Raw genomic sequence first — 57671 nt, forward strand, 5'->3', positions numbered from 1 at the left:
TTAGCAGCAGATATAGGAATCAATTTACACACGGTAAACAAAGCGTATAAAGAGCTAGAACAAAAAGGATTTATTTTAAATCATCGTCAAAAAGGGGTGCTAGTTAATCCAGAGGGAATTCCAAAGGCAGATGCATCTTTTCAGGAAGAAATGACAGAAATATTACATCCGCTTATTGCAGAGGCAATTTGTCGAGACGTCAATAAAGAAGATTTTATGAAGCTTTGTGAAGAGATTTTTACTTCATATGTTAACGAGGAGGGCAACTAACCGATGAATCATATCATTTGGATTTCAATTATTTTATTCATACCTATTTTTTTCATTTTGATTGGTATGCCGTATTGGACACGACGTACAGAGAGTTTTGGCGTTTCTATTCCGTCTGATGTCTTTATGGATGAAAAACTAAAAAAAATGCGAAAACAATATGCTTCAGCTATGACAGCTTTTAGTATTGTTATCTTATTTATTTTTTATTTTATCGTAGGAAAGTATTTATCAAACGATGAGGAGACAATGGGGATTGTTTTATTGATCACTATACTTGGTTTTATGATTATTTCATTTTTAATCTATATAGTGTTTCATAAGCAAATGAAACAACTTAAAGAAATGGAGAAATGGAATGAACAAAGACAACAGAAGATTATACTACAAACCAATTTTTATCAGCAAAAATTAACTCATTCTAATTACTGGTTTTTAATTGCTTTTGCTATAGTAGCTGTCACGCTATTTATTACCTTTACTGAGTATGGGAGAATTCCTGAACGGATTCAAATACAATATGATTTCTTTGGTGGTGTTAACAATTGGGTAGAAAAATCATATCGATCTGTCTTAATCATGCCCATAACACAAATCTATATGATTGCTTTATGCATGTTTATTAATTGGATGATTGGAAGATCAAAACAACAGCTGAATGCTCAAAATCCAGATGGATCAATAAAACAAGACATTATTTTTCGTAGAAGGTGGTCGGTTTTCCTAATTGCTAGTGGAATCTTGCTAACAGCTCTTTTAAGTGTAATCCAGCTAAAATTTATTTATTCGATTTTAACAACTTATGTGACTGTGATTTCATTAATGATTACAACAATCATGATTATTGGTGTGATTGTACTTACCATTACAACTGGGCAGGGTGGAAGTCGTGTGAAACATGTAAGAGCGACAGATGATACAGTGATAAATCGTGATGACGATCAATATTGGAAGCTTGGTCAATTTTATTTTAATCGAAAAGATCCCTCATTGTTCTTAGAAAAACGGTTTGGAGTTGGCTGGACAATCAATTTAGCAAATCCGCTTGCTTGGTTAACTTTACTCGGAATTATTGTAATAGTTGCTGGCACACCAATAATACTAAGTAGATAGGAGAGAAAAAAATGGATGTTTTTGCAGACAAAAGAAACAAAGATACAAAATTTAATGAATTTCAAACTAATATACGAGGAGGTTACTTATGACAAAGCAAAAAAGTATTAAAGGCCTATTAATTTATTTATTGATTGGAATCATTGCACTATTTCCCTTATATCTATTTGGACTATCGTCACTAACGACAAATCCGACCCAATTAGAGCAATTGAGTGAGAAGGGGATTTCAGGACCACCTGAAATGTTAGCCTTATTCTCCATAATTCCAAATTTTATTTTATTAATAATTGCTCTTGTCATTGGATTTTTCACTGCTCATAAAGTAGGTTTAAAATCTGTAATTATTCACCCGAATGCTAGAGGAAAATCAAAGTCAGAGTGGATAAAAGGGATTAAACTAGCTATAATACTAGGTTCGATTGCAGGAGTCGTTTTGAGGGGATTCGATTATCTTTTACTGCCGTTATTACCAGATGTTATTGTAGAACTATTGCAACCTTATAATGCATTAGAATTTTTATCAGCTTTACTCTACGGAGGGATTGTTGAGGAACTACTAATCCGTTTCGGGTTTATGAGCTTGTTAGTTTTTGTTTTATGGAAACTATTTGATCGAAAATCGGCAAAACCTTCTAACTGGGTCTTTATCCTTACCATATTCATTAGCACATTATTATTTGCATTAGGTCACTATGGCCCAACCGCAAATGCGACAGAAATGACAGCATTCATTTGGTTTCGAATGATTTTCTTGAATGGTTTTGCCGGCTTGTTCTTTGGTTGGATTTATTGGAAGCTCAATCTAGAACTTGCCATGCTTGCGCATATGTTTACGCATATTATCATGAATTTACTAATGATGATTCTCTCATTTTCTATGTAAATACATACAGTGAAAATAAACTTTGAAAATTTGCTTGTAGAAAATGTATCTGTATAAGGATATAGACAGGAAAGGATGAGGTTACATGATTGAAAACAGCAATTGGATATACTGCCCAATTTGTAATTCAAAGACACGTACGAAGGTATGTACCGATACAATATTAATTAGCTTTCCTCTTTACTGTCCTAAATGTAAACAAGAAAGTTTAGTTAACATAAAAAAATTTAAAATTACCATAATTAAAGAGCCAGACGCTAAGACGCAGAGCTGATAATTTTGAGGTTAATATATCTCATTTTATCAGCTCTTTTTATAGAAATTTAGGTTTATTCATCAATTTACATAATGAGGGGAGAATACATATGAATGAAACCTACGTATAAAAAAAGCCTATCTAGAGAAACTAAGGCAAGAAGAGGCTTCGCAGTTATATAAAAGAGAGGTGCTTTTTGTGAATCCAATAAATTGTGATTTTTCACCAATGAAAGAAACATTAAAGGATGAGCTTCTCCAAGTAATTATGTCCTTGCAGCAAAGCGTAGAAAAAATGGATACAAATACGAGTTGTCTCCTTGGCAACTTTGAAAAAATTAAAGAGAGATTTACGACGATTGAAATGAAGGCTTCTACGTTTTATTTAAATTGTTATCTTTCTCCTTTTACAGAAAAGTATCCGGAATTGTCGCATAGTGTGCAAAATATGTCGTTGAGAAGACATGGTGGATTAATTGTTATTCAGCGACAAGATGCATTAGAGGAATTTATTCAGCCTGGTATTCATATCGGTGCAGACTTAACTCATTCATTATTAGAATCTATTTTCTTCCCCGGCAATCCGTTACACGATGGAGCAGTGCTAGTAAATCATAATCAAATTGAGTCCGCTGCAAACATTTTACCATTATCAGAGCGTTATACAGGTGAAAAAAAGTTAGGCACAAGACATCGTGCAGCGTTGGGGTTAAGCGAGTTAAGCGATGCCCTTGTGATGGTTGTTTCTGAAGAAACAGGTAGAATTTCTTTCGCCTTTCAAGGCAACTTATATCCTATTACAACACACGACATTGTATAGGGACTTTCCCTATTGGAAGACAAAAACGATTTCATTGACGACAGGGAAGCAAATGATTCAAACTGCCAGGTCAGCATCAATTACAGCCCTCATATAAAGTCATGACAAAGCTTGAAAAGCATAGTATAGAAAAATTACCACTAAAGTATTTTTTACATATATACTTGCTTAGTTAAGTGAATATGAGAAGGGGAAACACAATAAGGAGGACTTTTTAGTATATAAAACTGAAGAATATTAAAAGTTGGAGATTCCATCCTTTTTACACATAAAAGACAAGAAAGTCTTGTTCATGTACAATAAGCGAATAATTTAATATTAAAATAAAAAGTATCTATATACTGATATAGAGAAGAGAACTTCAGGTAAATTAGAATACCTAGATCCGAAGTTCTCTTAGAAAAGAAATTAAAACATGGTAAAATTCAGGTTGGTATATATGGTAAATGACGTGATGAACTATATTCAAAAATCTAATGTAAGGAGCGAAAATACATATGGCAAGGAAGAGAAAAACGTTACCGAAAAATTTTAATGAACTAATTGAAGCAGGTGATATTACGGCATTACAAGAGGTATTTACAAAGTGCGAGCTAGATGCATATGATGGTTATAGTAAATCAACAGCCTTAAGCTTTTTCAATGTACCGGATGAATTGGTTCGCTGGCTCGTGGAACAGGGGGCAAATATAAATGCGAGAGACTATTACAAAAGATCAGCTTTACATAATCAGGCAATAAGTTGGCGGGGGAATATTGAATTGCTTCTTGAGTTAGGTGCAGATATAGAAGCCTTGGATTATCAAAACGAAACACCTTTATTTGCTGCGGCTGCTTTTTTTAAACCAAATTCAGTGCGCACATTGGTTTCTAAAGGAGCAAATATTAACGCGGTAAATATGATGAATGAGACGCCCTTGGACAAAGCTTTAGCGGTATGTAGAAATATAAATATTGTTGATCTAGTGGAAGTTTCTGAGATTTTTCTGAGCGCAAATATAGCTGTAACGCCGGAAATGAAAAATTCTATTAAGCGAATTGGAAAAGATTTTGAATTTCATAGAGAAGGTTTTAATAAAGAATATTTGAACGAAACGGATAAGGCACTTTCACGCCTTTATGAGCTATTTGATGTTCCACCAGTAGAGAAGCGAAAAACGCATGATGGTACGTCTCCAATAACAGTATGTACAAAGGGCTGGCAGGCTCAACATAAGGAACTTTGGGATTTATTAATTCCTTCGCAAGGTCATGCGCAAACTGTACAAGGTGAGGTTATTCGTATTACTGGTAAAGTCTCATACGAAATTTTAGATAACGGCGGCATCAACTGGGATAATGACTTTCGTAAAATGCTCAAAAGTTTTAATCATTACATTAGGTTAGGTACGCCATTACATCCCGCTGCACTTCAGGAGTCTATCACTTTAACGAAAGAATTGCACAATGGTGATGGAGATGAGGAACCTGCGAGACTATGCGAGTTGGCAGTACAATGGGTACTTAGCAATCCGAATCCGATTATTTTAGAACAGCCCGAATATAAGCGCTAACATATTTAATGAATCCAATAAGCATTTTTATAAACAATACTATTCTCTTTACTAAGCACTCAACGCTAAGAAAAGGGGATAGTAAGCCGTAAGTGATGCAACGTAAGTGGGTAGGTGGGAGACCTGCCTTTTTTGATACTATATCTTAACAAAAGATAAAAAGTTGATATGGAGTATTTCTCCTTATCGATTTTTTTATTATCATGAAATGATTTTGTGGATGGTTTGGTCAAATTAGTTGGTAGCAACATCAAATTTAAATTAAGATAATAAGTTGAGTATGATCTTGCAAAAACTAATAGAAGACAAAGTGAAACCGAAATACGGATAGTATTATATATTGCATAAGAGTTCTTTAATACATATAAATATTGTAGGAATAAGGAAAAGCTAAAGTCTATAGTTGTAGAAAATCAATGAGGTATTTATCCTAGATTATGTAAAATAAGAAAACGCGAAATACTTTTATTGTGCGTTGTGAGAGCGATCGAGAAGGGCAACGGTACGTGTTACTGAATCTCGATACGTTTCAGAAACAGTTTTGCGGTTCAGTTCAACTTTGTTAAAATGAAATAAATTTTTAGCAGTAAAATCTAAAGTATGGTTTTTTTGATCAATTTTTTTATTAAACTAACAAAATACTTGCAACACCTATTATAGTACTGTATAGTACTAATTATGACAAGGGGAAAATTAATGAATCAAAAACGTGTGATTGAAGTAGCTGCAACATTATTTTTAGAAAAAGGGTTTGCTTATACAAGCATGGATGAATTAGTTCGTGTAAGCAAAGTTTCAAAGTCTAATGTGTATTATCACTTCTCTAATAAGGAAGAATTGTTGGAAGGGGTCGTTGATTATTGGATTGAAATGTATCAATCTGCAATTGATAGCTTATTATCTCAAAACCAATTATTAGTTGAAGATCGTGTCCAATTGTTTTTAAAGCAATTATCACAAGGAGTTCAGACGAGAGAATATAAGGGGAGCTGTCCATTTATCACGCTTTATATTCAAAGCCCTACAAATGCCACAAAAGTAAAAGAAAAAATAGGTCTTTTTTTTGTAGGATTACAAACGAAAGTTTCTCTATTACTTAAACAAGGGATAGAGAATGGTGAATTTAGAAAGACAATTAATATTGACGAGGTTGCATCTCTTTTTATTACAAATCTTGAAGGAGCGCTATTTATTTCAGAAACACTGAAGGATGCAACTGTAATCATGAAAACAGCAGATCATTTTTTAAACTTGCTTCGATAAAAGAAGCATTTTTTTTACATCAAATTAGTACTGTATAGTACTAAATGGAGGATTTATATGAGAACAGTATTTTTAACTGGTGGAACAGGATTTATTGGAAAGCAATTAGTGAAGGAATTAGCCAAAGAGAATGTTACAATTCTTCTATTAGTGAGATCGAAAAGTAAAGCAACACGCATTTATCAAGAAAGAGGCATCTTAAAAGAGGAAGTTATGCACTTTATTGAAGGTGATTTGACGAAAATAGACTTGGGTCTAAGTGCTGAAGATAAGGAGTTAGTATTGAAAACGGATGTGATTATTCACGCAGGAGGCCCAATGGATATTCAAGCGACAAGCAAAGTGGCAGCTTCTGTATTTTTGAATGGTGCCCAACATATTAGTGAATTAGCTAAAAATATTCATCAATTAAAGGGGTTGCAACAATTTATTCATGTTGTAGGCTATATGAGTCCCTTTGATGATAAAAATAGCAAGATTGCGATAGATGTGTTTAAAGAAGGAAACAATTTTTTGAAAATAAAAAATCCATATGAGAGAACAAAGTTTTTAGCAGATCTTTATATCCGTCAGCAGGCATCAACAGTAGGTTATCCGCTTTCAGTAATTAATCCACCAACTGTAGTTGGGAGTAGTAAAACAGGGAGTACGGAGCAAATAGAAGGCTTAGGCTTGCTTGTGATGAGTATGCGAAAAGGGCTCATGCCAGTGATTCCTGGAGGTAAGGAATATAGATTACCACTTATTGCAAACGATGAACTAGCAAAGTTTATTGTGCAGGTTTTCAGATTGGAGCAACCAACTATACAAACATATACACTCGTTGAAGATAAACAACATGATCAGAATATTTCAGAATTATTAGATGCTATGTCAGAAAGTATGAATATAACTGCACCTAAAATCTCTGCCCCATTGCCATTTATGAAAGCACTTATGAATAGTGGCATAAGCAAAATAACTCAAATTCCTGCTGATGGGCTGAACTTTATTACAAATCGAACATTTTCAAATGATTCAGCGAAAAAGATTATGGGAGAAGATTGGTTTAAGGAGACAAATGTAATGAAATTTTTCCCAGCCGTAATAGCTGATCTGGATTATCGCATGATGTATCAAAATGGCCAGCACAGTCATTTATTTAAACGAACATTATGTAATAATACTACCATTTACCAATCACAAGGAGAGGGTAAACCGTTTATTTTATTACATGGTTTATTAAGTGATGGAGAGGATTTATTTCCTTTAGGAAAAGAGCTTCATGAAAAAACGGGTCGACCTGTATGGATCATGGACCTTCCAGGTTTGGGACGTTCTCCTTTTAAACGAGAGAAAAATCTTTTAGATATCTATTTGAATGTAGTGAAAAAGTTATTGGAGAAAGCTACTAATGGTGCCCATCTAATTGGTCATTCATTTGGTGCGTATATTCTTTTGGAAGCATTAGTACAAAAGTACATAGATAAGAAGTATACAATTACTTTACTTCAGCCACCTGTTGCTAAAAAAAATGCTAAATCGATAAAGGTTCCTCAATTTATGAACAAATGGATATTGAAATTGGCAACTACTAATTTGATAGAGCGTTATTTATTAAGTAATGGTTTATTTGAAAATAAGGAGAACATCCCTGAACATTATATTGAAAAAATAAGTAACAGTTTTACTTCTCCTAGAATTTTAAATACTACGGTTCAGCTTAACAGTTTACTATTGAAAAACGTTCAAGGTGATTTCAATGAAGTAATAAAGTATAATCTTCGCATTATTTGGGGGGATTATGACAAAGGCTATTCTGCTCCTTCCCATCTTGGTAAGGTTGATTTTGTTCCATATGGTCATCATTTTCCTCTTAACCATCCGAGTGAAACGGCTAATTTGGTAATAAAAAATAGTAGTACTAGCAGATGAGAGTGTGGGATAAACAAAAGTGGTTAGGAAGATTGTTGTGTAGTCGTACTGTTTGAAAAAAAGATTGTCTACATGAACGCTGGATATATTTACTTAAGAGTCTAACAGCTAATCAATTACAGCGTACATAAAGGTTGCATTCCCACAATACGTTAAGTGAAAAATAAACAAGTTTGTGAAAGAATACACGTAAACTATCGAGGTGCTTTACTTCAAGATGGGATTCCACAGAGATCCTATCTTTTTCTTTTTCAAATAACCTAAGAAAGTCAGCTTATTTGGGAATATTGAAACGGTGGTATATTATTAACAGATAGTGGACTTAAATGAGTGGTCCTTAGTATGAAACCGATGTGTAAAATTTGTAAATTAGAAGTCTCTAAGAAAGTACTTGAATTGGATAATTTAAGCTTTCTTAATGAAGGTGAAGAATACACATTCCTGTTCAAAATACCATTAGATGACAGAGATTAAATTGATGTTTTGGTTACCGTATTAAACAATAATTATTATCTGTACAAAATCTTAAAAAGGAGAGTTATCGCATTACAAATCGAAAAGTACAGATATTGTGGGTAGTTGACGTATCTAAGCCCTCCTCCACGACAAATAATTTTAGTTTACATAATATAAATTATAGGAAGTTATGTTTCATTAATAAGTATACTTTAAATAGTGAGATGAAATGAGAAAATTTGTTCTATATGACGTATTCATGTTTAATTAATTACGCCTCAGCTAACTTTAGTCCAGATTTTTCTTTTGTTTGTGACATCCATCTGACTGCGCATTGCGTTTGATTGTGTCAAAGCTAATAAATAACATGCGACCAATCTTGCGTGCGAATTTGCCGTGTTTATGAGCGAATCATTACTTTCGGACAGCATTATTCCATTTTTGTTTCAGCATTTAACATCATTATTATATTGTTATAGATTAATCATAGTTGTTAATCATTTTAAATATCACCTAAAAAGTAATATACAGGAATTTATGTATCCGATGTATCACTTTAATTTGTCAAGTCACCTTTTTTCATTAAAAGATGACCACCTGCTTTTTTATATGCAAATATATTAAAAAAACTTATTAGACTATATTAATTTTATGCAAAACACTTTCTAAAAGTATACTTTCAAAAGGTGCGGAAATCGGTCGAAAAAACTAAAATTTTCTCTTTAGAGAATATTTATTGTTTGTCAATAGCTTTTGTAACGTTGATATATCAACGTTTCTAAAATAATGTCATACTCGGAAAAACATATTTCTCTCCCCCAATTCTATAAATTTTCTCGCTCAAGTTACTTTTTTAAAAATTTTTTTCACATAATTTTTTTAAAAACTATTGCAATTTTGTGAACAGTAAAATAGAATGAAAATTGTAAATTCTTGATAGAGGGATTTACATACAAGATGCAGTAATTTTAGACAAAAATGGGGGGATAAGATTTATGGGGAATCAACAAAAGAACATTGATTATGACAAAATTGCACAACTTGACTCTTTTAAACAGCTAGTAAAGAAAAAGAACTCCTTCGTATGGACACTAGCAATCATTTTCCTAATTGCGTACATGACATTACCATTGTTAACTTCTTACACAAAAATCTTACACGCAAAAGCAATCGGAGACATTACATGGGTATGGATTTATGCTGCAGGACTTTTCATTATGACATGGAGTCTTGCTCATTTGTATGTCGCGAAAGCGTCAACATTTGATAAGGAAGCAAAAGCAATTATTCAGGAATATGAAAGGGGGAATAACTGATGAACGGTATGAGTTATACAGCGGTCGCGTTCTTCGTTGCGATCGTGGGATTAACATTAGTTATTACTTGGTGGGCTTCAAAGCGCACTTCTTCAGCAAGCGATTTCTACACAGCTGGCGGAGGTTTAACAGGCTGGCAAAATGGTCTTGCTATTGCTGGTGACTACTTATCAGCAGCATCGTTCTTAGGAATTGCTGGGTCAGTTGCCCTTTTCGGTTTTGATGGATTCTTCTTCTCACTAGGCTACTTAGTAGCTTACTTAGTAGTTCTTTACATCGTAGCAGAACCATTACGTAATCTAGGTCGCTTCACATTAGCTGATATGATTACAGCTCGTTTCGATCAAGCTAAGGTACGTGGGACAGCAGCATTAAGCACAATCACAATTGTTTTATTTTATATGATTGCACAACTAGTTGGTGCAGGCGCACTTATTCAATTATTGCTTGGAATCGATTACTGGGTAGCGGTTCTTTTAGTAGGTTTCATGATGACAATCTACGTATTATTCGGTGGTATGACAGCAACAAGCTGGGTACAAATTATTAAAGCATGTTTATTAATGCTTGGTACAGTTATTATTTCTTTCTTAGTATTACAGAAATTCGATTTCAGCATTGCAAAAATGTTCACAGATATGGCTTCAGCTACAGAACATGGTGAGGCTTACTTAAATCCTGGTTTACGTTACTCACAAGGTCTTGATACAATTTCTATGATGATTGCATTAGTATTGGGTACAGCAGGTCTTCCTCATATTTTAATGCGTTTCTTCACTGTAAAAGATGCTCAAACAGCTCGTTCTTCAGTAATTTGGGCAACATGGATTGTTGGTATTTTCTATATTTTAACGATTTTCTTAGGTTTCGGTGCAGCAGCATTCGTAGGTAAAGACAAAATCGTAGCAGCGAACGCAGCTGGTAATATGGCTGCCCCACTTCTTGCAGAAGCATTAGGTGGAGATATTTTATTCTCATTCGTCTGCGCAGTAGCATTCGCTACAATTTTAGCAGTAGTTGCTGGTTTAGTACTTTCAGGCGCATCTGCCCTTTCTCATGATATTTATGGTCAAATTATTAAAAAAGGTAAAGTTACAGAAAAGGAGCAAGTTCTTGCTGCTCGCATTGGTTCGATTACAATTTCTATCATATCAATCGTTTTAGCATTAGGAGCGCAAACATTAAATGTAGCCTTCTTAGTATCTCTAGCATTCTGTATTGCAGCTTCTGCTAACTTACCAGTAATTATTTACACAATTTATTGGAAACGCTTTAATACGACTGGTGCCGTTACTGCTATGTTAACAGGTTTAATTTCTGCGTTAGTTCTAGTAGCAGTATCACCAAACGTTTGGGGTCCAGAAGGAAAAGCTATTTTTGTAGGTGAGCCATTAATTATGTTAACAAACCCTGCATTAATTTCTGTTCCATTAGGCTTCATCGGTGGTTGGATTGGTACATTATTATCGAAAGAAACAGACGAAGCGAAATACCGTGAAGTAGATGTAAAAGCAAACACTGGTATTTCTGTACAAGATGTTTCTCACTAAAATTATTAAGACCGTATAGAAATTTTTCTGTACGGTCTTTCTTTCATCAAGGAGGTGCAATCTATTGAAAAGACGCTATCTACATAGAAATGATTGGCAAAGAATTATTCGCAAAGATTATCAAGAAATGAAGATAAATGACGAGAATTTTAAGGGCTATATTTCATTAATTCAAATGCATGAAGTTGCAAAGCCACTCATAACAAAGCATTTAGATAAAGAAATATGCATTGTTGATAATCGTTATTCATGGCTTCAACAGCTTCCTTTTAATGAAAATTTCGCTATTACGACGATGTTTAATCAAGACGGAGAAATTGTTCAATGGTATATTGATATTATATATGAGAGTGGCGTTGAAAATGGCATTCCTTATATGGATGACTTATTTTTAGATATTATTGTATTCCCTACTGGCGAGGTCATTCAAAAGGATAAGGATGAATTAGCATGGGCTCTTGCTAGTAATTTGATTACACAGCAGCAATACGAGCGTGCCTATCAAGTGTTTAACCAGGTGTTAGCACAGATTGAAGAAGGAAGCTTCCCGTATTTTTTTATGAGCTCACAGCATCGTAATAAGCTATTAAATGAGGTGATAACATGACGCAATCAAAAGCAAAAAAGAAACGCCTTGCAAAGCAACGTGCAGGTGGCACAGATGTAACAAAACAACGCGGTACGGCCCCTTTCTCCACGCATGAGCGCAAAACAAAAACAAGGCAAGAAACGATTGACCAAACTTATAAGAAATATAAAAACCATTTCCACGAGTAATCTCTAGGAAATGGTTTTCTTCTTCTGTACTGCAAGGATGGCGATGGTGCCTAAAATAAAAAATGTTCCTAGCCAGTCGAGCCAACCAAATGCAACACTTAAAAATAAGACAGACGTTACTGCTGCTGATAGTGGCTCTGCACAAGCGAGTAAGCTTGTTTCTGTAGGTGTTAAGTATTTTAAGCTTTCTAAATAGCTATAAAAGGCAATTACTGTTCCACATACAATAACAAACAATAGAGCGAAAGGTGCTGAGAAATGCCACTCCCCTTCAAATTGCCATGGTGGGTGGACAAAGCTAAATGTAATACCACCTATCATCATGCCCCAGCCTACTACTAGTATAGAGCCCCAGCGGCGTAATAATTGAATCGGCTGAATCGTATAGAACGCTAGACCGAATGCAGATAATATCCCCCAAATAAAAGCCTCTGTAGATATAGATAAGGAATTAATATTGCCGTGCGTTACAAGTAAAAATGTCCCGAACAATGCGAAGCCTACAGCTAAAAGCTCTTTCATTGTTGGAAGGCGCTTTGCTAAAATGATAAAATAGGCAGTGACAATTGCAGGGCCTAAATATTGTAATACTGTAGCAGTTGCTGCATTTCCGTAATTAATAGCAGCTAAATATGTATATTGCACACCTATCATGCCTATTACACCGAAAATAAGTAATGCTAAAATATCAGCTTTTTGTCGCCAAATATGAAATATACCAGTACCAAGCTTGCGAAATGCAATTGTTAATAAAATGAGTCCACCACATAATAAGCGTACCGTAGTAAGCCATTCTGTGCTCATATGCAATGTTTGGAATAGATACTGTGATACCGTCCCAGATATCCCCCAAAATAACGCGGCAAGGAGAACGAGTGCAATCCCCTTCCCACGGTTTTCTATAGCCACAGCTTCTCCTCCCTTCTATTTACTACTAGTATACGACTTTCTTAGATTTTTTACATCGCCATTTCAATCTTTTTACTTCTCATAACAATAAAGAAATAAGTGCTTAGAAGGAGACTAAATACACCGAATGTTACGCCCATCCATTGCAAACCAATTAAATCAAGCAATGCGCCTGTTGAAAGTAGTACAATTTGGAATAATACTTGATCAATCATATTACGGAAGGAGAAAAAGCGGCCATGATAGTCTTTCGGTACTTGTCGTTGGAAAATGGTCATCGTTGTTGGGAAGAAGCATCCTACAGTAAAACCGAATAAAGCAAATGTTAATAAAGCAAATAGCTTAATATCTGCTAAAAATAGCATTAGCTCCATCGCTCCCATAATAAAAACGGAAATAAATAAAATCGTGCCTGTGTTCGCTATTTTTGTCAAATGTTTAATAAAAACAGCACCTAGCATAAAGGCAGTTCCTTCCACTGCATAAATCATGCCTGACAAGCTTTGAGATTGATGTAATTCCGTAATTTTCATAATAACTAAATTAAATGAGCCTAAAAATAAAATAGGGATAACCATTAGTACGAGCGTCATTAAAACAACGGGCTGCTCTTTTAACATTGGATATACTTCCTTAAAGCTCCCCTTGCTCTTCCCTTTTGTCTGAATCGGTTGCTCCTGCTCTTGTAAATCGAGCATAAACATAATACCTAGCATCAGCACATAGACAATCATTGAGGTAATATAAAGCCATTTTACATCGAAATAGCTTAATAGTAAGCCAGCAGCAGCCGTACCTACAATGCGAGAAATTGTACGTGCATTCATGTGCCAACCGTTTAATGTAATCAAGTCTTTATCCTTTACAATCATGGGTATAACAGCTTGTAATGCAGGCATATAAAAGGCTGCTGCTAGCTGTAGACTTATTAAAAAGCACAGCATCCATGCGACCGAGTTTGTCGCAAGCGCAACAAACATAAATAGGACAGATACAACTCGCCCTGCACTTGCCAGTATTAATACCTTTCTTTTACTAGTTGCATCGATAATACGCCCTGCTAATGGACCAATTGCAACACTAGCAATCATACCTATTGCTAGTATAAGTGATTTGTGAAAATCAGAGGGCACAGTGTCTTGCATAAATGCCAGGTTGCCGATAATTCCTGCCCAAAGGCCTAAACCGACAACAAACTCCCCGATTAACACAATCCATACATTTTTATTTTTCCACATTTACTATCGTCCTTTCTACAATATAACGAAACCCGAAATAAATTGAATGATATAGTAATCTAAGGAAAATGTCAATATCGTTCGAAGGCGAATCCACTGTTTATGTCTAGATTTTTTTAAAATCCACTGCAAATATAGAGAAAACCATCACCGTATAATTCTACGATGATGGCTTTGAATTATTGAATCTCTTTTTTGATTATTACAGCTCTTATTAATGCTCCATCAGCTACAGTATCTATTCTTAGTGAACCATTAGAATAGCGATCTGCTCGCGATAAGCTTGCTACTTGAATCATTTCTTGAGTGCCTCGCTCTGTTTCGAGCAACACGTTATCCTGCGCATTCACAAGTAATACTGCATAAATGCGATGCGGATTTGCTTTTAGTTCTTTTAAAATAACAACGCCGCGTTTGGCACGGTTGCCAAGCTCGATTTCATGAATACTCATACGTTTAATTGCACCGCGCTGCGTCACAACGACAAGCTCTTGATCGCTTTGACGGTCAATTAAATTTGCCGCTGCCAGGTATTCACCATCTTTCAGCGCAATCCCCTTTACACCGCCTGTTTTAACGCCCGTAACAGGGAGTTCTTCTACAGCAAAGCGGATTGTATAGCTTGTATTGCTTGTTAATAAAATTTCCTGCTCAGGCGATAACAGGGATACATAAATCATTTCGTCGCCATCTTTTAAATTCATCGTTTTCACCGGTTTTGAATAGCGTGTTACGACATAATCTGCAAGTGGCGAACGTTTTATTTGCCCGTCCTTCGTCGCTGTGAATATATAAACTTCATCTTGCTGGAATGACTCAATGCCTAGCACTTCAATAATAAATTCCTCTGCATCTAGAGGGACAATGCTTGAAATATGCTGACCAAGATCCTTCCAGCGAATATCTGGTAACTCATGTACAGGCTGATAAATATAATTCCCTTTATTCGTGAATAACAATAAATAATGCTGCGTATTTAATGTTTCTTCGTATAATAAATAATCCGATTCCTTCATAGCGAAATCTTGCCCGTTTGATGCGCTATGCGAGCGGAGGCTTGTGCGTTTGACATAGCCATCCTTTGTTACCGTGACAACGACTTCCTCACTCGGTACGAGCACATCAAGCGTTAGCTTAATTTCCTCAATTTCAGCTTGTATAATAGAGCGACGTGGCTCAGCAAAGCGTTTACGTACATCTAATAGCTCTTGCTTAATAACACGTGCAAGCTTTTTATCATCATTTAAAATATTCGTTAGTTTTTCGATAAGCTTCTTTAGCTCTTCTTCCTCTGCACGTAGCTCTGTAATATCAGTGTTTGTTAAACGATATAATTGTAAGCTAACAATTGCCTCTGATTGTACTTCAGTGAAATTGAATTTTTGCTGTAAATTATTTTTTGCATCACGTTTATCAGTAGACGAACGAATTGTTTGAATCACTTCATCTAAAATGGATAACGCCTTCATTAAGCCTTCCACGATATGTAGACGGTCCTTTGCTTTCGCCAAATCAAAGGCCGAGCGTTTGCTCACTACTTCCTTTTGGTGCGCGATATAAGCGTCAAGCATAAGTGGTAACGTCATTAATGTTGGACGGCGATTATAAATAGCAATCATATTAAAGCTATAAGTAATTTGTAAATCCGTCGATTTTAATAAATAGTTTAGAATACCCTGCGCTTGTACATCCTTTTTCATTTCGATAACGATACGTAAACCATTGCGATCCGATTCATCTCGAACATCAGCAATGCCCTCTAAACGTCTATCAGAACGTTGCTCGTCAATTTTTTTGATTAAATTCGCTTTATTCACATCGTATGGTAGCTCAGTAACAACAATTTGCTCTTTATTGCCTTTAATAGCTTCGATTTCAGCAGCTGCACGAATAATAATTTTGCCTTTTCCTGTTTCGTAAGCCTTTTTTATTCCATCTGCACCTTGAATGATGCCGCCCGTAGGAAAATCCGGTCCTTTAATAACGGTCATTAATTGATCTACTGTACATTCAGGATTGTCTAAGCGCATTAAAACTGCATCTAGCGACTCCTGCAAGTTATGCGGTGGGATATCTGTCGCATAGCCCGCTGAAATCCCTGTAGAGCCATTTACCAGCAGGTTTGGGAAGCGTGCTGGTAAAACAGTTGGCTCAACATCTTGATCATCGAAATTTGGTACAAAGTCTACTGTGCGCTTTCCAATATCACGCAGCATTTCAGCAGCTACCTGTGATAAACGCGCTTCTGTATATCGCATTGCCGCTGCTGGGTCACCATCAACAGAACCGTTATTTCCGTGCATTTCAATCAGCATATGGCGAGCCTTCCAATCCTGGCTCATGCGCACCATTGCCTCATAGACGGAGGAATCACCATGTGGATGGTAGTTACCGATTACATTTCCGACAGTTTTCGCTGACTTTCGGAATGGTTTATCATGTGTATTCCCCTCGTTAAACATCGCATATAAAATACGGCGCTGTACAGGCTTTAAACCATCGCGTACATCAGGTAATGCGCGGTCTTGAATAATATATTTTGAATAGCGACCAAAACGGTCTCCCATTACCTCTTCTAAAGGTAAATCTTGAAATTTCTCTGTTGTCATTGATTAGTCCCCCTCATGATGGATGAATTCGCTATCTAAAATATTTACCTCATCCTCCATCCCGAAGTCGACATGTGTTTCAATCCATTTACGGCGAGGCTCTACTTTATCACCCATTAATGTTGTAACACGACGCTCAGCGCGTGCTCCGTCATCAATTGTTACGCGAATTAATGTGCGCGTTTCTGGATTCATCGTCGTATCCCAAAGCTGGTCCGCGTTCATTTCACCTAATCCTTTATAGCGCTGAAGAACATAGCCTTTTCCTACTTTTTTAATAGCGGCATCTAATTCATTTTCAGTCCAAGCATATTCGATTACTTCTTTTTTGCCTGTTCCTTTTGATACTTTGTAAAGTGGTGGCAGAGCGATATATACTTTCCCTGCTTCAACAAGCGGTTTCATATAGCGATAGAAAAACGTTAAGAGTAGCACTTGAATATGTGCACCGTCAGTATCAGCATCGGTCATAATCACAACTTTATCGTATGCCGCATCCTCTACAGCGAAATCAGAGCCAACACCAGCACCAATCGCATGAATAATTGTGGCGATTTCTTCATTTTTCATAATATCCTGTAGCTTGGCCTTCTCCGTATTAATAACTTTCCCACGCAATGGCAAAATCGCCTGGAAAGAACGGTCACGCCCTTGCTTTGCCGAGCCACCTGCCGAATCCCCTTCGACTAAATAAAGCTCATTTTTAGCAGCATTACGCGACTGTGCAGGCGTTAATTTCCCTGATAATAGCGTGCTACCCTTTTTGCTCTTCTTACCATTTCTAGCATCTTCACGGGCCTTTCTTGCCGCCTCACGTACTTGCTGTGCACGAATCGCTTTACGCACAAGCGATGCTGATAATTCAGCATTTTCTTCTAGCACGTAAAATAATTGTTCCGATACAACAGCGTCTACAGCCGAGCGCGCTTCACTTGTACCAAGCTTGCCTTTCGTTTGCCCTTCAAATTGCAGTAAATGCTCAGGAATGCGAACTGAGACGATTGCAGTCAAGCCTTCACGAACATCTGCACCTTCTAAGTTTTTATCCTTTTCCTTTAATAAGCCAATTTTTCGCGCATAATCATTAAAGACACGCGTCATCGCTGCCTTTGCACCTGTTTCATGCGTTCCGCCGTCACGTGTACGAACATTATTAACGAAAGATAGCACCGTTTCGGAGTAGCCGTCATTAAATTGAAAGGCAAACTCTACTTCAATTTCTTGCTGCATTCCTTCTACATATTTAACAGGGTGTAAAACATCCTTTTCCTCATTTAAATAAGTGACGAATGCTTCGATACCATTTTCGTAATGGAATACTTCATGCTGACCTTCTGGGCGTTCATCGATTAGCTCAATTTTTAAACCTTTTAATAAAAAGGCAGATTCTCGTAAACGCTCAGCTAATGTATCATAATTAAATTTCGTAACAGAAAAAATCGTTGCATCTGGTAAGAAATGAACGAGTGTTCCTGATTCCTTTGATTTCCCGATAATGTCAAGTGATGTAGCTGGTTTTCCGCCATTTTCAAAGCGTTGGCGATAAACTTGTCCATCGCGATGAATGGTTACCTCTAAAAAGCTACTTAAAGCATTTACAACGGATGAACCTACACCGTGCAATCCACCACTCGTTTTATAGCCGCCTTGTCCGAATTTTCCGCCAGCATGTAAAACAGTGAAAATAATTTCAGGAGTCGGTTTCCCCATTTTATGCATACCTGTAGGCATTCCTCGCCCAAAGTCGCGCACGCTAATACTGTTGTCCTCGTGTATTTTTACAATAATATGTGCACCAAATCCTGCTAGTGCCTCGTCTACCGCATTGTCGACTATTTCATAGACTAAATGATGAAGCCCGCGCCCATCTGTTGACCCAATATACATACCAGGTCGTTTACGAACTGCATCTAGGCCTTCTAACACTTGAATCGCATCATCATTGTATGCGATTGGTTGTTCTTTCACCAAACAAATACCCCCTAAACCAAACAAACGTTCTGTTCTTTTATCGTACAAAGAATAAGCTTAGCTGTCAATAAGCTAAACCTCTACACAGATAGTCATTGTACCATTTAAGCATTCAGTTTTTCAATGAATGCTTTACTACTATTCACGTTATAACATATATTTTCCTGCAAAAACAAAAAAAATAATCAATCTACTATTCAATCGATAGGAAATCAGTGTATAATCATTATTACAACATATTAGTACCAACTATTAATTTTTTTGAAAGGAGCACATATATGTCAATTGCTATTATACTCATTTGTGCTTATTTAATCGGCTCCATTCCTTCAGCATTATGGATTGGTAAGCTTTTTTATAATACAGATATTAGAACACAAGGAAGCGGAAACTTAGGTGGGACGAACACTTTTCGTGTTCTTGGCAAAAAAGCAGGTCTTATTGTCACAATTCTTGACGTTTTAAAAGGAACTGCCGCTGTCCTGTTGCCTTTACTACCATTTTTCGAGGATATACAAATTCATGCATTAATTTTAGGCGTTGTCGCTGTATTAGGACATATCTTCCCTATTTTCGCAAGCTTCCGAGGCGGTAAAGCTGTAGCAACCTCTGCGGGTGTCGTACTAGGCTATACTTGGCCGTTATTTTTACTGCTTTTCGTAGCGTTTTTCATTACGCTTAAGCTAACAAAAATGGTTAGTTTAACGTCTATGATTGTCGCACTCATCGCCCTTATTTATAGCATAGTTTACCTCGTTTTAACAGGTGATTTTGCCTTATTTATTTTAATTGCGATTTTATTTACGTTTATCGTTTATCGCCATCGTGAAAATATTAAGCGTATTAAAGCGGGCACAGAGCCAAAAGTGAAATGGATTTAGCAAAAAATATGAGAATCGCTGGGCATTATCGGCGATTCTTATTTTTTGTAAGCAATTCACTGTTCCAAGCTCGGGAAATCCGTTAAAATACAATTAGAAAAGGCAGAAGAACGCACATGTTTGTGTGACTAGATTAATTACACCTCGGCGTAATTGCGTCCAGATTTTTTTCGAGCTCGCTCGAAAAGCTCCTCTTCAAAAATCTGTGACATCCGCCGGGGCGTTTATCTTGATTTAGTGCGTGTTTGTACACCCATTGAATCTTAGAAAACAAAATATAGCATTCATCTCTCCACCTGTAGAGGTGGGAGTTTTCTGCTGAATCAAGATAAATGTATGTCGGAGGGTATCGTCATGAAAATTGTTTTAACAGATGCAGCTTTAGATTGGTTTCATAAAGAAATGGAAGTCCAACAAGGTGATTATGTCCGCTTTTATGCAAGATACGGGGGGGCTTCCCGCTTCCACGAAGGCTTTTCACTAGGCATGAACCGTGAACAACCTCATGAGATTGGTGTAGAAACAGTTGTCGATGGCGTTCACTTTTATATCGAACGCAATGATGAATGGTTTTTCAATGCGCATGATCTACATGTTGATGTGAACGAGCAGCTTGATGAATTGGCTTATGACTATAAGCTAGCATAAATAAAAGCGATGCAACGCTCTTATAAAGAGTTAGCTGCATCGCTTTGTTTATTGTTCATTGATTAATTTTCAGAGGTAACTAATTATTATGTCGTTTGTTCACTTCAATCGTAATGAACTCTGGCAAATAACTGGGAGTACATCCTTTTGCTACTATATCATCTTTGTAAAGACCCGTTTTCTCACCAAGTTTAATACAACGTGCACGATTCTTTTCATCATAAACACCTATCCAGCCTGCGGTGAAATTCATAGCCCATTGAACTTCTGGTTCTTCCTGCGTAATATTAGCTTCTAATATAGATAGCAAGTTTGCGGTGTTATCAGGCGGTGTTTGTCCAGTCCATCTCAATCGTGCTTGATAATACCAGAAAGCTCGCCTTTGAAGAGCAGAAGGACTATTTTCCCATGACTCCATCAATGCAATATTCTTCTTGTCTTTGGTGAGCTGATTAGCCATTAACCAATCCATTAAGTTATTTCTCTCATCAAAAGTGTGAGTCTGCATATCCTTATCGAGCTTATTTAGCACATCTTGTGAAAGAAGTTTTTTGTCCATGATTAAGATTGCTAATAGTCTGGGCAAAAACTCTTCAGTTGACCAAAGTTCCATAGCTAGTTCGTGATCTTTTTTAATGTCCTTCGCGATTTTTCGTAAATCGCCTAACTTAGTTTTACTATTAATCTGAAGTAGAATGTTTTCTGCTTTTGAAGAGCGCTTTTTATCTGTATCTTTTTTTGCATCCATTTTATACAACTCCTTTATTAAAGCACTGCTTCATAATATGTCCTTGACGGGAAATATTATGAAGTGTCTTATTGCGGTGGTGTGCCTCCAAAATTTATCTTTTTTAATATTGTATCATATATCATATTAAAGCTTTCACCACATATAATTGATTCAGATAATCAGTCCGACTCTCAATTCTACACCCCTCTTTAATCCACTTATCGACTTTAGATGTTCTTTTTCTTTTCGCCATAAAAACCCCCTTTAGATAATATCCAAAGGGGGGCAGTACGACTTTATTTTAAACTTACAGCTTCAATCAGCTGTTCATATGTGCCAACAATAATGTTGACATTGTCCAAATGATAAAAGGTGCTCGTATAATCCATATGATATACATTTTCATCTGGTGAATGTAAGTAAATGTTTTTATTTTCGGCTAGCGCTATACCAAATTCAATATGACTTCCCTTTCCAGCCGGTAGCAATACTACTAAAAAATCTGCTTGTTGGACAGCTTCCTTTTCTGCATTGCCAATAAGTCGCAATTCTTCTAAACTCGCCGCGCGACTATTCTGTGTCCAGTCATAAGTATGATGAAAACCTTTTGTAATGAATGCTTCGCTTACATGGCGAACATTATTGATGTTTTGAAAGCTAGAGGCAATGTAAAACTTTTTTGTCATCTCCATAGCTCCTAAATATGATATTCAAGCTCTTCATCAACATAATCCCATTTATAAGGTGTTTCTTGGTATACATAATAGTTCAACCAGTTATAGAACAATAAGTGTGAATGGGCGCGCCATGTATTTTTCGGTGCTTTCGATGGATCATCATTTGGGAAATAGTTAACTGGAACCTCAACATTATCTCCCTTTGCTACATCTCGTTCATATTCATCTGCAAGCGTTGTTGCATCGTACTCTAAGTGGCCAGTAATCATAATTTGCTTATTATCTTTAGACTGTACAATAAAGACACCTGCATCATCTGAGTAGCTAAGTAAACGTAAATCAGGATGTGCACGAACTTCCTCTATCGATACGGATGTATGTCTTGAGTGTGGTGCAACATACTCATCGCTAAAGCCGCGCACTAAATCTACTGTTAAATCAGTAATCACATGCGAGTAAACGCCTGAGCATTTTTTCAGCAGCTCATATTTACCGATACCATAATGATGATATAGAGCAGCTTGGGCCCCCCAACAAATATTCATAATCGAAGTGACATTTAATTTTGCCCACTCCATAATTTCCGTGATTTCTTGCCAATAAATCACGTCTTCAAACTCCATACGCTCAATTGGCGCTCCTGTGATAATCATGCCATCATAACGACGGTGTTTAATCTCATTAAATGTTGTATAAAAAGTTTGTAAATGCGATTTCGAAACGTTTTTCGATTCATATGTCGCTGTATTTAAAAATGTTACATTTACTTGTAATGGCGTGTTCCCTAATAAGCGTAATAATTGCAGCTCGGTTTTCTCTTTTTCTGGCATTAGGTTACAAACTAAAATATTTAAAGGACGGATTTGTTGTGTTCTTGCACGATCCTCCTCCATTACGAAAATTTTCTCCTGTCTTAGCAGCTCGCCTGCTGGCAATTGCTTCGGAATATTAATTGGCATTGCTCTTCCCCCATTTCTAGAATTACAAATGAAAAAACCCTCTCATTCCAGCATACGAGAATGAGAGGGTTGATTAGTAGCAATCCGTTCACTCTTATCTCTCGGGGGATAACCCCGCTGGAATTAGCACCTTTCTAATAAGTATTAGAGGTTGCTGAAGCGTCAACGGGCCATATCCCTCGGCTTCTCTTGATAAGATTTTTTAATTTTGTTTATTGTAGCATGTACGTTGATTTTTGGCAATAGGGGTTGGAATAACCTATTTCAACACTTACTATGCTTCTCAATCAATTTTCATATTTTTTATTCTACATCATGCTAATGACAATGAGAAGTATTGTTTATCGAAAAAGTTAAATCGATAGAAAATTATCATTGGTATAGTCCTTTTGTTATATAAACCAAACAACTTTACAGCTCATACCATTCCCCTGTTTCATAGCCCTCCTAACTGTGGATGCTATATTGAATCTATGATTTAAAGTAAGAAGCAGCCACACTAATGGTTGAAGATGCTCACTATTTTTGTTACATTGAGTGTGTGGTATTTTCATTAGTCACTGTTGGCGCAGTGGCTTTTTTGTGGTCCATTTACAAACAAATACTACCGGTTGGCACATTTACCGAACTCCCTCCTGGAACCTCTGTTAAATATTCAAATAAACCTTCATTTAAATGATTTAGGTCTATATATAGTTCTCGTATGTCTTTCACAAGAACGCTCATTAATTCGCTAATAACCGTAATATCTGTATGCCATTCGTAGAAACAAATATGTGTATCTATTTTTTGGTGTTCGGCATTATTAAAGCTTTCATAAAGCCAATTAATTTTTGTTTCTAATTTCTCTATCACATTTAACCTTGAATGTAAGGCTAATAGTTTTTCACCAGTTTCTTTTGCATGTCCAATTACGTGTTCATTGTTTGTTAATTCCATTTCCATTCCCTCATTTCTTATTTATTTGCTACAGCACGTAATAGCAATTGTTTATTGTGGTCTGACATGATACACCATTCTTTAACAGTTACTTTCAAAGCAATTCCTCCTTCAACTTTTCCAATCTCTCCTTTTTGTAACATGATTTTGTAAGGTAGAAAAGACATTCTAACCTTGCAGGTGAAGAAATTTGTAATAGCATTTCAATAATATTAAGATGTTCTTGCGTGAAATGTGCTTCTTTCAACATCGCTTCTAAATTTAGTAATAAACCTTTATGTTTCACCTTTTTCACTCTCCTTTAATTTTGCGTAGCGCGTTTTATGCACTGTTTAATTTCTGCTACCTCCAAGTCTGTTAAGAGCGAATGGTAACGCATAAGCCATTTAAGCCTATGTTGATACTTGTGAGCATCTGTAATGGCGTTGTGCTGTTTATTTTTAATACTGATATACATTTGTCGTTGCTGGACTGATTTCACCGTACCAGCTCCTTTCACCTCGTGTTTTAATGCTGTTTCCAAAAGTGCTACTGTACTATTTACTGGCAACTTTTTCGCCTGCTCCAATTCTTCAATGTGTTTGATAACTTTGTACCGAGTTACAGCATCGTATTTCAAAGCCAAATGCATAGCTCCATCTTTGCCAAATTTGTAACAAGGTCTTTCTTGTTTGTTTTTGTCTAAATAAGAGCCGAGTGCAAAAATGCGTTGGGCTATTTCCTCTCCTAATTCCTCAACTTCTTTACGAATATCACGCATTACATCAGCGTGCCTTTTACCTGTTAACTCTGCAATATTCAAACTCGTCATTTGAACATCAGCTTTCATTAATTGATTCAATTTGTTTCCTCCTTCCGATTACCTTTCTGTTAAAATATTGGTAGAAAGGTAGGTGATACATAATGTTAACTTTCAAAGAATGGATAATTAAATTTGTTGGTGTGAATTTACCTATCGGGGACATCGCCCAGGAGATACTAGAAGATGACAAATTCCCGAACACAAAAGATTACCAGACTATTGTTGAATACTTAGAACAAAGTCATACTGCTGATAGTTACATGAGAGTGTTTGAATACTCTTATAAAATGTTCTATGACAGTACTCAAAAATAACATTAATATTCTTCATATTTTCTTCTACCAGTAAACAAATCAGCAATACCATCCTGTCGTGGTTTGTTTATAACTTTAAGTCTAAGATTTGCTTCAATCAGAATTGCCTCAAACAGTTTTGATTGTTGTAAATCTTCTTTTGTAATACCGCCTTTTTGCATTCCATTTTTCAAAGTGAAGTCCACAGCTTCCTCAAAAGCGTTTTTAAGATTTGTGAATATTTCTTTGCCGTCCAAACTCTCACCTCTCTTTCATGAATTAACGTTGCTACCGTCATAGAAGCTATAAGTTGTAATAGGCTAGTTCATTGGCTGCCAGCTCAGCGCTTTGAGTAATATACGGCTTATTTCTTGTCCATTCATCAACACCGTTATTTTTATTCGTTATAGTGTAATGTTAAACCATAACAAATAAAATATCAACCATTTTTATTCTATATAGTTTAATTTTATTTGTTATAGTTTAATTATGTGGTATACTATAAACAGGAGGTAGAATTATGGATATTAAAAATGAAGTGAAAAGCAAGCTTGCAGAAACAGGATTTACTCTTACACAGGTTGTAGAGAAAATGAATGATGGGTTGCCTGTTGATAAGCAGACTACTGTTCAAAACATTTCAAACAAACTTTCTCGCGGAACTATTAAGTATAGTGAAGTAAAACAAATTGCTGAGATTATTGGAATGGAAATCGAATGGAGAAATAGGTAACCACACAAAAAAGCATCTACTCTCATGGAGCTGGTGCTTTTTGTGTTACATTTAAATTGCTGATAATAACGTTTTATTTCATGAAACTTTCCCGATTATATTACGTAGAAACATGTACTAATATAAGAAGGTGATTCTAATGTTTCGTACAATAGTGGGACTCGTATTAATTGCCATAGGAATTAAGTTCCTCTTCATTCATGTAGAATTTAAAAATAATATAGTTGAAACGACAGATTCAATACATACATATCAAAATACTGCCCTTGAACTAGTAACAAATGAAAACACATTATACCTTGAGAATCAGCTTGATAAAGCATATCAGAATGCAACTGAACGGGTAGATAATTTTATAAAGAAAGATTCCCCAAAGTTTTTAAACTACTATTATTCTGGATGTGGATTAATTGGTGTTGGTTTATTTATATTATTTTTTGGAATTAAAAGCTTATACCGCTGGTTTATTGGAGAAGGCTTTGAATATTTTTAATCCCTTTACTCTCCACCGTAGATTATTAGAGGAGCAATACAAAAAGCACCTATTCACTAAGAACGGGTGCTTCTACTAGATATAGATTTAAATTAAATAATTTCAAAATTACATATTTCAACGCTTTCTTCAACTCTTACTCCTTGAAGTGCCATACCCATACCCGCCGTGCATACTGGATAACTAAAATCCTCTCCTGATTCATTTATATATCTATAAAGCTCTGGACAAACAAAGACCTTTGTTACTAACTGCCCTACGTTTACTTTATCATCAATGCTCCTTTTCATTGCGTCAACATATTCTTTCATACCTTCACCCCCTCACACCTTTAATATATGTTAGTCCTCGCTATCCATCAATCATTTTGCTATTGTAATTCTATGAATATGATTTTATATTTTGGCTACTTTGGGTTACTAAATAATACGTTTCATATAAATAAAGCAACGCTCGTAGTTCATGTATTACACATGTGTCAGGGTTGTTGTTCTTTTCAGAGATAGAGTAACTAACTTTTTAACCCTAATGATATATTGACTACTCCACACAAAGGACTTAGAATTATAGAAAAATATGGAGGTGTACTATGGAAAAATATTTTCCTCCAAAACACAAAAAAGATAGTTATCATTGTCCTCATTGTAATGTTTATGCTAGACAAGATTGGAATGAACTAGGTCACGCTGCGTACATTTTTATCCCTTATCGTGGTTTAGAATCTAGTAAATGTGAATATTGTACTAAATTTTCGTTATGGTTAGATAAGGTTATGATTTTCCCAGAAAAGACCTTAGCTCCTAATCCACATGAAGATTTACCTATCGAATTAATTGATGATTATTTAGAAGCTGCAAGTATAGTTACTAAATCTCCTAGAGGTGCCGCTGCAATATTGCGATTAATTCTGCAAAAATTAATGGTTCATCTAGGTGAATCAGGAAAAGACATAAATAAAGATATTGGTTCTCTTGTTCAAAAAGGGCTACATCCACATGTTCAATAAGCATTAGATATAGTGCGAGTAATAGGAAACGAATCCGTACATCCTGGACAACTTGATTTAAAAGATGATTTTGAAACTGCCAATCAGTTATTTGAGCTTATTAACTTTATAGTTGAAGATAGAATTACTCGCCCAAAGACCATTGAAGCTTTATTCAATAAATTACCTGAAGGTAAAAGAAAAGGTATTGAAGAACGTGATAAAATTAAGACTCCTGAATAAGGGGTCTTTTTTATTGAACAATAAAAAGCCACAACTCGTAATGAGTGTGACTTTTATGTATTAATTGTTTTGGAAAGTAAAAACGATTTCATCAATAATATTCTTGATTACCGTTTCTGCATTCTTTTGTGCTGCAATTTGTTTTTTAGCTTCTTCATCAGTACCAAGTACAACCATTTTTTTCACAGTGCCAATCCACACAACCAAAGCATTATTTAATTGATCACTCAATTCTTTTATTACTTTTGGTGGAACGATGCTCTGTAATTCTTTGCTTGCATACTCATACCTACTAACACTTTTTTCTAATGTTTCAGCATCATTCGAGTCAATTAAATTAGAAATTTCAATTATCAAATCACCTATTGGTTGTAGTTTTAAAGCATAATCAATATATTCTTTTTTCATATTTCTCACCTCCCCTCTACCTACAATTGTAAGATAATTGGAAGATATAAGCATTAATAAAATTTTGATATAAAAAGCCACACCTGATTAGATGTGACTTTATGTGATGATTCTATAAATAATAATTATAAATAATCACATATCTACCTGGACCCTCTGCAACAATTTGATGTACTTCTATAAGCTTCGGATCATATTCATTTTGAATTTGCTCCCATAAACTATTTATTCCATCTACTAAATTTGGTACACTCGCGCCTAGAGTGATTTCTCCTAAATATTGTTTTTTAATCATAATTACACCTCCTCACTTTATATTTCTATCATAACGAAATACGAACGCATGTGTCTAGTATTTGCTTCCAAAAAAGAAGCCTATCCAAAGGACAGACTTCTCACGAAAGGAGGCGCAACAGTTAACCAAAACTATCACATTATCATAATTCTCTTCATGTATAAAACTCTTCTCTACTATTATAGGTATTTGTAAGACAAACTCTTATGACTTTAATGAAATAAATTCATTATGACGACTTTTTTCACGTACAAGCCAGCGCGCTTATATTTGTAAGTCCATTAACCTACAGTGAATTCTCATACGTTTTTTTGTTTGAATGTATTTATAAATCCTTTATGTCTTCCTCAACTTTTATTACTTCTTTTAATAGATTCCCAATATCAACAATTAGTTGAAAAGTAGGTTCTTGCCCTTTCATTGATAAAATCTTTTTTTCGGCATTACGCAAACTTTCCTCCGCTTTATTAAATGCGTCATAATCGTTTACCGATTCCATTTTATAAACTAACTTCCTGCGATTCACTTCAATATTAATTTCGACAGCATGTACCATAAAATCACGAACACCATATTTTTGTTTCTCCATAAAGTCACCGCCACTCTAGGTATTAATTACATCGTTGTATGCAATTATAAATTTCGCTTTTTCATCTTTTAAACAGTGAAGAATTTCCTTCAATCCATCTATTGATTCAAATGTAGCGTTTTTAAACCTCCAGCGAAATATCTCTTTTTCTATAGTTTTCAATCCTTTATTTAGAAAGTTAATCCCATCTTTAACCCCAGCTATACTTTCTTTCGGCCCTGTTTCTTTCACTTTTTTTATTGCACGTTTTGATAATAAACGAATTTCCTTTATCTCACTTTTAATAGAGCTTAATAAATAATTCTGTTCTATTAATAATTTATTCACTTTTTTCTTCCTCCTTTAGTTTTACTGTTCCTTCAATAAAAATATTCTCTGGAAAATCTGCTTTAATTATGGCAGCGTAACACATCAAATCAGATATTTTATCTGGCTTATGTTCATGTGCCACTAAGTGCATATAACCTAACCCTTGAAGGATAAATTCAATTTTTTCCTCTGTTGACATATGAGATTGAATACCTTTTTTTATTTCAATAACTATTTCATTTATTACATTGTCAATTTCGAATTCCTCAGGGCGCGCATAATTCACCAAACACACACCCTCTTCAAGAATAGAAAATATGATTCTTTTTTCTAACCTCTCCTCATTCGGAAGATAGTACAGGACATTGGAAATACCATTTCGTGAAATGCCCACAAATATTATTTGTGTTCTCTCATCTTTCGAAATTAATCTTCTATATCTCTTTTGCACTTCTGCATCTAATCTATTTAGATACAACCTTATTCCTAATATATCTTGAATCCCTTCTCTTTTTATTTCTTTTATTACAAAATCGCCAATCTGCTCAAAGCCACCTACTGCAGCGATTGTATAATCAGAAATCTTTTTTATTTTATTTTTTTTATTGTCTTTAATTTCAATTTCCTTACCAAAAAAATTCATAATTCGTCTAGTATCCGTAGTTATCACACTGGCGCCACCGCCTATATTAAAGGTCACAATTAACGTCATTATTACACACCTCTTAAAATCAACTTTTCTTTAAACATATTCCCAAAAGGAAATTCTTTCTTAATGTGCTCTTTTATTTTTCTATCGCTAGTTTCCTTTGTGATTACTAACTCATCATCGTTTAGACCAAAAGTAAGTGTAACTACATGATAGGAAGGTGAATGAATACCGAGCACTTTTTTAGCCCATTCAGGAAGTTGGTTTGCTAAACTTTCGACTTTCTTTTTTACAGCACCCACCATAGAACCTATACCTTCGATTAGTCCATTGATAATATCTTTACCGATTTGTTCTAAACTTACGTTTTTAAAGAAACTCTCGATATTATTCCAAATATTTTCGGCTGTCTTTTTAATTGTTTCCCAAGCGCCCTTCCAATCACCCTCAATTAATTTCAATACAGTTTGGATGATACCTAAAACTAAATCCAGTGCTGTTCCTATTGTTAATTTGATAGATTCCCAAGCATATTTAATAACTCCTGCAATTATCGGCCAAACAATTTCGAAGACACCTTTGATAATGCCCATAACCATTTCTATATTGCCTTTAATATTTTCAAAGTGCTTTTTAACTAAACTGAAAATCGCCTCTCCATTTTCATTCCAAAACTCTTTTAGTTTGTCTAGCTGCTCTTTTACAAACTCAACAACTCCGCTGAGTTTTTCATCTATTGTATCTTTTATAAATTCATATGCTGTGGAAGTTATTTCTTTTAAAGAGTCTGTTACTTTTTTATAAGTTTCTTCTACTTTATTAAAAATATCAGAATGCTTATTTTTAAATACTTCCCATTTAGATAGAATTTCTCCAGTCTCCCAGTTGACTTTATCCACATGTTCTTCTGCTTGTTTTTGAGCTTCTTCAACAACTTTTGAATGCATTTCTTCCGCTTGCATAATAACTTCATCGCGTTGTTTTCGAGCTTCTTCCATTAATTTCGCCGCTTGTTCTTCTGAAATGACGCCCATTTCATCTTTCTGCCTAGTGATTTCCCCAACTGTCTTGTTATATTGGTCTGCTGCTTCTTTTACAACTTCATTTTTTTGGTTGACTGAATTTTTGACAACTTCCGTCGCTTGTTCAGCTGTAATTCTAGACGCTTCACTTTTTAAATTTTCAAGAATTATTTTTTGTTCTAGCTCGCTTTCAGTCATATATCTGATAGCATTATTTTTCATATTTTCTTGTATTGCATTGATTTCTAATTGCTCTTGTTCCGTGATAGCTCTATTTTGTTCTTTAGCTGTATTCCATATTTCAGCAATTCGTGCTTGCCCCTCAGCTATTTGCACCTCTTTTGCAGCCTGCTTAGTTTTCATATTTGCAATAATTTCTGCTTCCTCTTGCTCTGTTAAAGCTGCTGAAGAATCGAAAAATGTTTGCATGTTTGACAGTTGTTCAGCATGATCACTTTGCATCTCTGTTAAAACTTGTTGTCCCATTTGGTCATAAATGCCTATCATTTTATTAGCCATTTCTTGAGTGACTACTTCTCCACTCCATGACAATTGCTTTAATGATGTTGTAGCTTCATCAGATAACTTTAAAAAGCCACCCACAGCTTTTGCTGTACCTTCTGAAACCTTATCCGACCAATCCTTTACCTCAAGTGAGGACTTTTTCATATCCTTAACTACTAATGCTGTTCCAATTCCGATAGCTGCGATAGCTGCCACAGCAACACCAATTGGACCTGTTAAAGCCGTAAATACACTTGCTAAAGCTCCTATGGCTGGAGTTGCCGCCGCTGCTCCTGTTGTTACTACTCCTATAGCTCCTGCTACTGTACTAAATGCTCCGAATAACGCTCCGACAGAAGAAACTAATGCACCTACCACAATTAAAACTGGTCCAGCAGCCGCTGCAATCCCCCCTATTGCTAAAATTACTTTTTGGGTGGTAGATGAAAGTTCTGTAAACTTCTCAATCATCCCTTGAAATCGAACAACAACATCACGCACAATTGGAATTAAAATATTCCCTAATCGGATGGACATTGTTTCAATTGCCCCTCCTAGCTCTTCCATTGCGCCTTTTAAATTATCCTTCATTTGGTCTGCTGCTTTTTTAGATGCACCTGCTGAATTTTCTAACCCATTTGTAAGTTCATCTAATTTTTCTGGTCCGGCTTCAATCACCGACAACATCCCTGATACTGCTTCTGTACCAAAAATTGTTGATAATGCTGCTGCCTTTTGAGCGTTTGTCATACCGTCAGTAGCATCACCAAGTTGACCAATAATGTTTGAAAAAGGAAGCATTTTACCCTTCGCATCTGTTATTGAAACACCTAAATCTTCTAAAGTATTAGCCGCTGCCTTTGGTGGATCCGTTAAACGCAATAATGCCGCACGTAATGTTGTACCCGCTTGCTCACCACGCATGCCACTATCAGCCATTATCCCCACAGATGCAGCTAATTGTTCCATTGAAATATCAAGCATTTTAGCTACGGGAGCTGCATACTTAAATGCATATTGTAAATCTGTAATGTCTGCAGCTGATTGGTTAGCTGTTTGTGCTAATACATCAGCTACTCTCGATGCATCGCTTGCTTGTAATTGAAAAGAATTTAATGCAGCTGCGACAACATCAGCAGTCTGTGCCATATCAGCACCACTTGCTTCGGCTGCTGAGATAATACCAGGCATAGCTGCCATGATTTCATTTACTTCAAAGCCCATTGCCGCCATGTTTTCCATACCAATTGCAACTTCTTTAGCTGATTTGGATGTAGTAGCACCCAAATGCATGGCTGTTTCAGAGAGTTTGTTAATATCATTACCTGTTGCTCCAGCAATAGCTCCTACCCTATCCATTTGAGCTTCAAAATCCGCTGCCGTTTTTACAATCCCTGCTCCCATTGCTACAATTGGGGCTGAAAGTCTCATGCTAATATCTTTTCCAACACTTGAAATTTTACTGCCAACTGACTTTAGCCCATCACTAAACCGTTTTGTTGATTCACTTAGCCTATTCCACATGTTTTGTGATTGAGCTAATTGGCGTTCTTGTCGTTCCAATTCTGATGTTATTTCGGATAACTCACGTTCAGTACGCGTCATTTCAGCAGTAGCACGATTTAATTGCTCCGCTAGCCTTTGTGTTTCGTCGGCGTGTTCGCCCTGTTCAGCCTTAGCTTTTTCGTATGCCTCTGTAAGTTTACGGACTTTTGTTTGTTGACCTTCCAGTAGTCGTCCGTAAGCATCTTGTTTAGCTTGCAATCCTTCGATTGATGCGCCCCAGTCCTTACCTCTGTTTTGTAATGTACGAATTTCCTGCCCTATTGCTTTTAACGTAGTGCTCATACTTTTTACGGAGCGTTCGAACTGGGCATTGTCTAAACTTAACCTAACAGAAAGGTTTCCTATTTCAGACACAAACTCCACCTCTTTTCATCTAAGTCAAAAGAAAAACTTTGTTTTCCCATTGCACTTAAAGTTCATTATTTTCATTAACTCAACATCTTTTTGTTTAAAATATTTCTGATTGGTAGCCAACTTTTAGGCCACCCAATCAGAGTTGTTTTTTGGTTTATTTAAATATAGGGAATTGATTTCTAAGAAACATCCTGTATTCTTCTCCCTTATTGAAATTCTCTTAAATCCTTAATATCTTCAAAATCTAATTGTTTGATTTCTGGAAACGGAATAAACTCTGTAATCTTTAGACTCACTTGCTGTGGAGTAAGTCCATATTTTTTACAGAAATTATTTAATACTCGCGCTTTAAAAGTCACATAACCAGATTCTTCATACTCCCATTCACTAATTTTATTCCATTCATTAAATCCAGCATCTACAAAATTTTCTTCTGTTAATTTTGATTGAATTTTATTTAATTCCAACCCGCTTAATAAACGTCGAAAAATACCACTATCTTCTTTCTTATCGTTAACCGCAATATGCTTCGCAAACACACTTTGAGCGTATTCTGTTAAAGGCCGAAACTTACATTCAAACTCGCCAACATATTTGCGTTTACGTGACATCTCTACCGTTCGTTCATACTTTGCGAATGCACTCATTATTTAACACCTCCACAAATAAGTAGTAATTCGTTTAATTTATTATTAAATTTGATTGAATAATTCTTTTTAATACCTGTTTCGAGAGGAAGAGTAAAACTTGAATGAATAAAATGCCCATTGATAGAGTAGTTATATTCTCTATTTAACAATGGCCCCAATCTCGTAACCGATTTTTCACAAGCATGCAACTCATTTAATTCTTCTAAAATAGGAAGGACATTATTTTTGAATATATCAATATGCTTTTCCAATTCATCATATTTCGCATAAATAACATCTTTTAGCTTCTTCATTTCAATATCATGATTTGAAACAATACGCTCTTTCACATCTTTAGGTATTGGACTTTCTGAAATATTTTTTAATTCTTGGAATGCTAGGGAATCATGTTCTTTCTTTAAATCTTCATAATCGGTATAATTCTCAGCTTCTTTGAGTAACTTTTCTAGTAATTCCATACGTTCTTTACGAGTTGGGCCATTTTCAAATTCCTTAACCGTTCGTTCAACAATTTCCAGTGCTTTTTTTGTTTCAACTAAATATTTTTCAGACAATATTAAAACCTCTTTTCATTTGTTATTTGTATACCCCCCCTATATATCCAAAAGGGAAAGTGAAAATTTTTGGACAGTTGGGCCCCACCCCGGTCCCTAGGGTAAAAAAATATCGCTAATCCTACGAATGGGGGGCATTATATTTCCATACACATCACCACCTTAAATGAAAAAGTCCATCACACATGTATTGCTACAAGGTAATGGACTTCATGAGTCTCGGTTATTATTTAGTTTTATAATTATTGGTTTTCTTACATTTGTTATTGCCACATTTGATTTCAAGATGTGCCTCCTCTGAACATGCTTCATATGGTGCAGCCGCTTTTAACAATAACTTTCCACAATGATTACATCTAATCTCAAACATAGTTATCTCTCCTATTCTTCTGGGTAAAATGATTTTATTAGTTTTAAATGTTTTTTTATTATTTTCTTTACGTCACGCTCGTCCACTTCTATTGATGTACATAAGGCTGTAGTAAGCGTTTCAGCGTCACTGGTAGGCAATTGTTCAATAATATCCTTGAAGCGTTTGTGACGTATTTTGCAACGTTTTATACGCTTTGCATAACGTTCTTTCAAGGCGATGATTTCGCAGGCGATATGATGTGTACTGGAAATAAGCCTTCCTTCTGAATCGTCCAATGTAGCAACGCCATAACTAAATTGATAAGCTGCTGTTATTTCACGGTCACGCTCGATGAGTAAACGCTCTAACTCTTCGTTACGTTTAGCGTCAAGCTGTAAAGAATAAAGTAATTCATTGATTGTTTCACGTAGACGTGAGCTTGCTACCTCTGGCTTAGTAACTACGATCGCCATTGAATCACCACCTACATATTATTTTTAAAAGTAAATCCATCCTAACTGTATAGCCAGTTCACGCAACGCCACATTAGCAAGCTCTTTTGTTCTTGCGATAGTTGAATAGATTTCGTCCGCAATCTCTGCCCAGCTATCACGGTCACGATAGCGCATATTAATAACTGTCCGAATTTCTTCACTCATCTTTGGGTAGACCACATTCATAGCAGCAAGAAGCTTTTCATGATATTCAACAAACTCTTTAGGCTTGTTACCTGCTTGTAATTCCTCCCGTATCTTCTTGCGATTAATCCAATAACTTTCTAGTAGCTCTATTTCGCAACCCTCTAATTGACTAAATGTTTTTATGCTCATTTATTTCACCCCATATTTTTCACTTAATCGCTGGTTATCTTCATCGCTCATATCTAGCACAATTTCATATTGTGAAGGGAATACTTCATCTTCACCGATAATGCTTCTATCGTTGTTGCAATGCTTTGAATATGTTCCGCTGCCACCATTGCCGTGTATGTGCGTTCCTCCACATACCACACACTCTGGAATAAATAAGCCCCAGTTTATCGCACGTTCGTTTTCATATTCATGCAAATACCCTTTGTTTATGGGAACATGCTGCCTGATTTCACTTTCAGTCATGCCCTCAAACATAATTGCACGTCTTTGTTTTGCTTTTTCAATAACTGCTTTTGTTAATCGTTTGTTTTTGAATTTCATTTGTTTTTTCTCCTTTTTGTTTTGTCGCAACAAGTTGCGCTTTTGTTGCGGAAATGTTGCGAAAGAAAACCAGTAATATCAACTGTTTATCTATTATTTATTATTTGTTGCTTAGAAAATCATAAAAATATAAAGGGTGTATGTTTAATAACGCATATACTGTTACTATTACACACCTGTTGGATAAACAAATTTCTTTCCGCAACACGCAACATTTTCACCTTATTTGTTAAGAAAGCCTTATATATCAATGGTTGTCCAACTTAAAAAAGTTGCCATTTTGTTGCGGTTCTTGTTGCGCTTTTAATTTGAAACCTTTTTTCACCTTCGATATGCCATTTACTATCACTCGTTTATCCTTCCACTCCATCGACAAACGAGTACACACTAAATCTTTATATCTACTATTCGTTAGCGGCGTAACCATATTATCCTTACACCAATTCTGGTAATCTTTAATTACAGTTTCTCCAGCATGTTCAATAAAGTAATCCTTATTAAATTCTGAGAAATAATCTAGCCACGGATCGTTTTGTTCCACAAACATCGCTAATATTTCATGACACCTTTCATTAGCAGTTAATTTTTCAGAACTTGGATTACTTAACATTTCAAAAGCCTTGTCAATCGCTAATTTCAGTACATACTCTTTTGCAGATTGAGACGATATTTTTTCTTGTGTCTCCACATCGGATAAACAATCGGCATCTTTACTAAAATTATGGTTAAAGGGAAGAATCCACAATCTACGGTTAATCGCATTCCCTTGTTCTGCGAATCTAGGTAAATGATTGGAAGCTACAACCATTGTCGCCGTTATACGAACGGTAATAGAATCTTTTCCTTTCCTTTCGATTTGTGTTGGGCCGCCTGTTATCAGCGTCTTTAAATCTCCACTATCTTCAATCTGAAAATCCGGATTATCGTCAGTAACATTCGCTAGTTTTCCGTAAATAGCAGCACTAGAGAAATTGTTACTTGATAATTTATGAGGGCTTACGGCTGAAACGTTCCCCCCCTCCGAATTAAATGATTGATAAATCATGTTAATTAAAGATGATTTTCCGTTACTTGCTGTTTTACCGTACAAATACCAAAGTCGTGGAACTAGAATACCTGGGTAGGCGATACAAGCTAACATTTCTTTGATATTTTCAATACTTGGTGTATGATTTTCAGTAATTTTAATCAAAGTGTTTTCAATGAAATCGTCATATGCGTCAAGTACATAATTTGTGGGAATCTTCTGTAGCACAAAATATTTTGGTGTAAAAGGTATGAGTTCTTTTTCTTTAAAATCAATCAAGCCATTCCCCACCGCTATATAATTCGTATTTACTTCTTTCACAATGGAACATGTTTCCTCAATATAACGCAGCACTTCATTAATTTGATTGTTTTTCAATGTTTCATCATAATGACGAATAATGCCTTTTATTGCTTTTCCGCTGGCATCTTGCTCATAGATACCACGTTTTTTATGGTAAAAATATAACTCGCCATGCATATTGGGATAACGAACTATCGAATATTCTTCTTTGATGATTTTTCCTAATACATGATGTAAAAAGCTTGTGGTGCCATTCGCATTTTTTGCAAACCATTCAGATTGTTTCTGTGGTTTTTCTTCTAATGTGAAAGTGTCACGACATTCTGCTATAGCTTTATTTAATAATTCAATGCCGTATGTCACATTATTTTGGGGACGATCGAATTTTTCTCTTTGACCTAATACACTTTTTCTAAAAATCGATTCCATTACTTTTAAATCTTTGTTACACCAAAAGGCTAATATATTTGCTAGAGCCATATCTGCAGCCGAATGGTCGTTATTGTAATCACTTTCCCACCCTCCATATAGCAATTTAATAAACTTCTCACTTTGTTGGCTGGCTAAGATACGTTTAATAATTTCACCTTCTGGAAGTGCTGCCTTACCTGATTGTCCATTATAAATTTGTGGACTAATAGGCCTTTCGCGTTTAAGTACCTTATCAAGAAAGGCTTCTAATTGTGGGCCACCATCATTAATAGGTAAATTATTAATTGCTTGACCCGTTATCGAGATGTACCTTTTTTGGTCATAAATCTCATAACCTGTTTTAGCATCTTTATTTTTGTGCCTTGTCTTATCATGCTTATACCGCGTCCATACATGGATTCCTTTACCTGATGGTGAAACTTCCGCATAGGACATTGATGTTATTTCACTTGCTAATGCATCTAAATTATCAATATCTTCTATATCGTCTATATCAATAACCGCATATTTGTCTGCATCTGAAAGAACGAATCCAATACCATCATATTGATTGCCTATACAATCACCTTCGTTATACACTCGCATGATTGTTTCGAAATCTCCCCATGTAGCTAAGTCTGTGGAGTCCGCTGGGAAACCATTTGACTGAAAAGGAAGCTTATCGAATTTTTTAGTTTCCTCATTGAAAACCGCCTTCCACAGAACAAATTGCCTACGCTGTTTTAATTCCTGTGGTATATGTTCCTCTTCAACTAATAAAATATCTTCTTTGCTGTGTACTGCCACTATTTCACCTCCATTTTTCACACGGGAACTCTATAAATCTTTGTATTTCTTAGTTAATAATTAAAAAAAATTTCATCTACAGTTATTCCCGGAAAAATCCTTCTAAGTAAATCCCTAAAAATTATCTTTTCTTTGTCTGAAAAAGATATTCTACCGTTTTCTTTCTGCCAGTATGCTTGTGTTGATATATGAAATTCATTTGCCATATCTTTTTGAGTAAATCCCAACATTTTTCTATAGCCCGAAATTTTATCCTTCACACTAACACCACCTTTTCAATCTTTGTATTTCTTAGTATAAATATTTCTTTCAAAAAAATCAAGCAATACTTTGTATTTCTTAGTAAAATGATTTATGATGATACATATCAACTATATTAGAGGGTGATTGAATGAATAAGCCACATGATTTAAAACAAGTGGGGAAACGTATTAAGGAAATACGTATTTCTCTAGGTTTAAGTATGGATGATTTTGCAAAAAGAATTGATGATAAAGCTAGAAGTGGAACTGTAGCGAATTGGGAAACAGGAAAAAATCTCCCCAACAATGAGAGATTGAAAAAAATTGCTGAACTAGTGAACATTAGACCTGCTTATTTATTAAGTGGGAACCCTTATGACAATTTGTCACCTGAAGAACTTGAAGAACAGTTACAATATGAATTCGAACAACAAGTGAAAGAACATGCTATTGGTTCTTTTAGAGAAAAAAAGTATGTTCAGCTTGAAGATTTTATTAATGCTGAAAATAGTTTTCCACCACGTTACTTTTATATTAATGGTCATAGATTAGATGATGAAGCAATAAAAATGCTTGTAAAGTTATTTGAAGGTAAAGAAAAAAATTATCCTACTGAAAAGGAAATTGAAAAAGAGTATGAGAAATTAAGAAATGAACACCTGGAATATTTAGAAAAGAAAAAGAATAACCCTAAAATGATTTCATTTGGCGAACACCATTTTTATAAATATCACTAAAATACTCTATAAACGAAAAAAAGACCAAGCAATTAAGCCTGGTCTTTTTTCGTATTTAAAAATCAAAATTATTCAATGGATTGTGTTTGTCATTTTCATCTTTCAATTCACTACCCCATAAATTAACATAACGCATGGTAGTTTGTATATGCGCATGACGCATTAATTTTTGGATAGCAAATACCGGTGTTCCACTCATAACTAATCTGTGACAAAATGTATGACGAAATGTGTGAGGACTTACTCTAACATTGCTAAAATTCATCTTATTTTTTAATTCTGTAAATACATATTCAAGTGTGTTATTTGTTAACGGATCATTGGTATTTGTAACAAATACATTTTCATTTTCCCGTTCAAAAAATCTACTAGAGAATGAACGAAATGCTAACAATTCACGCGCAAGCTTTTCTGTCATAAACACTGTTTCATATTGTCTATTTTTCCCGTACACACTCATCGTATGATTTTTAAAATCAATATCATTCCATTTCAATAAAGCAAGCTCTTTCCGTCTTATACCTGTACCCAGAAACACCAGTATAATCACATAATTACGATAGCTACTATAAGATTGATGTTTCTTTTTTTGTGTACGATAAAATGACAACATTTGATTAACCTGTAAATCAGTAAATGTATCAATCTTTACATCTACTTTTTGTGTTTTAATTTTTACTGTAATGTTATCTGTTGCAATTTTTTCCTCTATAAAATAATTCCACACTGCCCGAACACGTAAAATAATTGTATTAATACTATTAGCTTTACGCCCTTTCCCTTTTTGTTGGTACTCCATGAGGTAAGTTTTTAAATGATTACGAGTGACATCCTCCACATTAATAGCGCCATTTTCTATGCAAAAATCAATAAAAGGTTTAACCATATACCTGTACGTATTGATATTTCCTTCTGTCGTGTTATTAAATTTCCTATCAGCAATAAAATCTTCAAATGCAAATTTTAACAACATAATAAAAAACACTTCCCATCAAATATTATTTCAAATTGACGAGAAGTGTAGTATCCACAATAAACAAATTGTAAACTACCCAGCTTCTTAACAAGTGCCGTAAACGTTGATATAATAGGCTTTTCAAACCATATCCCTCGGCTTCTCTTGATAAGATTTTTTAATTTTGTTTATTGTAGCATGTACGTTGATTTTTGGCAATAGGGGTTGGAATAACCTATTTTAATGTTGTATACTTTTTATTATCATTCATTATGATATCATTTAAATGAAGTTTGACAGCTAAATGTCAAACAGGAGGGTTATTTCTCCATTGATTATCAGCAAGAAGTTAATGATTATAAAAAATTAATTTTGCTGATGTATATAAATCGACATCGCTAACTTCAAGTAAAACAGAATAGCGATCTTTTTCCCACACTCTTGATAGATGACTATAATCATCACTTACAAATGTACCATATCCAAACTCTTTTATAGCTTCTTCGTCTAAGATATCAAATAGTGCTACCATCTCATTCCACGAATTGTAACTGTTTTTTTTAGGTAAAAAATCATAAACAATGTATTTTAATTTTTCATCAGCAAAATAATATTCTAATAATACACTGTATCCATATTTTTCAACTATATATTGTAGGCCAGTTAAGTTCCCCCCTTTTCTTACATTAATTAATTTTGCTGGTTCCATTTTCTTTACTTGATTTATATTCATCGAGAAGTCAATTACTCTTCTTTTACTTGTACTATTATTTGTCGCATTTGGGTTTTTACTTGTTAAATAAGAATCCTTTACATAACCTTTTATTTCTCCTTGCTTTATGTATGACCACCCATTGCTGTCCGTTGAATATACAAAAACTTTTGAGCCATTTTTCAGCATCGTTACTTTAGCGCCTTTTGAATGGGCTTCCTTTCTAACAATTAATCCACCTTCAGCTTTTACATATTTATTTTGATTGACACTTTGTGCAACTGCTTTTGTCTCAACATTATTAGCTGCTTTTACATCTCCGTAGCTTACTGTTATTAATGAAATAAAAAATAAACATACTACTACTATCAACTTTGCATTTCTCATGGTTTAACGCTCCATTCAATTTTAATATAGTTAAACTGTATCATGTGAGGAAACTATTTCCTATAGTTATTTTCACTATTACATTCTATTAAATTCATTCCATAAACCCCTTTAAAATATATGTTATACAAATTATTTTTTCTAGGTGATATTACTACAATAATCGCGCACTACGCTTATTTAATTTATTATATAATAAAAGACTACAGCAATTTTTACTGTAGCCTTTACTTCAAGAAGTCTTGTTATTAAAAATAAGTATATCCAAAATCTCGACTAAAATCTTTAGTTCTATCTTTTTCTATTTTTATTGTACTATAAGTGTGTTTCTGGAATAACAATTGGGATCTTTCGAACTTTGCAGAATTATCTGCTCCAATTAATCTTGATAGTTCTGTCTTCAAATAAGAATCAATTGGCTCATCAGGATTTCGTCTTGTATTTTTAGAAGCTATAATAACAAAATATTCACCTACAGGAATATCCGAAATTTCATATTGCCCATAGCCATTAGCTTTAGCGCTTAATATACCACTTTCTTCAATCGCGATTCCAAGTACAAATAAGCTCATCGCATCTTCATGGTTTTTATAATTATAATTAGTTGGAATCATGAATATTCTAGCATCTACATCCGCTCTTGTACCGATATATTGATTATACTGCCAAGTGACTGTTCCTTTAAGAGCCCCATACTCTTCAGCTATTGAATCGTAATTGTTGCTATTAACAGAATTTCCATTTCTCCCAAACAGTCTATCTCGTTCTTCAAATACAATATAACGATATGTTTTATCTATAAATGTATCTAAATGTGTTCTTGTTAATTTGTTATCTGGTTTAAAAGTGCCATCTGGATAACCTGAAGTAACATTTGCTGCTACTAATTGTTGAATTGCACTGTAGGCACTATTATTTCTAGTAACATCCTTAAACGTCTTATCTCCCTTTGGAAGTTGCGGACCAAATGCTCTAGAGATAAAAACAGCCATATGTGCTCTCGTTAGCTCATCAGAAGGTCTAAAAGTACCATCCGAATAACCACTAACAATTCCTAAATCTACAGCAGATTGAATATAACCACTTGCCCAATGACTTCTTGGAACGTCTTTGAATTGCGTTTCTCTTTGAGTACCATCTAAATTTAATTTTTTAGCAATCTCAACTATCGCTTCTGCACGGGTTGCTAAATTTTCTTTAGCGCTTGTTTCTGCAATATTGAATGAAAAAACTGACACAATTACTGCCACAAATAATAAATAAAATACTTTCTTCATAATAATCCACCTCATTTACAATATATTAGTCAAATTGTATCACAAGAGGGGGACATTCTCCTATATTTATTTATTTTTCGGTGTTATCTATTTAGCTCATATGTATCACCATAAGGATGGTTAACTTACCGTGTTTACTCTAAGTAACTTCCTTCATGATTAACATATTGGCCAATCACTTTCCATTCGCCGTCCTCATTTACAAAAGTGTTTCTTTTCCTAAGTGTTCCATTTAGCTTTCTTCCATTGTTCTCTACCATCTCAATTATCATATCTGAATCTACTTGTGCCTTATTAACATAAAATTTCACAACAATCTCCGTAGCTTGACGTTTAATTGTTTTATATGAATCAAAAGAGATTTGTACATCAACTAAATTTTTTCATAACTTGTTGTATTTTTGAACGTGTTGTACTATAACGATTCATATCTTTAAATGCATCAATTACTTTTGCTATTAAATAATCTATCAACAATAAAATATTTTAATAGCATATTAAAAAATACTCCTAATCATCTAAATTAATAAATGATTAGGAGTGGCTTATATACATTGTATTTCAGTCATAACCTCATAAACGTCGTCATTGCAGCTTTTTAAATTTAATGCTTTCCTTTTTCTGTTCATATGGTTATGGAATACACTTTTAGCTTTTTATGGCTTAAAATAGATTAAAGTCGCTGACGTATATAAATCCTTTCGATTAACATTTAACATGACAGAATAAGAGCCTTTGTTCCACACACTTGAAATATTATAAATACCATCCGAACGTGTTTCTACATCATTTCCGAATTCTTTAATGGCTTCTTGATAAAGTAGATCATGTATAAGCTCAATTTCTGACCAAACACTATAGCGATCTCTATTTGGGAAGAAATCAAACACAATAACACTTAGCTTTTTATTCTCAAAATAGTATTTTAATTCTGTTGAATAACCATATTTCGTTTCGGAGTAAATTAAAGCAGATGCATTTCCCTCTTGTGGATTTCTAAGTAACTTTGCTGTTTCAGCCTTTTGGATTTGAGGCATGCTCATCGAAAAATCTATGATGCGATTTTTATTTTTCTTACTATAATGTGAATCCTGTTCTATATCTACCAAATAGGAATCTTTTACATAGCCCTTTACGTTCCCCTGTTTTATATATGACCAACCATTGCTGTCCGTTGAATATACAAAGACCTTCGAGCCATCTTTCAGCATCGTTACTTTAGCGCCTTTTGAATGGGCTTCTTTTCTAACAATTAATCCACCTTCAGCTTTTACATATTTATTTTGATTGATATTTTGCGTGACTACTTTAGTTTCTGTATTACTAACTGCTTGCACTTCTGCATAATTTCCAGCTATCAATGACAGAAATACTAAACATAAAACTACTATCCATTTTTTATTTCTCATGGCTAACACTCCATTTCTTAATGTATAGTATAATAATATCATACATTGCTTGATTATTTTGTTATATTAACCAAGAAGGGGTTTTCAAAATGATTCCAACATTAGCAACAGAACGACTTATTTTAAGGGCAATTGTACAGGAGGATGCTGGCGATATTTTTGCTTATTTTTCAAATGATGATGTCACAAAGCATTATGGCATGCAGTCATTTACAAGTGTGGAGCAAGCTGAAAGGCTGGTTGAAGCATTTGCGAACAATGTTCGAAAAAAAAATGGCATGCGCTGGGGGATTACAAAAAAGGACGACAGCCGTTTAATTGGCACAATTGGCTTTAACTTATGGTCACCTGCTCATAAACGAGCTGAAGTTGGCTATGAAATTCATCCTGATTTTTGGCGAACAGGCTACGCATCAGAGGCATTAGAGAAGATAGTTGAATACGGCTTTCAGAACTTAGAGCTTACACGCATAGGAGCAGTTGTTTTTATCGAAAATGAAGCTTCTAATCAAATGTTAGTAAAGCACGGGTTTGAAAAAGAAGGTGTTCTGCGTAATTATATGTACCAAAATGGGCAGTGTCATGATGTGAATATATATTCTAAGTTGAGTGTTTGATAGGAGAAGCATGAGAAAAGATAGGGCTCATCGCCCTATCCTATTCAAAAAGCTCCTTCAATAAAGTAAATGATTTTGCACGAGCTTCTTCATCGTAAATAGAAGCAGTGACCATAAGCTCATCCACTTTTGTATCTGTCACGAATTTTTCTAATTGTGCTTTCACTGTTTGCTGACTACCGACAAACATATATTGACGTTGCTGCATAACCGCCTGTTTTTCAAATGGTGTCCATAGTTCATCCATATTGTCTACAGGGGGTTGAAGTAAATCATGTGTACGGCGAATGATGCTTAAAAATAGCTGATAATAGGTTGTTGCTAATTTTTGGGCTTCTTCGTCTGTATCCGCAATCATTACATTTACACAAGCAAGCATTTTCGGCTTTTCTAAGTGCTCAGAAGACTGGAATTGTGTGCGATAAATATCGATTGCCTGCATTAAATAATCTGGAGCAAAATGGCTTGCAAAGGCATATGGCATACCGCGGCGTGCAGCTAACTCCGCACTAAATAAGCTAGAGCCTAATACCCACATTGGGATATTTGCACCGAAGCCTGGATAGGCCTTAATATAATCGCTATTTTGCGCCTTTGCTAAATAACGTTCTAATTCATCTATATTATCCTCAAAATCTTCCGCATCACGACGGCGCAATGCTCTTGCCGTGATATGATCCGTACCTGGTGCTCGACCTAATCCTAAATCAATACGTCCTGGAAACATGGCATCAAGTGTTCCGAATTGCTCTGCAATCACTAACGGAGCATGGTTGGGCAGCATAATTCCACCAGAGCCTATGCGGATTTCCTTTGTTGCATTTGCTAAATAGCCTATTACAACAGAGGTCGCGGAGCTTGCAATGGCGCGGCTATTATGATGCTCCGCAACCCAAAAACGTTTATAGCCTAATTCCTCTGCCAAGATTGCTAAACGACGTGAGCGCTCGAATGCTTGCGTCGGAATTTGTCCTTCATTTACGGATACTAAATCTAAAACGGATATTGGAATATTTTTCAACATCATTATCACCTCATTAGTTACTATAACGAAATTGGAAAAAAGATGCTTGCAATATGCTCTGATGCTAAAATAACTTATGGGGGTGTATAATATATGGCGATTTTACAAGATAAAAACTATGCGGTAAGTCATAGCGAAGTGGAGTTTAAGCTAATACGTGTCAGTGATGATAGTGTTTTATTTATGGCAATTTTTCGTGCTGGTGCAACATGGCCTGAAATCGAGATGAAAATTAATTGTTTAAAAAGCGATTTTTATACGCTGTTAGATAATTTACGGCTACTTGAGAACACATATTTAAGTAAATTAGAAATGCATGATCCAGGCTTAGTCATCTACCATATCCCGCAGTTTGGTACATATTATTACCCATCATTTGGGCCCAATCAAATTCCTGAAGAGGAACGTCATGAATGGGAACCCTATTATGAATTGATTTTTATGCTAGACGCAGGAGAAAAGAATTCTTTAAGTGCAAATTGGCGTGGGCCTGCATTAAGTTTGGCAGTAACGCAAGTACAAATTGAAGCTTTTGTTGCCTGCTTGAAAAAAGAGACAAGTGACCATCTATGGTTCTCGCCTGTTCGTTACAATCACTAATATTTTGATTTCAGCACGCCAAAAATAGTTTAATATTGAAGTATTAAACATATAGAGCTACCTTTAAAAAAACAAGCTGCCAATAAAATTGGTCGCTTGTTTTTTTATTCTTACATTATAAAAGAGTGAAAATATTTAATTAATGAAATTTTGAGGAATACATTCACGAACACCAGAATTTCTCAATGAGTTAAATAAAGCTGCACTGATTCTTAATATAACATTGGTATCAGTACCATTTTCTAAATCATAGATGACAAAGTATGAATTATCAACTGTAAAAATACATTTTCGTTCTAATTCAAATCCAGGCGGTATATTGGGAAGTCTAAAAACTGGTACACATACATCTGTATCACCTTCATCTTTAATAAAATTGAAAGTTTGTTGGTCAATCTCATAGATGTTAACTGGATCAATCTCCACACCTTTATCTGGAACTGTAATTTCATCTTCAACTAATAAGAAAAAGCGTTCGTTTCGAAAATTGAAAAGACATCTTGAGCCAATTTCAAATGATGCCATTTAATATTCACCTCCTTTTCTATAGATAAGTTATTCATATTGAATTCAATTGTTTGGACTATAAGGAAAGTAGAGTGAAGAATAATTATGATAGGCTGTTTTAGCAGGACTGTTAATGAAGCAAGCGTTTAATATATGGAAATTGTTTAATCTCAAAATAGATAAAAATTTTTCTTATATTTAATTTAATAATGTAAAAAGCTATCAGGAAAGATAAATTTCTCTGATAGCTTTAATTATTTATTGACGCAAAAATGCTTGTAATGCAGCCATTTGTTCTTGCCCATGCTGATAGCCCATCTCATAGTTTGAGTTGATTTGCGTCAAATCTTTTTCAAAGCTATTCATTGCATATGTCGGGCGGAACAGAAAAGCTTTTCCTTCTTTTTCTAGCTTCTCACAGTATGCGAGTGTCTGATTGTAGCGCTCTGCACGCTGTAGCATGCTTTGTGCTAGTGCGGGATAACGTTTACTCAGTATTTTAATGGCGAATTTCGTTTGGCGGTCCAATGCTTTTTGATAGCCATGCGGACGTGTTAGTACAATAATATGCTTTTCGAAGCCCTTTTCCTCTGCTCGTGTAATTGGAATTGGGTCAGCTAAGCCACCATCATAATACGGTGTATTTTGCAATTTAATTTCAGGAAATAAAATAGGGATTGCACATGTCGCTCGTAGCATTGTGCAGGCTTTATCCATTTGTAAGGCATCTAAGTATTCTACTTGCCCTGTATAAGCGTTTGTTACGCCAATTTCAAACTGCCCTTCAAATTGCTCATAGGTTGTCCAATCAAATAACTCAAGCTCGTTTGGAATCGTATTATAAGCGAAATTAAGCCCGAAAAGACTGCGCTCCGTTAAAAAATTGCGCCAGCCAATATAACGTTTATCATGACGATAATTGGTGAAAACACGCAATGTACGCTCCTTTTGCTTCGATACATAGGAGCAGCCATTAATCGCCCCCGCTGAAATCCCAATGACATACGGCATATACAGCTCATGCTCTAAAAAAGCATCTAAAACACCGCTAGTATAGATTGTTCGGAATGTACCGCCTTCTAATATTAAACTTGTTTTTGTCACACTTGCTCACTCACCTTATAATAGTTCGCGCCACGAAGAATGCTCCTGCTCTTTTACAAGCTGTTCTAAATGTGCGTCCCAAGCATTTGTTAATGTGTTAAACACACGTACATCGAATGTCTCCTTGCCTGTATCATGTAACACATACTGAAAGCACGGCGCATCGTTAATTTGTAGCTCCTCAGCGCTATTTATTGATGTTATAAAAGTCGGTTCTTCGGAGTCCTCGGTCACGCTGCTTTGTAATGCTTCAACAATTTGCTCGTCATTCCATAAGACAGATAGCTGCTCTGTATAGGATAGCTCTTCAGGAAATTCATCGAACTCCTCTAGTTCCCCTTGTAAAAAGGTCCCATGCAAAGGGCTGTATAATAGCTCCTGCTCCATTTCCTCTAGCTGCTCTTCAAAAATGCCTGCTGCTAACTGTTCCCTGCCCTTTTCCGTTAATTGAATGGATTCTTCTATTATTACTAGACCTGTCTTCTTCATCTTTTGTAGTAAATCTTCAATAAATAATGATTCGACAAGCAGGACATCTGCAACCGTTTCAGCATCTTGAAAACGCCCTGTTTGAAAAGTAAGTAACATCATTTTCATTAAAATATCCATCGGCGTTCGACGTATCGGTGCATATTTTACTAATAGCGTATGAATCGGTATTGAAAATTGCTTTGCCGCAATAATTTCCACAGAGGAAGGACGCGGTAATTGTTGTTTAATTTGTCGTTCAAGCTGTTGTAATTCCATAAGTCACTCCTATGCGCGGTAGCCATCCTGTGCCTTTACTACATCTAGCACATGCTGATACATACGGCGTGTTTCCTGTTTCTTTGGACGTTTCGTAAACATTTCCGTACTGCCCACCATAATTAATAATTCGCGTGCACGTGATAACGCAACATTTAAGCGGCGGTAATCCTGTGCAAAGCCAATTCCACCTTTCCCATTATGATTACGCACCATGCTGACAATAATAACGTCCATTTCCATCCCTTGAAACTTATCGACAGAGCCTGTGCGAATATGAAGATGCGGATATTGTTGTTCAACCATATCATTTATGCGCTTCACCTGCTCCGCATAAAAGCTAATAACACCTATAGATTTCTTCGTATCTGCTGCAAGGCTGCCTTGTTCCTTTAACTTCGCTGTCGCATCATTCATCGATGTCAGCAGTTCCTTGACCTTATCCAACTCTGCCCTATTAAATAAACTTGCCCCTTCCTTCATACGCTCCTCAAAATAGCGCTCCTCATGTGGGATATCAAGCCATAATAGATGATTTTGACGGTTAAATAAAGGCGTTTCTAGAAGATGGTCACGCGCTTCATCAGAATTAGCTAAGCCACATTGCAGTGCATCATGCTCATTTTGATAAAATGGCACAATCGTTTCCATAATATTTGCATGCATACGATATTGAATAGCTAGCATCGTCTTGTTGGACTGAGGCAGGTTTTTATACAAGCGCTCAAATAGCGATTCCTCTAATAATTTTTCTAACTCTCGTTTTTCCTCGAATGTATCACTATTTTTAATAACCTGCTCTAGTGTTTCCTCAAATGTTTCATCACCAATCAGTGGTGGAAGCTGGTGATGATCCCCAACTAAAATGATCTTCTTCCCTTTTAACATTGGTAATAGAAGCTCAGGTGGTGTTGCTTTCGAAACCTCATCAATAATAACAACATCAAATGTTGGATAGTTGTCCATAAACTCTTTATTAGCAGACGCCACACATGTTGTACCTATTACATTTGCGTGCTTTACATAGAGCTTACGAATTTCCTCTAAGTCATGCTCGCTCGCATTTGCCAGCATCGTTTGCCACTCGCTTTGTAGCTGCTGTGTAATAGGTAGTAACTCTAGCTTATGCTCAATTTTTGTGATGGCTGCTTGTGCAGTCGCCATACGCTCCTCTACCGCAATAAGTGCTGCCTCTGGATTTTGCTTTGTCAATTGTTCAAGCTCTTGCTGCTCTTTTTCTAATGCTAGACCTAAGCTGTTGATTTCTTTTAGCTGCTCTTTTAATGCTTGTAGCAATTCGGTACCATGTGTTAACTGTTCATTGACTTGCTGTAATTCGGCTGCTTTTGTTTCATAATTGGCTGCTAAGTTTGTGCGATTTGCTTTTTGTAGCTCCAGTTGCTGTTGGCTTAATTCTAATTCGATACGCTGTTGCTGAAGCTGCTCCGTAGTTTCATCTGTTTCTGGCAGCCCTTGCAATTGCTGTTGAATCGCTTGAAGTCTAGCTTGTAATTGCTGCTCCGAACTGCGCAATTGCTGTACTTGTGCCTCACTATGCCCAAGCTGCTCTTTATATAAATCGACTAACTCCTCTTTAAGCTTTGTGAAAATTAGCATGACCTCACGCATTAAATCCTGATATTTCACTTGTTGCTGTTCAATATATGCCTGACGTAAAAGCACTCCTTGAATAGAGCGCGTACCATTTTGCGCATTGATTTTTTTCTCTGCAAAGGCACGGCTTAGCTTTGTTAAAAATTCATTAATTTCAGCTAGTGAATACGTATGATTTGCTGGCAGTGTCGGTGCTGTTACATGAATTTGTAGCGTTTTTTCACTATAGACTAAAGCCTTTTCCAGCCTTTCGCTTAAATCCTTTATCGGTTTATATGCCACAATCTCAGGCTGTAATTTTGATAAGGAAGCAAGCAAGCGATCAATAACGAAGCTGCGTCGTATTTCATGAGCTACGATAAAATCTTCAACATCCTGTACCTTTTTCAGCTCAGTAATTTGTGTCGTTAATCGTTCCATTGCCCCGTCGTCTGGTGACATTCGTTGGAGCTGGGTTGTTATTGTTGTTAGTTGTTGTTGTAGTTGCTGCTCAGTTGCTCTTATTTCGGCTGCTTGTATGGCGGCGCTTAGTTGTGAGAGCCTTTCTTCGTTTCTCTGCTGTGAAACGTTGATTTCTTCTTCTGAACTAAATGTAGTAAGCTGCTGTTCCATTGTTGCGACTGCTTCTGCAAGCTCTGTCTTCGCTGCTTCCAGTTGCTCTAGCTGCTGCTCTGTTTGCTCACGTTCTTTTTTTAATGGCGCAAGCTGTTTTTTAAGCTCAGTTATTTTCTCAGCAAGCTCACTTAATTGTTCCTCGGCCTTCTTTTTCTTCTCAATTGCCTGCTGAAGCTTGTTTTTTTCTTCTTCTAATTGTGTGAGCTGTTGTTCATATGCTGCGATTTCCTGTTCAAGTAGCTGCTGCTTTTCATTTTGTTGTGAAACCTCATGCGTAATGGCTTCATATGTTAGCTGCTGCCAATACGTCGCCACATTTTCCTCGATAAACTTTTTGCCTTCCTCTTCAATGCTTTCTGTTCGGCCATAGCGCAAGATTCGGATATCTTTATTCGATAATAATCGGCTTAAAGCATTATCAACAGCTAAATTTGACTGCGAGGCAACAAGTGTTTTTAAGCCTGCCTTCGCATTTTGATAGCAAATTTCAGAAATAACAGTTGTTTTCCCTGTACCCGGTGGACCTTGTATAACATATAAATCCTCTGCACTCATTGCCCCTGTAACGGCCCTGCGCTGGAATTCATTCAGTTGATTATGAAAATTGAGTTCAACATCTGTCGAGCGAGCTGCTATAACAGGTTTATCCTCGAATAAAATATTTTCTAAGTTGGCATTGGCTGCAAGCCCTTCTTTTAAGCGGTCAAAGCCTTTTAACAAACGATTAAGCTGAGATTTCGTCGAGGCATTGCTGAAGTCTATGTAGTCCATTTCAAAATTTAGCTCATTATTTCTCGCTAATCGAGCTGCATCAGGCTTCAAGGCAATTTCAACAGTGCGCGAGCCACGATTTGCTTTTACGACTTCCCCTAAATCTTGTCGCAAGCCGCGTACTCTTGCGCTCAATCCTTTTAATTGCTTCCATTCTTTATCGTTCATTTCACTACAGTTAAACGTAATATGTGTGAAATCAGCGTTAAATGTATGCGTTGTGAATTTCGCTTCAATATCTTCTATATCCGCATTTTGGTTTAATACTTTTAAATAACCTTCCCAGGAGGAGATGCGCTTGTTCACATAGTCAAAGCGCTCCTGCGCAACAGGAAGCGCGGCAAGCGTCTCAATAAATTTGTCCGGATAAGTATGCCCGCTAATTCGAGAAGGCACAAAATGAATCAAGAGTCTTTCACGACGATTAGTTGCAACAGGCGTCCCTTTCCCTCTTGTACGGAAGCTTTTTGCGACAAGCCCATTCTTCAAATCAAAGACACAATCCATTATAACAACGCGCTCTTGAAACTTTTCCTTCAATACGCGGTTTTTCTCATTATCAAAATAAAGCGTAATGGCGAGCTGTGTTTGCTCAATCGCTAGTTTTTCAATATAAACAATAAAGTTTTTTTGCAAACGAAAAAAGGCCTGTTCATCTTGAACATGCTGTTGAATGGCTTCACGTGCCGTATTCGTTAATAATATATGACATCGAACCGTTTCAATGGCAACCTTCTGTACCATGAACATACCTCCTCTGCAAATTTGACACAAAAATAATTATACCAAGAAATACAGTGTGTCGATAGCTCTTATCATAAGAAAAAAAGAAGATGCCAGGAAAGATTTAGCCTTTCCTAACACCTCTATCATATCGAAGTAGCTTATTCTTGCACACGCATATTATCAATATAGGCTGCATCCCATTCAGGGTCTACTTTACTTAAAGAAACTGGGCGGAAATTGTCCTTGCGCACTAATGTATGTACAGTCGTAGCAGTCGCTGCTAGCGTGCCGTCCTCATGCAATATTTCATAGCCATATGTTGTGCGAATGCGCGAATGTGATTCAATCCATGTACGAACTGTTGCCACCTGCCCATAGCGCAGTGCTGCTTTATATTGAATCGAAACATCGATAACAGGCGATAAATAACCTTCTTCCTCTAGCTTTGTATAGGCAAATCCTAAATCTTTGATTAGCTGTGCGCGGCCAATTTCTAGCCAAATGATGTAATTTGCGTGGTATACAACGCCCATCTGATCCGTTTCTGCGTAGCGGATTTCAATTTGTTTTTCTGATATATGCATTTTCGTCACCTCGGGTTCTATCATACCGCGATTGGTGGGGGTTTGTCAGTTGGGAGGTGTTATTTTGGGATGATTGTTTTTTGGGGGATTTTGGTGGGTGGTGAGTGGGTCATGTTTGGTGTTTTTTTCCTTTCTATGTATAAGAATGTATAGAAATGTTTTGATTTGGGGTACAAGTGGGGTACGGTTGGGGTACAGATTTTTAAATTGCGGCAGGCGCTGAGGATAGATATGAGTAGGCATCGTCCCTTGGGTTGTATCTTATTTTGAGGAGAATTTGGGGTACAATTCTATTTTGTTTTATAAAAAAGCCCATGATACTCATAAAATTTTGAGTATCATGGGCTTAAATTTATTTAGTGTTGCTACGTCGCTGGTCAATTGTAATGTATAGGCCTAATAGTCGATCTGTCGCCATTTGCTTATTTTGCAAATCCTTTAAGTGTGAATCTTGGATAATACCATCTTTAACAGCCTGCGCTAAGTATTGTTCAGCAGCTGTTTGCATTGAAGGACTTCCTGGATTCCATGTTGGTGTCATATGAGTTACCTCCTCTTGTTTGTCTTTTGCAATCAATTGAACCTGTAGCTTACTATTAGAAGGAACAATTACAGTCCCCTCAAGCTTATAGTCTTTTGGCATTTGCCATGTCGATTTAATCTCAAAGTGAGGTCGATCGATACTGCCTTGCCAATCACCGCCCCATGTGATACCCAACTTGCGAGCGATTGCCCCCACTTTACTAAGCGTTGCCACGTCATACAGTGTCTGTGGAGGTGCTACAGCAATGTCCCATGCGAGACGCGATTTATGATTACTATTTAGTGTCCAAGTAACGATTATTCCTGGTCTTGTACGTCCTTGTGCATAAAGATAATTTTGCCGTTCCTGTGAGCGATATGTTTCGGTGATAAAAACATTTCGTATCCCAGCTTTGAAGCACTCTTGGAATAAAAGTCTACATGCTGTTTCTGCAACAGGTAGTAGCTCCGATAAATCTCGACAAGATGTTGTTACATCAGTCATTTATTATCCCCCTTCGGCTTTTTATATTTGAGTGCTTGTGTACTGTCAGATGTACCTTGAGTAGTTGGATCAATGATAATTCCTAATAGTGCACAAATACTTAGTATAGTTTCTGTAATGGCTGTAATCTGATCGTTGTAAATAGTAATATCATAATTAAAAATGCCCGCTATTTGATTAGCGAGCACGATTAGTAATGCAATTAACGACACCCAAAACTGCTTATGTTGTAGTCGTACTTTCCAGTTAATTTTCATCCATTAATCCCTCCAATTTATTGATACGCAAATGTGCAGATTTGCTTGATTCTTCTACTCTTGTAACGCGCTCTGATAGCTCCATACGCTCTCTCTGCTCCACTTTCATATCAATGCGGATGTTTTCTACACCTACATTGATTGAATCTAGTTTTGTACTAATAACCGCTGATTCCGCTGCACTACGTTGTACATCTTTATCTCGATTCCTCATAAATGCCAAGTAGGTTAATGCCATGCCTATTAATGCACTTAGCACGCCTACAATTGCTGTTAATTCCATTGTAACACTTCCTTTTCCGCATAATAAAAGCCCTCCACAATGTCGTGGAAGGCTTTATAAAAGATAAGTAGCATGACGAATATTTCTTTGTTATTCTTTTTGATTTTTACGGATTTCATTTTCAATCTGAATTTTAAAAACATCAGATGATACTTCATCATGTTTGCCACTATAAACGCCTTGTAGAGTCATATATTTCGATACCTTAGAGAAAATCACGAATTTACCTGACATAAATCTGTAGATTGTTCTGGCATCTTTCGGCAATGGTTGCCCACAATATTCCTCTATATCTAAATATTTCCTATCAATGTATTGCCCCGGATTAATCTCAACTAATACTTCTTTCTTACCCAAAGAACTTTCGTATACACCAGAAGGGGTAATTTTGCTAGTTTCTAACATAAAATATGCCCATTCATACCCAGTTTTTGGAAACCACTGGAATATCAATCTCCCTGATTTCATTACATTGTTTATAGACCCTGATTTCAATTCAACTAAGCCCAGTTCATTAGAGAAAGTACACCCCTTTAAATCAAAACCACCATTTTTAGGGGGAAATGTATGATTCGAAGCTTTATTTTTACCTATAAAATCCAAAACCTCAATAATCTCATCTGGCCGATTCCATTCTTTATATAGTGGAACGTCCCCATCAAACAACGTTTCGACCATTTCTCCCCATAATAATAATTGTAATTGTTCATCTCTAAATTCTTTACTTGACAATTCTCACCATCTCCTTTTCCATTCCTGTTATTTTTATACGTACAGATATGGAAAAGGTTTCAAATTATTAAATAATAAAAATAACACTAGTGACAACAATTTTTGATTACAATAAAAACCTCCCACAAAAGATTGCGGAAGGCTACTGTTTAATTAATCGTTTTTCAATTGGAGGATAATAATTTAAAGTTGGTGTATCTTTTAAATTATGTCCTCGTTTACCTAACTCTTGTAAAAACAATTTGTCTGCTAGTATGTGGCTAACATTAACCGCAAACTGCAAATCTATTACATACCTTTGATTGTCATAAGCTAGATACTCGACTACGATTCGCGACGTGTATTTGTACATAAAACTCCCCCTCGATGACAATATTCGCCATTTTCGTGAAAGTTCCTTTTTCCCATAATAAAAAGGACACGCAAATGCGCATCCTTCAGATTCCCAAGCGTTTGGGATTATAAAAATAATAAAAAACTGCTAATCATTTAGTCTAGGAGTTGCTACATATTTTTAATATTTATTTTCTTAACTCAAATTCAAATTTGTTATCTGTGTTTAAAACTACTAATCTTTCAACTTCTTCTTCATCAAATCCAAATGATACTAATAATTTCACTAGAGCTCTCGGCCCTGTACCGCCGTATCCAGAAGCGAATCCGCTTTGGATATACAAAGTAGCATTTTCCCCCTTAATAATCGTTTCGTAGTCAATTTCGTTACTATTTCTGCTATGTTTTACAGAAATAATTTCACCTAATCTTTTTAAGTTATCTTGTACATAATTAACAGCTTGATCAGTTGTTGCTTCAATTAGAATAGCCATTTTTACAATTCACATCCTTTTCTAGTTATATTTATAATAATTCGATAAAAAGAGTCGTTCTCCTTCTTTTTTCGACAATAAAAATAACGCTAGTCGTTTGACTGCGTTTAAAAATCTTGTCCTGTAATTTCTTTGTATTGTTTAGGCGTTATTTCGCCAAACAGATTTTCTTCCGTTTTTACAGCTAGTCGTAGCTGCTCAGCCGTCACCCATTTATACATGAAAGCGATTTGCCAAAATTGCATCACCCCTCACCACCCTTCAAAGACATGACTTCGAGTTTTAGTTGAGTAACTGTTGTACCCAAGCTATTAATAAGCAAGTCCTTTTGCATATTTTTAATTTTTTCCTGTGCTAACTGTGCACCAAGCGACATCACTTGTTCATCTGTCGTAAGTGCATCACCTACTTTTTCGAGTTCTCCAAAACTGCCATCTGGCAATCGTCTACGTCGCAACATTACTCCAACACCCCACTTATTAGATGTATTTTATGATTAACGTCAATATTGGGACGAGTAGTTGAAAGTTTTAAAATGATATTATTTTTTGGCTCATTGGCTTCAAAGTAAAATTCATCTTCGACAACACCTGTGCTCACTGGTGCTGTATGGTCAGCTGTGAGCTTTACATATTGCTCTTGCTCCCCTTGCAACGTCATGGACAATTCGGCAATTAAATTAAGCTCCTCATCCCTTTGAATCCATAACAAAACGCCCTTTGCGCTCCCACGTGGTGGCTCGATTTTATAACGAGCTACAGAGTGCAAAATAGGCGTTTTGACTTCGGTTTTATTTAACTTAATTGTTTTGGAAACTTTAAAATTATAGCTATCTACAAGCTCTATCACAATTGTATTTTGACCAACATCGAGCTGCCCTAATGCAATCTCAAAAGCCCAACGTCCCTCAGTAATCTCCAGTGCTACGCTATTGCCTCCATTCAATCTATAAGAGGCTGTAACTGAGTTATTATCTGGATCATTTGCCGTACCACTAATAACAAATTTGTCTGTATCAATAATGCCACTTGGCTGTACTGTATCAATAGTTAAAATTGGTGGTCGGTTAGGCACAACGTAAAAAGCACGCTCAGTTATTGTAGATAGTGCACCATCGCCATCTTGCGCCCAAATTTTTAGTGTATGAGGGATACTATCTATTAGATTGCCTGTGATAACCGTGTCATCGTCATATAATTTCCCACCAACAAATTTTAACTGCTTGTTAAAAGATACTGGCGCATTACTTAAACCAACATTAAGGACAATACGTTGCTCATTATTAACTTGAGCATAGATTGTAATGGATTGATTGGCATCTACGTCTGAAGCTGAGCCAGCTAGTTGCAACAAATCATTTTCGTACAAAGTGACATTTGCACTGGGTTGTGAAACTGTAACCGTTGGTGCTGCATTAGTGATCGCTACTGCAAATGATTGTGTAGCAGTGCTCTTACCATCACTTGCTGTTACTGTAATCGTTGCATTTCCTATTGCTTGTCCAGTGATTGTTAAGATATTACTCGCTACCCCTACAGTTGCAATGCCTGCATTACTGGATGTAGCTGAATACGATAGTGCGTCGTTATCAACGTCAGAAAAATAATTGTTTAAATTGAGTGTAATTGATACACTTTTTTT

66 protein-coding genes and 1 riboswitch (2 of these 67 cut by a window edge) are annotated in these 57671 nt (G+C 35.8%); of the genes, 22 read left to right on the top strand and 44 right to left on the bottom strand.

Going from position 1 to position 57671, the window contains the following annotated elements; translation table 11 throughout:
• From TY13_RS04985 to TY13_RS20845, 12 genes are all read left to right on the top strand, one after another.
• Nucleotides 1-270, top strand: partial view of a GntR family transcriptional regulator gene (locus TY13_RS04985; protein WP_042472624.1) — the 3' portion only. It extends 123 nt beyond the left edge of the window; the window shows 270 of its 393 coding nt (coding positions 124-393); its start codon lies off the left edge, out of view; it ends in the stop codon at nucleotides 268-270.
• 3 nt (nucleotides 271-273) lie between these two features.
• The gene (locus tag TY13_RS04990; RefSeq protein ID WP_042472627.1) at nucleotides 274-1383 is read left to right on the top strand and encodes a DUF1648 domain-containing protein; all 1110 of its coding nucleotides are present in this window, start codon (nucleotides 274-276) and stop codon (nucleotides 1381-1383) included.
• 88 nt (nucleotides 1384-1471) lie between these two features.
• Nucleotides 1472-2269, top strand: coding sequence for a CPBP family intramembrane glutamic endopeptidase (locus TY13_RS04995; protein ID WP_042472629.1), 798 nt, complete (start codon nucleotides 1472-1474; stop codon nucleotides 2267-2269).
• An 85-nt stretch (nucleotides 2270-2354) separates the two neighbouring features.
• A complete protein-coding gene (locus tag TY13_RS20030) occupies nucleotides 2355-2543 on the top strand; it encodes a cysteine-rich KTR domain-containing protein (protein ID WP_230199382.1) in 189 nt (62 codons plus the stop codon).
• 180 nt (nucleotides 2544-2723) lie between these two features.
• Nucleotides 2724-3344: a sporulation-specific diadenylate cyclase CdaS gene (gene cdaS / locus TY13_RS05000; RefSeq protein WP_074432931.1), complete on the top strand. Its 621-nt coding sequence runs from the start codon at nucleotides 2724-2726 to the stop codon at nucleotides 3342-3344.
• Nucleotides 3345-3841: 497 nt separating this feature from the next.
• Nucleotides 3842-4897, top strand: a complete 1056-nt coding sequence (locus tag TY13_RS05005) for an ankyrin repeat domain-containing protein (RefSeq protein WP_042472632.1) — start codon at nucleotides 3842-3844, stop codon at nucleotides 4895-4897.
• Nucleotides 4898-5593: 696 nt separating this feature from the next.
• On the top strand, nucleotides 5594-6160 hold the full coding sequence (locus tag TY13_RS05010; protein ID WP_042472634.1) for a TetR/AcrR family transcriptional regulator: 567 nt from the start codon (nucleotides 5594-5596) through the stop codon (nucleotides 6158-6160).
• Between the two features lie 57 nt (nucleotides 6161-6217).
• Nucleotides 6218-8074 carry an alpha/beta fold hydrolase gene (locus TY13_RS05015; RefSeq protein ID WP_042472636.1) on the top strand — a complete coding sequence of 619 codons (1857 nt, stop codon included), beginning with the start codon at nucleotides 6218-6220 and terminating at the stop codon, nucleotides 8072-8074.
• A 1451-nt stretch (nucleotides 8075-9525) separates the two neighbouring features.
• Nucleotides 9526-9846 carry a DUF485 domain-containing protein gene (locus TY13_RS05020; RefSeq protein ID WP_042472639.1) on the top strand — a complete coding sequence of 107 codons (321 nt, stop codon included), beginning with the start codon at nucleotides 9526-9528 and terminating at the stop codon, nucleotides 9844-9846.
• Nucleotides 9847-9854: 8 nt separating this feature from the next.
• On the top strand, nucleotides 9855-11396 hold the full coding sequence (locus TY13_RS05025) for a solute symporter family protein (protein WP_042474100.1): 1542 nt from the start codon (nucleotides 9855-9857) through the stop codon (nucleotides 11394-11396).
• Between the two features lie 64 nt (nucleotides 11397-11460).
• Nucleotides 11461-12003, top strand: a complete 543-nt coding sequence (locus TY13_RS05030) for a DUF402 domain-containing protein (protein WP_042472641.1) — start codon at nucleotides 11461-11463, stop codon at nucleotides 12001-12003.
• Entirely contained in the window at nucleotides 12000-12173 is a 174-nt protein-coding gene (locus TY13_RS20845; RefSeq protein WP_195891665.1) for a hypothetical protein, read from the top strand. Before TY13_RS05030 ends, TY13_RS20845 begins: the two co-directional genes overlap by 4 nt.
• Before the next feature lie 3 nt (nucleotides 12174-12176).
• Here TY13_RS20845 and TY13_RS05035 read toward each other — a convergent pair whose 3' ends face one another.
• From TY13_RS05035 to parE, 4 genes are all read right to left on the bottom strand, one after another.
• A complete protein-coding gene (locus TY13_RS05035; RefSeq protein WP_042472644.1) occupies nucleotides 12177-13082 on the bottom strand; it encodes an EamA family transporter in 906 nt (301 codons plus the stop codon).
• 50 nt (nucleotides 13083-13132) lie between these two features.
• The gene (locus TY13_RS05040; RefSeq protein ID WP_042472646.1) at nucleotides 13133-14320 is read right to left on the bottom strand and encodes an MFS transporter; all 1188 of its coding nucleotides are present in this window, start codon (nucleotides 14318-14320) and stop codon (nucleotides 13133-13135) included.
• A gap of 179 nt (nucleotides 14321-14499) precedes the next feature.
• Entirely contained in the window at nucleotides 14500-16929 is a 2430-nt protein-coding gene (parC, locus tag TY13_RS05045) for a DNA topoisomerase IV subunit A (RefSeq protein WP_042472650.1), read from the bottom strand.
• Nucleotides 16930-16932: 3 nt separating this feature from the next.
• Complete coding sequence (gene parE / locus TY13_RS05050) at nucleotides 16933-18900, bottom strand: DNA topoisomerase IV subunit B (RefSeq protein ID WP_042472652.1); 1968 nt, start codon at nucleotides 18898-18900, stop codon at nucleotides 16933-16935.
• Between the two features lie 278 nt (nucleotides 18901-19178).
• Between parE and plsY the strand changes: the two genes are divergently transcribed.
• Both plsY and TY13_RS05060 read left to right on the top strand, forming a co-directional pair.
• Nucleotides 19179-19781, top strand: a complete 603-nt coding sequence (gene plsY, locus TY13_RS05055) for a glycerol-3-phosphate 1-O-acyltransferase PlsY (RefSeq protein WP_042472654.1) — start codon at nucleotides 19179-19181, stop codon at nucleotides 19779-19781.
• A gap of 354 nt (nucleotides 19782-20135) precedes the next feature.
• Entirely contained in the window at nucleotides 20136-20429 is a 294-nt protein-coding gene (locus tag TY13_RS05060; RefSeq protein WP_042472656.1) for a HesB/YadR/YfhF family protein, read from the top strand.
• 79 nt (nucleotides 20430-20508) lie between these two features.
• Here the strand turns inward: TY13_RS05060 and TY13_RS05065 are convergent, their stop codons facing one another.
• The 5 genes from TY13_RS05065 to TY13_RS19685 form a co-directional block, all read right to left on the bottom strand.
• Nucleotides 20509-21177 (bottom strand): DNA alkylation repair protein, encoded by a 669-nt coding sequence (locus TY13_RS05065; RefSeq protein WP_042472659.1) that lies wholly within the window; start codon nucleotides 21175-21177, stop codon nucleotides 20509-20511.
• A 278-nt stretch (nucleotides 21178-21455) separates the two neighbouring features.
• Nucleotides 21456-21845 (bottom strand): hypothetical protein, encoded by a 390-nt coding sequence (locus tag TY13_RS05070; RefSeq protein ID WP_042472662.1) that lies wholly within the window; start codon nucleotides 21843-21845, stop codon nucleotides 21456-21458.
• An 11-nt stretch (nucleotides 21846-21856) separates the two neighbouring features.
• On the bottom strand, nucleotides 21857-22795 hold the full coding sequence (gene metA, locus TY13_RS05075; protein ID WP_042472664.1) for a homoserine O-acetyltransferase MetA: 939 nt from the start codon (nucleotides 22793-22795) through the stop codon (nucleotides 21857-21859).
• Between the two features lie 91 nt (nucleotides 22796-22886).
• A riboswitch (SAM riboswitch) is annotated at nucleotides 22887-22994 on the bottom strand.
• Between the two features lie 392 nt (nucleotides 22995-23386).
• Nucleotides 23387-23734 (bottom strand): hypothetical protein, encoded by a 348-nt coding sequence (locus TY13_RS05080; protein WP_042472667.1) that lies wholly within the window; start codon nucleotides 23732-23734, stop codon nucleotides 23387-23389.
• 301 nt (nucleotides 23735-24035) lie between these two features.
• A complete protein-coding gene (locus tag TY13_RS19685; RefSeq protein ID WP_052344226.1) occupies nucleotides 24036-24575 on the bottom strand; it encodes a Rha family transcriptional regulator in 540 nt (179 codons plus the stop codon).
• Between the two features lie 62 nt (nucleotides 24576-24637).
• Here TY13_RS19685 and TY13_RS05095 point away from each other — a divergent pair, with 62 nt between their 5' ends.
• Nucleotides 24638-24850: a YozE family protein gene (locus tag TY13_RS05095; protein ID WP_042472671.1), complete on the top strand. Its 213-nt coding sequence runs from the start codon at nucleotides 24638-24640 to the stop codon at nucleotides 24848-24850.
• Between the two features lie 2 nt (nucleotides 24851-24852).
• Here TY13_RS05095 and TY13_RS05100 read toward each other — a convergent pair whose 3' ends face one another.
• Nucleotides 24853-25086 carry a hypothetical protein gene (locus TY13_RS05100; protein WP_042472674.1) on the bottom strand — a complete coding sequence of 78 codons (234 nt, stop codon included), beginning with the start codon at nucleotides 25084-25086 and terminating at the stop codon, nucleotides 24853-24855.
• Between the two features lie 263 nt (nucleotides 25087-25349).
• On the opposite strand from TY13_RS05100, the gene TY13_RS05105 reads away from it, so the two are divergent.
• Nucleotides 25350-25562 (top strand): hypothetical protein, encoded by a 213-nt coding sequence (locus TY13_RS05105; RefSeq protein WP_042472676.1) that lies wholly within the window; start codon nucleotides 25350-25352, stop codon nucleotides 25560-25562.
• A 139-nt stretch (nucleotides 25563-25701) separates the two neighbouring features.
• Complete coding sequence (locus TY13_RS05110; protein ID WP_042472680.1) at nucleotides 25702-26055, top strand: hypothetical protein; 354 nt, start codon at nucleotides 25702-25704, stop codon at nucleotides 26053-26055.
• Between the two features lie 92 nt (nucleotides 26056-26147).
• Here the strand turns inward: TY13_RS05110 and TY13_RS05115 are convergent, their stop codons facing one another.
• Complete coding sequence (locus TY13_RS05115) at nucleotides 26148-26366, bottom strand: hypothetical protein (protein WP_042472683.1); 219 nt, start codon at nucleotides 26364-26366, stop codon at nucleotides 26148-26150.
• Between the two features lie 278 nt (nucleotides 26367-26644).
• Here TY13_RS05115 and TY13_RS05120 point away from each other — a divergent pair, with 278 nt between their 5' ends.
• Together TY13_RS05120 and TY13_RS20970 are read left to right on the top strand one after the other, a co-directional pair.
• A complete protein-coding gene (locus tag TY13_RS05120; protein WP_230199383.1) occupies nucleotides 26645-27061 on the top strand; it encodes a DUF4145 domain-containing protein in 417 nt (138 codons plus the stop codon).
• Between the two features lie 12 nt (nucleotides 27062-27073).
• Nucleotides 27074-27283 (top strand): hypothetical protein, encoded by a 210-nt coding sequence (locus TY13_RS20970; protein ID WP_230199384.1) that lies wholly within the window; start codon nucleotides 27074-27076, stop codon nucleotides 27281-27283.
• Nucleotides 27284-27343: 60 nt separating this feature from the next.
• Here TY13_RS20970 and TY13_RS05125 read toward each other — a convergent pair whose 3' ends face one another.
• The 14 genes from TY13_RS05125 to TY13_RS05185 form a co-directional block, all read right to left on the bottom strand.
• Nucleotides 27344-27691, bottom strand: a complete 348-nt coding sequence (locus TY13_RS05125; RefSeq protein ID WP_042472685.1) for a hypothetical protein — start codon at nucleotides 27689-27691, stop codon at nucleotides 27344-27346.
• Between the two features lie 112 nt (nucleotides 27692-27803).
• Nucleotides 27804-27986, bottom strand: coding sequence for a hypothetical protein (locus tag TY13_RS05130; protein WP_042472688.1), 183 nt, complete (start codon nucleotides 27984-27986; stop codon nucleotides 27804-27806).
• A gap of 325 nt (nucleotides 27987-28311) precedes the next feature.
• The gene (locus tag TY13_RS05135; RefSeq protein WP_042472690.1) at nucleotides 28312-28575 is read right to left on the bottom strand and encodes a hypothetical protein; all 264 of its coding nucleotides are present in this window, start codon (nucleotides 28573-28575) and stop codon (nucleotides 28312-28314) included.
• Nucleotides 28576-28590: 15 nt separating this feature from the next.
• Nucleotides 28591-28902, bottom strand: a complete 312-nt coding sequence (locus TY13_RS05140; protein WP_042472693.1) for a hypothetical protein — start codon at nucleotides 28900-28902, stop codon at nucleotides 28591-28593.
• The gene (locus TY13_RS05145) at nucleotides 28895-29596 is read right to left on the bottom strand and encodes a hypothetical protein (protein WP_042472695.1); all 702 of its coding nucleotides are present in this window, start codon (nucleotides 29594-29596) and stop codon (nucleotides 28895-28897) included. The genes TY13_RS05140 and TY13_RS05145 overlap by 8 nt, the downstream gene beginning before the upstream one ends.
• Before the next feature lie 2 nt (nucleotides 29597-29598).
• Nucleotides 29599-32979 carry a phage tail tape measure protein gene (locus tag TY13_RS19690; protein ID WP_052344227.1) on the bottom strand — a complete coding sequence of 1127 codons (3381 nt, stop codon included), beginning with the start codon at nucleotides 32977-32979 and terminating at the stop codon, nucleotides 29599-29601.
• A 206-nt stretch (nucleotides 32980-33185) separates the two neighbouring features.
• Complete coding sequence (locus tag TY13_RS05155) at nucleotides 33186-33626, bottom strand: hypothetical protein (RefSeq protein ID WP_042472700.1); 441 nt, start codon at nucleotides 33624-33626, stop codon at nucleotides 33186-33188.
• Entirely contained in the window at nucleotides 33626-34183 is a 558-nt protein-coding gene (locus TY13_RS05160; RefSeq protein WP_042472702.1) for a hypothetical protein, read from the bottom strand. Before TY13_RS05160 ends, TY13_RS05155 begins: the two co-directional genes overlap by 1 nt.
• A gap of 226 nt (nucleotides 34184-34409) precedes the next feature.
• Nucleotides 34410-34553 (bottom strand): hypothetical protein, encoded by a 144-nt coding sequence (locus TY13_RS20545; protein ID WP_154661528.1) that lies wholly within the window; start codon nucleotides 34551-34553, stop codon nucleotides 34410-34412.
• An 11-nt stretch (nucleotides 34554-34564) separates the two neighbouring features.
• Entirely contained in the window at nucleotides 34565-35008 is a 444-nt protein-coding gene (locus tag TY13_RS05165) for a hypothetical protein (protein ID WP_042472704.1), read from the bottom strand.
• 24 nt (nucleotides 35009-35032) lie between these two features.
• The gene (locus TY13_RS05170; protein WP_042472708.1) at nucleotides 35033-35365 is read right to left on the bottom strand and encodes a hypothetical protein; all 333 of its coding nucleotides are present in this window, start codon (nucleotides 35363-35365) and stop codon (nucleotides 35033-35035) included.
• On the bottom strand, nucleotides 35366-35728 hold the full coding sequence (locus tag TY13_RS05175; RefSeq protein ID WP_042472710.1) for a hypothetical protein: 363 nt from the start codon (nucleotides 35726-35728) through the stop codon (nucleotides 35366-35368).
• A gap of 247 nt (nucleotides 35729-35975) precedes the next feature.
• A complete protein-coding gene (locus TY13_RS05180) occupies nucleotides 35976-38276 on the bottom strand; it encodes a phage/plasmid primase, P4 family (protein ID WP_052344228.1) in 2301 nt (766 codons plus the stop codon).
• 53 nt (nucleotides 38277-38329) lie between these two features.
• Complete coding sequence (locus tag TY13_RS05185; protein ID WP_042472713.1) at nucleotides 38330-38536, bottom strand: helix-turn-helix transcriptional regulator; 207 nt, start codon at nucleotides 38534-38536, stop codon at nucleotides 38330-38332.
• A gap of 131 nt (nucleotides 38537-38667) precedes the next feature.
• Between TY13_RS05185 and TY13_RS20035 the strand changes: the two genes are divergently transcribed.
• Nucleotides 38668-39255 (top strand): helix-turn-helix domain-containing protein, encoded by a 588-nt coding sequence (locus TY13_RS20035; RefSeq protein ID WP_074432932.1) that lies wholly within the window; start codon nucleotides 38668-38670, stop codon nucleotides 39253-39255.
• A gap of 55 nt (nucleotides 39256-39310) precedes the next feature.
• Here the strand turns inward: TY13_RS20035 and TY13_RS05195 are convergent, their stop codons facing one another.
• From TY13_RS05195 to TY13_RS05215, 4 genes are all read right to left on the bottom strand, one after another.
• Nucleotides 39311-40228: a tyrosine-type recombinase/integrase gene (locus TY13_RS05195; RefSeq protein WP_042472715.1), complete on the bottom strand. Its 918-nt coding sequence runs from the start codon at nucleotides 40226-40228 to the stop codon at nucleotides 39311-39313.
• Nucleotides 40229-40559: 331 nt separating this feature from the next.
• On the bottom strand, nucleotides 40560-41309 hold the full coding sequence (locus TY13_RS05200; protein WP_042472718.1) for an SH3 domain-containing protein: 750 nt from the start codon (nucleotides 41307-41309) through the stop codon (nucleotides 40560-40562).
• Nucleotides 41310-41557: 248 nt separating this feature from the next.
• The gene (locus TY13_RS19695; RefSeq protein ID WP_052344229.1) at nucleotides 41558-42586 is read right to left on the bottom strand and encodes an S-layer homology domain-containing protein; all 1029 of its coding nucleotides are present in this window, start codon (nucleotides 42584-42586) and stop codon (nucleotides 41558-41560) included.
• A gap of 656 nt (nucleotides 42587-43242) precedes the next feature.
• Nucleotides 43243-43995 carry an SH3 domain-containing protein gene (locus TY13_RS05215; protein WP_042472721.1) on the bottom strand — a complete coding sequence of 251 codons (753 nt, stop codon included), beginning with the start codon at nucleotides 43993-43995 and terminating at the stop codon, nucleotides 43243-43245.
• Between the two features lie 89 nt (nucleotides 43996-44084).
• Here TY13_RS05215 and TY13_RS05220 point away from each other — a divergent pair, with 89 nt between their 5' ends.
• Nucleotides 44085-44612 carry a GNAT family N-acetyltransferase gene (locus TY13_RS05220; protein ID WP_042472724.1) on the top strand — a complete coding sequence of 176 codons (528 nt, stop codon included), beginning with the start codon at nucleotides 44085-44087 and terminating at the stop codon, nucleotides 44610-44612.
• Between the two features lie 40 nt (nucleotides 44613-44652).
• Here TY13_RS05220 and TY13_RS05225 read toward each other — a convergent pair whose 3' ends face one another.
• Nucleotides 44653-45639 (bottom strand): LLM class flavin-dependent oxidoreductase, encoded by a 987-nt coding sequence (locus tag TY13_RS05225; protein WP_042472726.1) that lies wholly within the window; start codon nucleotides 45637-45639, stop codon nucleotides 44653-44655.
• 90 nt (nucleotides 45640-45729) lie between these two features.
• Here TY13_RS05225 and TY13_RS05230 point away from each other — a divergent pair, with 90 nt between their 5' ends.
• On the top strand, nucleotides 45730-46236 hold the full coding sequence (locus tag TY13_RS05230; protein ID WP_042472729.1) for a hypothetical protein: 507 nt from the start codon (nucleotides 45730-45732) through the stop codon (nucleotides 46234-46236).
• A 135-nt stretch (nucleotides 46237-46371) separates the two neighbouring features.
• On the opposite strand, the gene TY13_RS05235 is transcribed toward TY13_RS05230, so the two are convergent.
• The 14 genes from TY13_RS05235 to TY13_RS19700 form a co-directional block, all read right to left on the bottom strand.
• Nucleotides 46372-46761, bottom strand: coding sequence for a hypothetical protein (locus TY13_RS05235; protein WP_042472730.1), 390 nt, complete (start codon nucleotides 46759-46761; stop codon nucleotides 46372-46374).
• A gap of 240 nt (nucleotides 46762-47001) precedes the next feature.
• A complete protein-coding gene (locus TY13_RS05240) occupies nucleotides 47002-47847 on the bottom strand; it encodes a patatin-like phospholipase family protein (RefSeq protein ID WP_042472733.1) in 846 nt (281 codons plus the stop codon).
• 15 nt (nucleotides 47848-47862) lie between these two features.
• On the bottom strand, nucleotides 47863-48594 hold the full coding sequence (locus tag TY13_RS05245) for a hypothetical protein (protein ID WP_042472736.1): 732 nt from the start codon (nucleotides 48592-48594) through the stop codon (nucleotides 47863-47865).
• 9 nt (nucleotides 48595-48603) lie between these two features.
• A complete protein-coding gene (locus TY13_RS05250) occupies nucleotides 48604-52338 on the bottom strand; it encodes a DEAD/DEAH box helicase (protein WP_042472740.1) in 3735 nt (1244 codons plus the stop codon).
• Nucleotides 52339-52478: 140 nt separating this feature from the next.
• Complete coding sequence (locus TY13_RS05255; protein WP_042472743.1) at nucleotides 52479-52904, bottom strand: acyl-CoA thioesterase; 426 nt, start codon at nucleotides 52902-52904, stop codon at nucleotides 52479-52481.
• Nucleotides 52905-53256: 352 nt separating this feature from the next.
• Nucleotides 53257-53931, bottom strand: a complete 675-nt coding sequence (locus TY13_RS05260) for a M15 family metallopeptidase (protein ID WP_042472744.1) — start codon at nucleotides 53929-53931, stop codon at nucleotides 53257-53259.
• Nucleotides 53928-54188 carry a phage holin gene (locus TY13_RS05265; protein WP_042472747.1) on the bottom strand — a complete coding sequence of 87 codons (261 nt, stop codon included), beginning with the start codon at nucleotides 54186-54188 and terminating at the stop codon, nucleotides 53928-53930. Before TY13_RS05265 ends, TY13_RS05260 begins: the two co-directional genes overlap by 4 nt.
• On the bottom strand, nucleotides 54178-54471 hold the full coding sequence (locus TY13_RS05270; protein WP_042472752.1) for a hypothetical protein: 294 nt from the start codon (nucleotides 54469-54471) through the stop codon (nucleotides 54178-54180). Before TY13_RS05270 ends, TY13_RS05265 begins: the two co-directional genes overlap by 11 nt.
• A 90-nt stretch (nucleotides 54472-54561) precedes the next feature.
• Nucleotides 54562-55203: a hypothetical protein gene (locus TY13_RS05275; RefSeq protein ID WP_052344230.1), complete on the bottom strand. Its 642-nt coding sequence runs from the start codon at nucleotides 55201-55203 to the stop codon at nucleotides 54562-54564.
• A 142-nt stretch (nucleotides 55204-55345) separates the two neighbouring features.
• A complete protein-coding gene (locus TY13_RS05280; protein WP_042472755.1) occupies nucleotides 55346-55555 on the bottom strand; it encodes a hypothetical protein in 210 nt (69 codons plus the stop codon).
• Between the two features lie 169 nt (nucleotides 55556-55724).
• On the bottom strand, nucleotides 55725-56030 hold the full coding sequence (locus TY13_RS05285) for a hypothetical protein (protein WP_042472758.1): 306 nt from the start codon (nucleotides 56028-56030) through the stop codon (nucleotides 55725-55727).
• A gap of 107 nt (nucleotides 56031-56137) precedes the next feature.
• The gene (locus TY13_RS05290; RefSeq protein WP_042472760.1) at nucleotides 56138-56275 is read right to left on the bottom strand and encodes an XkdX family protein; all 138 of its coding nucleotides are present in this window, start codon (nucleotides 56273-56275) and stop codon (nucleotides 56138-56140) included.
• A complete protein-coding gene (locus tag TY13_RS05295; RefSeq protein WP_042472763.1) occupies nucleotides 56275-56490 on the bottom strand; it encodes an XkdW family protein in 216 nt (71 codons plus the stop codon). Before TY13_RS05295 ends, TY13_RS05290 begins: the two co-directional genes overlap by 1 nt.
• On the bottom strand, nucleotides 56490-57671 hold the 3' portion of the coding sequence (locus tag TY13_RS19700; protein WP_052344231.1) for an Ig-like domain-containing protein. 756 nt of this gene lie beyond the right edge of the window; only the last 1182 of its 1938 coding nucleotides appear in the window; its start codon lies off the right edge, out of view — the gene reads right to left on this strand; its stop codon occupies nucleotides 56490-56492. The genes TY13_RS05295 and TY13_RS19700 overlap by 1 nt, the downstream gene beginning before the upstream one ends.

Source organism: Bacillus ndiopicus, from assembly GCF_000612805.1.
Classification (GTDB): domain Bacteria; phylum Bacillota; class Bacilli; order Bacillales_A; family Planococcaceae; genus Metasolibacillus; species Metasolibacillus ndiopicus.

What these genes read in the sequence shown, in the direction of transcription:
- TY13_RS04990 (WP_042472627.1), top strand. Translation starts at nt 274, where the DNA reads ATGAATCATATCATTTGGATTTCAATTATTTTATTCATACCTATTTTT.
- TY13_RS04995 (WP_042472629.1), top strand. Translation starts at nt 1,472, where the DNA reads ATGACAAAGCAAAAAAGTATTAAAGGCCTATTAATTTATTTATTGATT.
- TY13_RS20030 (WP_230199382.1), top strand. Translation starts at nt 2,355, where the DNA reads ATGATTGAAAACAGCAATTGGATATACTGCCCAATTTGTAATTCAAAG.
- TY13_RS05005 (WP_042472632.1), top strand. Translation starts at nt 3,842, where the DNA reads ATGGCAAGGAAGAGAAAAACGTTACCGAAAAATTTTAATGAACTAATT.
- TY13_RS05010 (WP_042472634.1), top strand. Translation starts at nt 5,594, where the DNA reads ATGAATCAAAAACGTGTGATTGAAGTAGCTGCAACATTATTTTTAGAA.
- TY13_RS05015 (WP_042472636.1), top strand. Translation starts at nt 6,218, where the DNA reads ATGAGAACAGTATTTTTAACTGGTGGAACAGGATTTATTGGAAAGCAA.
- TY13_RS05020 (WP_042472639.1), top strand. Translation starts at nt 9,526, where the DNA reads ATGGGGAATCAACAAAAGAACATTGATTATGACAAAATTGCACAACTT.
- TY13_RS05025 (WP_042474100.1), top strand. Translation starts at nt 9,855, where the DNA reads ATGAGTTATACAGCGGTCGCGTTCTTCGTTGCGATCGTGGGATTAACA.
- TY13_RS20845 (WP_195891665.1), top strand. Translation starts at nt 12,000, where the DNA reads ATGACGCAATCAAAAGCAAAAAAGAAACGCCTTGCAAAGCAACGTGCA.
- TY13_RS05040 (WP_042472646.1), bottom strand. Translation starts at nt 14,320, where the DNA reads ATGTGGAAAAATAAAAATGTATGGATTGTGTTAATCGGGGAGTTTGTT.
- parC (WP_042472650.1), bottom strand. Translation starts at nt 16,929, where the DNA reads ATGACAACAGAGAAATTTCAAGATTTACCTTTAGAAGAGGTAATGGGA.
- plsY (WP_042472654.1), top strand. Translation starts at nt 19,179, where the DNA reads ATGTCAATTGCTATTATACTCATTTGTGCTTATTTAATCGGCTCCATT.
- TY13_RS05060 (WP_042472656.1), top strand. Translation starts at nt 20,136, where the DNA reads ATGAAAATTGTTTTAACAGATGCAGCTTTAGATTGGTTTCATAAAGAA.
- TY13_RS05065 (WP_042472659.1), bottom strand. Translation starts at nt 21,177, where the DNA reads ATGGATGCAAAAAAAGATACAGATAAAAAGCGCTCTTCAAAAGCAGAA.
- TY13_RS05070 (WP_042472662.1), bottom strand. Translation starts at nt 21,845, where the DNA reads ATGACAAAAAAGTTTTACATTGCCTCTAGCTTTCAAAACATCAATAAT.
- metA (WP_042472664.1), bottom strand. Translation starts at nt 22,795, where the DNA reads ATGCCAATTAATATTCCGAAGCAATTGCCAGCAGGCGAGCTGCTAAGA.
- TY13_RS05080 (WP_042472667.1), bottom strand. Translation starts at nt 23,734, where the DNA reads ATGGAATTAACAAACAATGAACACGTAATTGGACATGCAAAAGAAACT.
- TY13_RS05095 (WP_042472671.1), top strand. Translation starts at nt 24,638, where the DNA reads ATGTTAACTTTCAAAGAATGGATAATTAAATTTGTTGGTGTGAATTTA.
- TY13_RS05105 (WP_042472676.1), top strand. Translation starts at nt 25,350, where the DNA reads ATGGATATTAAAAATGAAGTGAAAAGCAAGCTTGCAGAAACAGGATTT.
- TY13_RS05110 (WP_042472680.1), top strand. Translation starts at nt 25,702, where the DNA reads ATGTTTCGTACAATAGTGGGACTCGTATTAATTGCCATAGGAATTAAG.
- TY13_RS05115 (WP_042472683.1), bottom strand. Translation starts at nt 26,366, where the DNA reads ATGAAAGAATATGTTGACGCAATGAAAAGGAGCATTGATGATAAAGTA.
- TY13_RS05120 (WP_230199383.1), top strand. Translation starts at nt 26,645, where the DNA reads ATGGAAAAATATTTTCCTCCAAAACACAAAAAAGATAGTTATCATTGT.
- TY13_RS05125 (WP_042472685.1), bottom strand. Translation starts at nt 27,691, where the DNA reads ATGAAAAAAGAATATATTGATTATGCTTTAAAACTACAACCAATAGGT.
- TY13_RS05130 (WP_042472688.1), bottom strand. Translation starts at nt 27,986, where the DNA reads ATGATTAAAAAACAATATTTAGGAGAAATCACTCTAGGCGCGAGTGTA.
- TY13_RS05135 (WP_042472690.1), bottom strand. Translation starts at nt 28,575, where the DNA reads ATGGAGAAACAAAAATATGGTGTTCGTGATTTTATGGTACATGCTGTC.
- TY13_RS05145 (WP_042472695.1), bottom strand. Translation starts at nt 29,596, where the DNA reads ATGACGTTAATTGTGACCTTTAATATAGGCGGTGGCGCCAGTGTGATA.
- TY13_RS05155 (WP_042472700.1), bottom strand. Translation starts at nt 33,626, where the DNA reads ATGAGTGCATTCGCAAAGTATGAACGAACGGTAGAGATGTCACGTAAA.
- TY13_RS20545 (WP_154661528.1), bottom strand. Translation starts at nt 34,553, where the DNA reads ATGTTTGAGATTAGATGTAATCATTGTGGAAAGTTATTGTTAAAAGCG.
- TY13_RS05165 (WP_042472704.1), bottom strand. Translation starts at nt 35,008, where the DNA reads ATGGCGATCGTAGTTACTAAGCCAGAGGTAGCAAGCTCACGTCTACGT.
- TY13_RS05170 (WP_042472708.1), bottom strand. Translation starts at nt 35,365, where the DNA reads ATGAGCATAAAAACATTTAGTCAATTAGAGGGTTGCGAAATAGAGCTA.
- TY13_RS05175 (WP_042472710.1), bottom strand. Translation starts at nt 35,728, where the DNA reads ATGAAATTCAAAAACAAACGATTAACAAAAGCAGTTATTGAAAAAGCA.
- TY13_RS20035 (WP_074432932.1), top strand. Translation starts at nt 38,668, where the DNA reads ATGAATAAGCCACATGATTTAAAACAAGTGGGGAAACGTATTAAGGAA.
- TY13_RS05195 (WP_042472715.1), bottom strand. Translation starts at nt 40,228, where the DNA reads ATGTTGTTAAAATTTGCATTTGAAGATTTTATTGCTGATAGGAAATTT.
- TY13_RS05200 (WP_042472718.1), bottom strand. Translation starts at nt 41,309, where the DNA reads ATGAGAAATGCAAAGTTGATAGTAGTAGTATGTTTATTTTTTATTTCA.
- TY13_RS19695 (WP_052344229.1), bottom strand. Translation starts at nt 42,586, where the DNA reads ATGAAGAAAGTATTTTATTTATTATTTGTGGCAGTAATTGTGTCAGTT.
- TY13_RS05215 (WP_042472721.1), bottom strand. Translation starts at nt 43,995, where the DNA reads ATGAGAAATAAAAAATGGATAGTAGTTTTATGTTTAGTATTTCTGTCA.
- TY13_RS05220 (WP_042472724.1), top strand. Translation starts at nt 44,085, where the DNA reads ATGATTCCAACATTAGCAACAGAACGACTTATTTTAAGGGCAATTGTA.
- TY13_RS05225 (WP_042472726.1), bottom strand. Translation starts at nt 45,639, where the DNA reads ATGATGTTGAAAAATATTCCAATATCCGTTTTAGATTTAGTATCCGTA.
- TY13_RS05230 (WP_042472729.1), top strand. Translation starts at nt 45,730, where the DNA reads ATGGCGATTTTACAAGATAAAAACTATGCGGTAAGTCATAGCGAAGTG.
- TY13_RS05235 (WP_042472730.1), bottom strand. Translation starts at nt 46,761, where the DNA reads ATGGCATCATTTGAAATTGGCTCAAGATGTCTTTTCAATTTTCGAAAC.
- TY13_RS05245 (WP_042472736.1), bottom strand. Translation starts at nt 48,594, where the DNA reads ATGGAATTACAACAGCTTGAACGACAAATTAAACAACAATTACCGCGT.
- TY13_RS05250 (WP_042472740.1), bottom strand. Translation starts at nt 52,338, where the DNA reads ATGGTACAGAAGGTTGCCATTGAAACGGTTCGATGTCATATATTATTA.
- TY13_RS05255 (WP_042472743.1), bottom strand. Translation starts at nt 52,904, where the DNA reads ATGCATATATCAGAAAAACAAATTGAAATCCGCTACGCAGAAACGGAT.
- TY13_RS05260 (WP_042472744.1), bottom strand. Translation starts at nt 53,931, where the DNA reads ATGACTGATGTAACAACATCTTGTCGAGATTTATCGGAGCTACTACCT.
- TY13_RS05265 (WP_042472747.1), bottom strand. Translation starts at nt 54,188, where the DNA reads ATGAAAATTAACTGGAAAGTACGACTACAACATAAGCAGTTTTGGGTG.
- TY13_RS05270 (WP_042472752.1), bottom strand. Translation starts at nt 54,471, where the DNA reads ATGGAATTAACAGCAATTGTAGGCGTGCTAAGTGCATTAATAGGCATG.
- TY13_RS05280 (WP_042472755.1), bottom strand. Translation starts at nt 55,555, where the DNA reads ATGTACAAATACACGTCGCGAATCGTAGTCGAGTATCTAGCTTATGAC.
- TY13_RS05285 (WP_042472758.1), bottom strand. Translation starts at nt 56,030, where the DNA reads ATGGCTATTCTAATTGAAGCAACAACTGATCAAGCTGTTAATTATGTA.
- TY13_RS05290 (WP_042472760.1), bottom strand. Translation starts at nt 56,275, where the DNA reads ATGCAATTTTGGCAAATCGCTTTCATGTATAAATGGGTGACGGCTGAG.
- TY13_RS05295 (WP_042472763.1), bottom strand. Translation starts at nt 56,490, where the DNA reads ATGTTGCGACGTAGACGATTGCCAGATGGCAGTTTTGGAGAACTCGAA.